This is a genomic window from Parabacteroides sp. KHUB-03 (assembly GCF_056640975.1).
In genome coordinates this window covers 750,343-808,013 of record NZ_CM153257.1, presented here as the reverse complement: position 1 = coordinate 808,013, position 57,671 = coordinate 750,343, and the positions used below count along the sequence as shown (strand labels likewise).

Here is a 57,671-nt window from a genome sequence, read left to right as displayed (position 1 = left end):
ACAACAGACAAAGAATAAGTTAAATCATAAAAGAAATAAGATCATGGAAAATAATTGCATCAACAACCGCTACGACTTTATTTATCTCTTCGATGTACAAGATGGAAACCCGAATGGAGATCCCGATGCAGGAAACTTACCCCGTATCGATGCCGAAACAGGCATGGGACTTATTACGGATGTCTGTTTAAAACGAAAAATACGTAATCATATCTTTTACACAAAAAACTGTACCGATAAGTTCGACATCTTCATCAAAGAAAAGGCAATACTAAACGACCTGATAAATCAGGCTCACGAAGATGAAAGTGTAAAGAGCAAAGAAGAAGGCGAGAAAACAGAAGCCGCACGGCATATCATGTGCAAACGTTATTATGATGTCCGTACTTTCGGTGCCGTCATGTCTACCGGCAAGAATGCTGGACAGGTCAGAGGACCTATCCAGTTAACCTTTGCCCGTTCGGTCAGTCCAATCGTACCTTCTGAACATTCTATTACCCGTCTGGCAGTAGCGACCCCGGAAGAGGCAAAGAAGCAAAAAGGCGATAACCGCACAATGGGACGTAAAGCAACGATTCCTTACGGCCTTTACCTTTGTCATGGTTTCATTTCTGCAAATCTAGCGAAGCAAACAGGTTTCAGCGAAGAAGACTTACAATTGTTCTGGGACGCGCTTCGCAATATGTTCGATCATGACCGGTCGGCAGCACACGGACTAATGAGCGCACAACGCCTGATTGTATTCAAGCATAACTCGGAACTGGGAAATGCACCTGCCAACAAACTATTTGAACGCATAAGCATTACACAGAAAAATCCAGAAGTCGCTCCACGTTCGTTCAGCGACTACGAAATCACGATAGACAAAACAAATCTGCCGACAGGCGTAACTATCGAAGAACTTTTATAATGAGTTACGCCGAAGATAATATGCTTATGTTGTCGGGGATACAGCACTATATGTTTTGTCCCCGACAATGGGCTTTAATACATATAGAGCAACAATGGAATGAGAATCGCTTTACAATTGAAGGAGAAATATTACATACCCATGTAGATGATCCCTTTTATCGCCAAAAAGGAAAAAATGGAATTACTTTACGTTCTGTATCTATAGCTTCCAAGCAGTTAGGGTTGTATGGTATCTCTGATGCCATAGAATTGCATCCTAGTGAAACGTCCGAAAATGCAATTATTCATCCTCAATACACTGGTTGGTGGAAGCCTTTTCCGGTAGAATATAAACGGGGGCATAGCAAGATTGATGAACGAGACGAAGTTCAACTTGCAGCGCAAGTTATATGTCTTGAAGAAATGTATAACATACATATTGATTACGGTGCTTTATTCTATGGAGAAACCAGACGTCGCGAATTAATAGAAATATCTCCTAAATTACGTCAACTCACCATTGATTGCTCGCATAAAATGCACCGACTTTATCAGAAAGGCGAAACACCAAAAGCTGAAAAGAAAGCTCATTGCAGGAACTGTTCTCTTGTTGATTTATGTATGCCCAAACTGGCAGATTGTAAAACTGTAGAAAAATATTTAAAAGAAAACTTATATGAGGAAGCTGCTGAACACACTTTACGTAACGACTCCTGAAGCCTATTTGAGTAAAGAGGGATTAAATATTGTCATTTCTGTGAATCAAACAGAAATATTCCGGATTCCAATTCTTAATATAGAATCAATTGTAACTTTCGGATATATGGGAGCAAGCCCTGGACTTATGAAACTGTGCTGCGATAACAACGTCTCCTTAGTATTTCTTTCTCCAAACGGGCGCTATGTTGGTCGACTACAAGGTCCTGTTCGAGGAAACGTCCTTCTAAGAAATACACAATTCCGTCTTTCTTCAGATAAAGATTTTGCACTTAATGTCAATAAGATATTTATTGGTGCTAAAATACAAAACTATCGGAGTATATTACAACGCTATATGAGGGATTATGGAGCGCATGAAGAAATAACAAAAGTATCTGATACCTTAAAAATGCGTAAACAACAGTTATTTTGTTGTACGACTGCAGACCAATTACGAGGGATAGAAGGAGATGCAGCTAAGAGCTATTTCGATATATTCTCCTATTTAATAGTAAATCAGAAAAATGATTTTGTTTTTCAAGGTCGCAACCGTCATCCTCCTAAAGATGCAGTTAATGCATTACTTTCTTTTGTATATACACTAATAGCTAATGATATTGAGGCAGCTTTAGAAACAATAGGTTTGGACCCTTATGTTGGTTTCTTGCATACACTTCGTCCAGGTAGGCCTTCGTTGGCTTTGGATTTAATGGAAGAGTTTCGTGCTTATTTGGGAGACCGGTTGGTATTATCTCTCATAAATCGTAAGCAAGTAACCATTAAAGATTTTGTTAAACAAGGAGATGAAGGAATCGTAATGACAGATTCTTGTCGAAAAGAAGTTTTACAAACCTGGCAAAAACGTAAAAAAGAGATCATAAACCATCCATATCTGAACGAAAAAGTGCCAATAGGTTTACTGCCTTATGTTCAAGCTATGCTATTAGCGCGTTATTTAAGAGGGGACTTGGACAATTATCCGGTTTTTTTAATACGATAAAAATATGATGATATTGATTACATATGATGTTGAAGTTTCTTCGGAAGCAGGCAGCTCGCGACTTAGAAAAGTAGCAAAAGAATGTCAAAATTATGGACAACGCGTTCAAAACTCAGTTTTTGAATGTGTAATAAATGAAGCTGATTTCTTATTTTTACAAAATAAAATTAAGTCAATCATTGATCCTGAAAAAGATAGTATCCGTTTTTATTTTTTAGGAAAAAACTGGCAAAAGAGAATAGAATGTATTGGAAAAGTTACATCTTATGATGTAACATCAGAATTGATAATTTAAAGTGCGAACCTTTAGTGATACAAAAATTGCTAGATTATCGCACTGTTTTATTTTCAATAACTTATAAATAAAACATTAGTAAATATTGATTTATAGAACGTAAAAGAATACTTTCGCGAAAAGTACTTTTTTTCAGACTATATATCAATGTCTTATTAAGCAAGAGTCGCGTCTCATACGAGACGCGTGGATAGAAACCTAACTGATCTATGAGCAGCATGCACTTTGGATCGGTCGCGTCTCATACGAGACGCGTGGATAGAAACTTATGTCCTAACATTACCTGCACCTCTTTTATGGTCGCGTCTCATACGAGACGCGTGGATAGAAACAATATTTTGTTAACTTTATTTACACAAAAAAAGAGTCGCGTCTCATACGAGACGCGTGGATAGAAACTGCGATTTGTCAGCAAAGAAAGCCCGGTGCATCTGTCGCGTCTCATACGAGACGCGTGGATAGAAACAAGGATTATTCAAGTTGAAAATCATTCTAACCCGTCGCGTCTCATACGAGACGCGTGGATAGAAACGATAGATCGTTTAACACCGATCCGGGACAAGTCGTCGCGTCTCATACGAGACGCGTGGATAGAAACCCGACAAATATAACAGGAGTTGGGCGTTAATTAGTCGCGTCTCATACGAGACGCGTGGATAGAAACTCGTGAGCCATGTTTCGACGGCCGAAAAGGTAAGTCGCGTCTCATACGAGACGCGTGGATAGAAACTGCGTTCGAGGTTGTAAGCGGCATCCTTACGAGCGTCGCGTCTCATACGAGACGCGTGGATAGAAACATCCTTCCGTCCGTACGTCTTACCGTCTGCCGGAGGTCGCGTCTCATACGAGACGCGTGGATAGAAACCAGAGAAATTAATTGTTGATTGTATAAAAGCCGGGGTCGCGTCTCATACGAGACGCGTGGATAGAAACTTGCTAAATGATAAAGAACAAGGCTATCCTTACCGTCGCGTCTCATACGGGACGCGTGGATAAAAACATAGTTTGATCAATCTCTTCGGTCTACTTTGTGTCAAATGTAAACTAACTATACATTTGCCAGAAGAACCATAAAACAAAAAAAGCCACTCCCAGATAATCCGGAAGCGGCTTTCTTCTATGACGTTTTACAGCTATTTCTAAAAGCTATTACTTACTTTGAGATGAATAATTTTTATTCAGATATTCTATCAATTCACCTGTAATATCATAAGCATCACCAGCCAATAAAATATTATCACCTACAGTATTGCTGAAAATTACCTGGAAATGTTTATCCTTATTAAATTCTTTCAACTGTGAAACCAGTGTATCACGAAGTTGCTCACTTACCCTCTGTTGTTCAGCAACCAATTCCTGAGCCAACTGATTATCCAAGTTCTGTAGTTCCTGTTGTTTATTGATCAAACGTTGTTGTTCAGATTCTGCGCGTTCACGGGTAAGAAATGCGTTATTTTCCACTTTACGCTGAAAGTCCTGCATTTCACTTTGCAATGACCGGGCTTTTTGTGTAATACTGGCACGGGAATTTTCTGATTTTTTCAAAATAATCTCATTCAGGTCTTTTGAATAATTGTAATTCTGTAAAAGAGAGTCAACATTGACATAGGCAATCGGAAGTATCCCTGTTGTATCCTCCCCGGAAGTAAATGTTCTTGTGACCTCAGATTCCTTTTTACCGGAAAATTGCATAATAAACAATATTATTACAGCCACAGCAAGCACACCGTTAATAACGTAGTTAATGTTCTTCATAAAGTGTAAATTAAATCTTTATTTATTCTTTTATTTCTTTCATTCTATCATATAGATTCTTTTGAGCCGCATCTTCTCTGTCCTGTGTTTTTGCACAATGTATACCCTTCTTTCCTAATGCCCTGTTACCATCGATATGTGTATTAGGAAACCTTCCTCCCTTTTTCAGCAACACTTTGATAGATAATAACACAACACTTATAACAAGAATTATGACAGCAAGCAATAACGTTGTAAGCATTTTCTCTATATTTGTGGACGCAAATATAAGAGTTTAACTGATTATAAAATATCTTTTCGGTATTTTATTCTACTTTTTTTCGAACATTATCCTTAGAGATACCATATTATTAACTATAGAGTAACATCTATAATACATCGTAACATTATGAAGATTACAGATTTAAAGCCAGAAATCGTATGGAAATTTTTCCATCAGGTAACACAAGTTCCCCGTCCGTCAAAAAAAGAGGGTAAAATGATCCAATTCCTTGAATCATTTGCCAAAGAGTACAATATAGCTATCAAAAAAGATGCTGCAGGCAATATCTTAATGTCTAAGCCGGCTACTCCGGGAATGGAAAACCGTCCAACCGTTATTTTACAATCGCACATGGATATGGTTTGCGAAAAAAATAACGGAACCGTTCACAATTTCGATAAAGATCCTATTGAAACTGTCGTAGAAGGGAATTGGCTCCATGCAAACGGAACTACACTTGGTGCGGATAACGGCATCGGCGTAGCTGCAGAATTAGCCATCCTGGCTTCCAACGATATTGAACATGGTCCTGTCGAATGCCTTTTCACAGTTGATGAAGAAACCGGGCTTACCGGAGCAAAAGCCATCGAAAAAGGATTTATGACCGGAGAAATCCTGCTAAATCTTGACAGTGAAGATGAAGGTGAAATATTTATGGGTTGTGCCGGAGGCAAAGACACACAAGCCGTTTTTCATTATCATCCGCAACCAACCTCTCCCAACATGCAATATTTCCGTATTGATATAAAAGGATTGAATGGAGGACACTCCGGCGGCGAAATACACAAAGGTTTAGGTAATGCCAATAAAATTCTGGTTCGTTTCTTATTCCTTTTAAAACAGAAATATCCGTTTGTTTTATGCTCTATTGACGGAGGTAATTTACGCAATGCCATTGCCCGCGAAGCACATGTTGTAATAGGCATTCGTCCGGAAGACAAAGAAAACGTACGCATCATGCTGAATCATTTCACTGCGGATATTGAAAATGAATTAAAGCATATCGACCCGAAAGTACAAATTACAATGGAATCTGTCGATCGTCCTGAAGTGCATATTGATAATACAACTACAGAAAAACTAATCCTTGCATTACATGCGTGCCCGCATGGTGTTATTGGCATGAGTCACGATATTGAAGGGCTAGTCGAAACTTCGACAAACCTGGCTTCCGTAAAGATGAAAGAACACAATACAATTGTTATAGGAACCAGCCAACGCAGTTCCATTGAATCATGTAAAATAGCCGTTGCCAACCAAGTAGCATCAACATTTTTACTTGCAGGCGCAGATGTAAGCCATGGAGACGGTTACCCCGGATGGGCTCCAAATCCAGATTCCAAAATACTGAAAGTTGCCCAGGAAACATACAAACGTTTATTTAATAAAGATGCCAAAATTATGGCTATACATGCCGGATTGGAATGTGGATTATTCCTCGAGAAATATCCTAACCTGGACATGATTTCATTCGGTCCGACTCTACGTGAAGTTCATTCGCCGAATGAACGCATACAGATTGATACTGTTGGTTTGTGGTGGAATCATCTCGTTGAATTATTAAAGAGTATTCCTGCAAAATAAAACAAAGTATTGTCCGTTATAAGAGAGGATGTACATAGCAATATGTTAATCCTCTTTTTTATGCCTCGATTTGGAAACATAATTAGAAAAAATTTGTTTATTGATAAGAAACAGAACAAAAAGGCATATTATTTAACATTTACAGAAAATGAAAAGATTAACCATAATAATATTCATTCTTTCCGCTGTAATACTGAATCTTTTATCAGGATGCGACGGACTGGACGAACATTATTCCACAAACCCAAACCACAGGCTGGACTTTTCTAAAGATACAGTAGCTTTTGACACCATATTCAGTACAATTGGTTCCACCACAAAACAATTGATGATTTATAACAACAATTCAGAAGCACTCAATATTGAATCCATCTTGCTGGCAGGAGGAGGAACGACAGGTTTCCGTATTAATGTAGACGGCAGAAAAGGAGACTCTTTCAGTAACGTCAGCATTCTTGCCAAAGATAGCATGTATGTTTTCGTTGAAGTGACAGTAGACCCAAATGGAACGGATCAACCTTTATTGATTGAAGATTCTATCGTGTTCGTCACAAACGGAATGCAACAATCTGTTATACTTGAAGCTTATGGACAGGATGTAAATTTATATAAAGGTGGGGTTACCATCACTAAAGACAGTATACTTACCGCCAATCGTCCTTATCTGATCTACGACAGCCTGGTTATCGCCCCCAACGCAAAAGTAACCATTGAAAAAGGTGCGACATTTTACATGCACGACAAAGCAAACATTATTGTACGTGGAACAATGGAAGCCAACGGCACCCAAGATCAACCGGTCATATTCCGTGGAGACCGGCTGGATTTTATATTGGATAATGTATTGCCTTACGACCGAACTCCGGGACAATGGGGAGGAATTATATTCAAAAAAGCCAGTTTTAACAACACAATGAATTACGTTATTGTCCGTAATGGCACGACAGGCATTTCTTGCGAATTATCAGAACCTGAATTAAGCAAACTAGAGATCAGCAATTCGCAGATAACAAATATGAGTAAAGATTTATTCAGTGCTATCAATTGTAACATTACAGCAACAAACAGTGAATTCAGTAATGCAAAAGGCAGCGTTGTTACGCTCATTGGTGGTAAATATTATTTTGCACATTGCACATTGGCCAATTATATGGTCTTATTAACGCGAGACAGCCAAAGCAAAGGTGAAGTGCCTAGTAAGACACTCAGAATATTTAATAATGCTACGGTCAACGAAAGCGGCCCATATCCAATTATACAGGCACAATTTGACAACTGTATTATAGATGGCAGCTTTTCAGCCGGAGAAAAGGAATTAGGAGGAGAGTTACAAATCACGTCCGGAGCAACCTTTAAATCGGAAAACACCAGTTTCGATTTTCTTTTTAATCATTGTCTGATTAAAACTAAAGGCGAAGCTAATAACAATTTTAAGGACGTTATCTTTATAACAAAAAGTCCGGAGTATATACAAACAGGAGAAAAAGAGAACAAATATGCTTTCGATTTCCGGCTTGCCAGTGATAAAGAAGAAGGCATAGGCAAAGCTGATTTATCTGTTGCCCGGAAATATCCAAAAGACCGTTATGGTATAGACCGGTTATCTAGTACTAACGGTCCAACTATTGGAGCGTATGAATATGTTCCAAAAGAAAACAATAAGCAATGAGATAAACCAGAACCTGAACTATGAAACTATTTACGTTTTTCTTCTTTTTGGTTACTTTCTCCGCGACAGCTCAAACCAATTTCAGAGTAATGAGTTATAATGTAGAAAATCTATTCGACACAACAGATAATCCGGATAAAGACGATAACGACTTTTTACCTTCCGGAAACAGACATTGGACTCAAAAGCGATATAATCTCAAATTACAACATATAGCAAAAGTTATATCTGCCATTGGCGAATGGGATACGCCGGCAATTGTAGGCCTATGTGAAATAGAGAACGATTCCGCATTAGTTCATCTTCTTAATCGTACACCATTACGCCAGCAACAATATCGCTATTGTATCACACAAAGTCAGGACAGACGGGGAATTAATGTGGCATTACTTTATCAACGGGATAAATTTAAATACCTTGGTCACAAAGCAGAGTCTATTTCATACTCACATAAAAAGCACAAACTATCGCGCGACCTGTTACATGTATGGGGTAAACTAATTACAGAAGATACTTTAGACATTTTTGTCTGCCACCTTCCGTCTCGCTACGGTGGAGAAAAAGAGAGTGAAACCGACCGTATAGACGCAACAACAACACTCATCAATCTATGTGATTCACTAAAGCAAATCCGTACCAGTGCACATTTCATCATTATGGGGGATTTCAATGACACGCCCGAGAACAAGAGCTTGACAAAAATAGAACAATCTTGTTTCCTGCACAACCTGTTTTCAAATCTGAAAGAGTTTTCACCTAAAGGAAGCCACAAATATCAAGGAAACTGGAGCCAGTTGGATCATATAATTATCAGCAGAGATTTAATCGATACCACAAAATCCTTCCACTACATTCCTCAAAGTGCTCGGATATACGCACCTCCGTTCTTGTTCACCAAAGATAAAACATGGCATGGAACCAGACCATTCAGAACTTATTATGGATTCAGATATGAAGGAGGTTACAGCGATCATTTACCTTTAATTGCCGATTTTATTATCTCCTACTAACAGTAAAATTACTCAAAACGGATACTACGAGCCGGATCAATTTTAGTTATCAAATAAGAAGGACCAAGCATCATCAGCATTGATATGCAAAGTGTCCCTATATTCAACAAAACAAGTGACAGAATATTCAAATCGACAGGCACTGCATCCAGATAATATATAGACGGGTCCAGGGTAATTATCTTAAAATGGGATTGCATCAGACATAAGAAAACACCTATTATATTCCCCCATAACATACCCTTACCTATCAGGAAAAATGATACATACAAAAAAATATGACGTATACTTGTATTATTCTGTCCCAAAGCCTTCAAAATACCAATCATATTCGTTCGCTCCAAAATAATAATCAGCAATCCTGAAATCATGGTAAAGCCAGCAACAGATAGCATTAACACCAATATTACCACAACATTAATATCTAATACGTCCAGCCAATTAAATATCATCGGGTTCAACTCTTTTATAGAGCGGGCATAGAACGTATTACCATTACGATCTTGTTTTTCAGCAAGATCAAAATATAAATCTTCAGAAATCTGATCCAAATTATCATAATTATCAACAAATAGCTCAAGGCCGCTCACCTGATCTTTTTCCCAACCGTTTAACCGGCGTATCTGTTTTATATCAGCAATAACAAAAAGCTTATCGTAATCAAGAAAACCCGTTTCATAAATGCCTGCAATATGAAATTTACGGGCACGAACATTATCCTGGACAAAATATGTAAGGAATGAATCTCCCACATTCAGTTGCAATAAATCAGCCAAATAACGGGAAATAATAACATCAGTAGAATTTTTATCCGGATCGATAGAAATGATATTTCCTTCTTTCAGATTATTCCGGAAAAATGTCCAGTCATAATCTGTATCTACTCCTTTCAGTACGATACCCTGGAAGTCATTCTCTGTCTTCAAAATGCCTGGCTTGGTTGCAAACGATTCAACATGCCGAATACCAGGAAATACACGAAGGTTTTGCAGCAAAGTGTCACTTATAGCAATTGGCGTTGATTCATACGAAGAGTTACTGTCAAAATTTGTAATTTGAATATGAGAGCCAAAACCGATTACCTTATTCCTGACTTCTTTTTTAAAACCTATGACAATTGCCACAGAAAGGATCATCACAGCAAGCCCTAAAGCAATGCCAATAATGGCAATACGAACAGCAGGAGATATAACTTTCCGATCACCCTCCTTGCTAAAATGTATTCTTCTTGCTATGAATAATTCTAAACTCAAAACAGTTGACAGTCAGCTTATATTGTTTTGCCCGGATAAGCCTCCAATGCTTTCTGAAGGACAATCAGAGCCTTAGCCAAATCTTCTTTCTTCAGGACATAAGCTATACGTACTTCATTTTTTCCCAAACCGGGTGTTGTATAAAAACCTGATGCAGGAGCCATCATAACAGTTTGTCCTTCAAAACTAAATTCACTCAAACACCATGCACAAAATTTATCAGCATCATCCACAGGAAGTTTTGCAACCGTATAAAAAGCTCCCATAGGAATCGGAGAATAACAACCAGGAATACGGTTCAGTCCGTCAATCAAAAATTTACGACGTTCTACATATTCATTGTAAACCTCCAACATATAGTCTTCCGGTGTATCCAGAGAAGCTTCGGCTATTATTTGTCCGATCAATGGAGGGCTTAAACGAGCCTGACACCATTTCATAACATTCTCTTTCACCATTTGGTTCTTCGTAATCAGTGCACCTATACGAATACCACATTCACTATAACGCTTAGAAACAGAATCTACCAAAACTACATTATTCTCAATTCCTTTCAAATGAAAAGCTGAAATATAAGGAGCTCCTGTATAACAAAACTCGCGATATACCTCGTCAGAAAACAAAAACAAGTCATACTTTTTTACTATATCACGAATCTGGTCCATTTCTTTTTGTGTATACAAATAGCCAGTCGGATTATTAGGATTACAAATCAAAATTGCTTTTGTGTGAGACGTTATCAGTTCTTCAAATTTTTCAACAGACGGAAGAGCAAATCCTTCGTCAATAGTAGAAGGTATAGTCTTAATTACAGCTCCACATGAAATAGCAAATGCCATATAATTAGCATAAGCCGGTTCCGGTACAATAATTTCATCACCCGGATCAAGACAAGCCATAAATGAGAAAAATACAGCTTCAGAGCCTCCGGTAGTAATAATTATATCATCAATATTTACATGAATATTGAATTTTTCATAATAAAGAACCAATTTCTCACGGAAGCTTCGTATTCCTTCACTTGGCGAGTATTCCAACACTTTCCTGTCTACATGGCGCATCGCATCCATCGCGACTTCGGGCGTAGGTAAATCGGGCTGTCCGATGTTAAGATGATACACCTTAATACCTTGTGCTTTTGCCTTATTGGCAAGCGGAACGAGCTTTCTGATAGGAGAAGCCGGCATATTGACTCCTCGTTGTGAGATGTTGGGCATTTTTTACTATTATTTTTTTCCTTTTGAAGGGCAAAGATAATAATAATTGATAATTGGGAATTGAAAATAAGAAATTAAATGCCCGGACGGGGAGAATCCTTACTGGCATGCATAGTTGAAACGAATGCATGTGGATCAATCTCTTTCACTCCATCCTTTAATTTCGGAAGATCTTTGCGTTCGGCTATCGTGAATATTATTTCCGTTTCCAGACCTTCATACATACCTTTTCCGTGAATAAACGTACCACGCATGCCTAGCTGATTCACAATCAGGTTCTTCATATCCTGTGTCTTCTTAGAAACGATAAATACTGCACGATTCGGATTTTCCACCTGAAACATTTCTACAATTTTCCCATATACAAAAATAGTAAACCACGAATACAACGGAACCGCCCAATCCCTGAAAACAATCAGCCCAAGCAACACGACTGCGGAGTCTAACACTATAATCATATTGCTAACTTTCAAATTCGAATCATTAGCAATAACACGCGCCAACACATCCGTACCCGCGCTGGTACTTTGGGCACGGAATATACATGTTACGCCTACTCCCAAAATGGCACCACCATAAAATGCCGCAATAAAAGCATCATTCTCCACCAGTGGGTCTGTCAGAAAATAAGATAGTGTATCAGTAAAGATGGAAATTAGCAAAAAGGTAACTATTGTTTTAGGCCCCGACGAAAGACCTATCTTTTTCATCGCCAGGAACATTAGCGGAATATTGAAACATAATGCAGTAGCCCCCATAGGCAAACCCTCCGGCAAAAAAGGAAACAATCCCTTTGTCACATAATGGATCACAATAGAAACACCATACACGCCTCCCGGTACAATTTTATACGGAGCAAGGAAAAGCACATAACTAAGAGCTTGCAAAAACGAACCCACAACAATCAATGAATAATCGGCTGCGTTTTTTTTCAATGTAGCATTAGAAGGTACTGCCATTTTTTGTTTCATATTTCGAATTAAGCGTTATTTGTAAAATGTTGCAAATATAGACAAAAAAAGATTTGAACTTAACGAAGAAAATAACTTTTCATTCCTATACTGAAAAGAAAGATTTGAAATTACCAGTTTGTCAAAAACATTCATATAAACGACCAATCTTAACTACAAATTACTTAGGAAGAACGTCTGTAAAAATGCTCTTCCTTTTTATATAACCACTCTTGTTAAATCTACAGAAGTCCTATATTTGTTCACCCAATATTGTTACATTTGTAAAAATAATTTTCGGAATAAAATGAATGAAACAGTTCTTGAAAAATTGAAAGTCCTGGCCGAATCAGCAAAATACGATGTATCTTGTGCCTCCAGCGGAACTTCACGTTCACATAAGAACGGAAGTATCGGCAGTGCTGCCGGTTGGGGTATTTGCCATAGCTTTGCCGAAGACGGACGCTGCATTTCCCTTCTGAAAATTATGCTCACCAATTATTGTATATACGATTGCGCATACTGTATAAACCGTAGAAGCAATGATATACGGAGGGCAACACTTTCCGTAACCGAATTAGTTAACCTCACAATCGAATTTTATCGTCGTAATTATATTGAAGGACTTTTCTTAAGCTCAGGTGTTGTCCGTAATCCGGACTACACAATGGAACGACTTGTAAAAGCGATAAAAGACCTTCGTTTAATTTATCACTTTAATGGTTATATTCACATGAAAAGCATTCCCGGAGCAAGTCAGGAATTAGTCAATGAAGCAGGACTATATGCAGACCGCTTAAGTGTGAATATAGAGATACCAAATGAAAAAAGCCTGCAAATATTAGCGCCTGAGAAAGATTTCCAAAGCGTATTTACACCTATGCGCTACATTCAGCAAGGTGTATTACAAAGCGCTGAAGAAAGAAAACGTTTCCGCTCTGCACCACGTTTTGCCCCAGCCGGACAAAGCACACAAATGATTGTTGGCGCAACAGCAGATACAGACAAAGATATTTTGCATCTTTCCTCTGCTCTTTATCAGAGACCAACAATGAAAAGGGTTTATTATTCAGGTTTTATTCCTGTCAATTCTTACGACAACCGTTTGCCTGCACTAAAACAACCGCCATTAGTCCGCGAAAACCGTTTATACCAAGCCGATTGGTTGTTGCGTTTTTATCAATTTAAAGTTGATGAAATCGTGAATGACACATATCCTGACTTAGATATAGAAATTGACCCGAAACTTTCATGGGCACTACGTCACCCTGAAAAATTTCCGGTAGATATAAATAAAGCCGATTATGAGATGTTGCTCCGCGTACCCGGAATAGGTATAAAATCAGCCCAGATAATCATTGTCTCCCGCCGATATTCAAACCTTGGAAGTGAACAATTAAAGAAAATAGGTGTTGTTATGAAAAAAGCCCAGTATTTCATTACCTGCCGCGAACTGCCGGTAAAGACAATAAACGAAGTGAGTCCCGAGGCTTTACGGCAGATATTAACGAAAAAAGCAAACACAAAAACAGACGACCGACAATTGATAATACAGTTTCAAGAATAGCAGATGATTATTTTTATTTATGACAAAACATTTGAAGGTTTGCTAACCGCAGTATTCGACGCTTATACCCGCCGGACATTCCCGGATGTTTTACTAACAGAAAAGGAACCTCTACCGCTGTTCTACGATGAAGCTGTAACTATATATACAGATGGGACAAAAGCAGAACGTGTATGGAAAGGACTGCAGAAAAAAATATCAGAATTGTCATTGTCCGGATTAAGCATTACGTGGTTGTCGGAACTACCGGAAGTAGACATGCTTTTGTTTCGTTATATACGCAAGGCAATTGATGCTCCGAAAACAATAGAATATAACCTGGGAGACCCGGATGTACTTGAAGTCTCAAAAATATGGAAAAAAGTGAGTCAGGAACGTTTACGTGTCATACAATTTTTACGTTTCCAGAAAGCTTCCGACGGAACTTATTTTGCAGCATTAGCACCATTATACAACGTATTACCACTCACTTTATCACATTTAACAGACCGTTTCGCCGATCAGAGATGGCTTCTTTACGATTTAAAACGTGAATATGGTTATTATTATGATTTGCAGGAAACAATAGAAGTACACTTCGAAAATAAAGATTCACATCTCATTTCGGGTTTATTAAGTGAAGATATAATGGATAAAGACGAAAAACTATTTCAACAAATGTGGTCGGCCTATTTCAAATCGATTGCCATAAAGGAGCGTTTAAATCCTAAACTTCACAGGCAAAACATGCCGGAGCGTTTCTGGAAATACATGCCTGAGAAAAAATAAAAGACAAAACAAAAATCATAAATAAATAAAGCTATGTTATCCAATTTTGATTTCCAACAGATGGCAAGTGCCTTTATCGTCTTATTCGCCGTAATCGACATTATTGGCTCTATTCCTATCATTGTAGAACTAAAACGACGTGGAAAAGGCGTTAATGCACTGAAAGCTACAACGATCTCATTTGGACTGATGGTAGGATTTTTCTATGTAGGGGATTATATACTCCAACTGTTTCACGTAGACATAGAATCATTTGCAGTTGCAGGTTCTTTTATCATATTCCTGCTGGCATTAGAAATGATTCTGGACATTGAAATATTCAAGAATCAAGGCCCTATAAAAGAAGCAACTCTTGTCCCTCTGGTTTTTCCTTTATTAGCTGGAGCAGGCTCATTTACTACATTACTTTCGCTAAGAGCCGAATATGCTTCTATCAATATTTTAGTTGCTTTGATATTAAATATGATATGGGTCTATTTTGTTGTCCGCATGACGGCTAAAGTGGAAAAAATATTAGGGAAAGGCGGCATATATATGATCCGGAAATTCTTCGGTATTATTCTGTTAGCTATTTCGGTCAGGTTATTCACATCCAATATCGCACTTCTTTTTGACGGCTTGCAGAAATAGAGAATAAATCCGGGAACATAACTTCACTGATCTTGTTTTCTATTATACAAGGCATTTTTATCCGGAAAAAAATCTATGAAAGGGCGAAAAATAGAAAGGCTAATAAAATCTATAGTTTCATCTGTCATTTTACTGTCAGCTGTCCTTTTCGTCCTGAACATGGTTTTAACCAATCGCCTGGAACGATTCCTTAAAAAGGAACTGGTTGAACGAACTTCTAAAGCGACGGACGGTTTTTACAAACTTTCTTTTAATGATTTGTCTATCAGTTTTTTTAAAGGCGAATTGAAAATCAGCGGCGTATCTTTTACCCCCGACCCGGCAACCTTTCATTTATGGGAATCAAAAGACAGCCTGCCCGACATATATATCAATGCAAAAGTCGGAACTATTGGTTTCAGAGGTGTAAACCTTACCTGGCGCTGGAATTTTAAAAGGTTGCATTTTCAATCTTTCGAAATCAAGTCACCCGAAATACATCTATTCAGCCCATTTTATGCCAACCACACAGCAGCAGAGATAAAACACAGCAAATCAAAAACATTATACGAAATTATATCACCTTACATTAATGTATTAAGCGTCCGTACACTTAACCTGGAAAATGCCAGTATATTTTATACCGTCCAGAACTCGTCCACACCTATTATATATGCACTTAACAATGTTAGCTTCCACGGATATGGTTTCTGGCTGGATTCTTTATCATCCACAAACGGTAAGTTATTATATTGCGACAACTTTGACTTTAAAACCAATCGCCCCCAGACATTACTGACAAACAATGATTTTTTACTCCAAACAGATAGTATCGCATTAGACACCCAAGATTCAATCATATACATCAAAGATATACGCATTCTTCCCCAAGAAAAATTATGGAACGAAAGAAAACAGAAGCCTGACAATTTTCTACTGGCCAATATACATGACATCGAAGCAAAAGGTGTTTTCTTTAAACGTAAACATGCATTGAATTACTTAGAAGCACATTCCTTTAATATTTCAAATCCTGACATAGAAGCATTCAATCTGGTAAATGAAAAATCAGGTTCTAATAAAGATTCAACAGATATTGCAAAAACAGATTCAATCGTACAGGCGTTATCTTTATATGATATTATTTCCCCAGTACTGCATAGTGTATCTATTCATCAAGTATCAGTCAACGATGCACACCTCAACTATTCCCAATCCAAACATCAATTCAAGGATATTTATCAAGTGGACAATTTTAGTTTCCGGGGGAATGAATTTCTAATCGATTCTCTTTCGTTTGAAAAATATGATCTGGGATATTTTCGCAGTTTTTCATTCAATGCCTCAGGAATAAATGGAATGATGCCGGCACATAACTATCACTTCCAGATAGAAAACATGATGTTAAATACAGAAACAAAACATTTCCAGATAAACAAAGTAAAATTAAATCCTATATCTACAAACACACACAAAGATTATATTTCCGGCCAAATAGATTCTGTCGGCTTAAATGGCCTATTCTATAAAAAAGGCACAAACTTAAGTATCTTAAATATGGGAAAACTAACAATTGTACGGCCCCAACTTACTTTCAAATGGTATCAAAAAAAGAAAATATTACCACCACAGTCCAGCAAAGCCCAATTTAACATTAAAAACATTTATAAGCAACTCGGTTCTTTTACAAATCAGGTCGTGTTAGATAAAATTAAAATAACAGAAGGTCGTTTTGAATACATAAACATAGTCAACGATAGTACAAAAACAGATGAGATAATTTCACCTTTTGATCTGGAATTAACAGGAGTCTATATAGATAATATCAAACAAAAATATAATCTAAAAGACATTTATTTCCAGACAAAAGACATAAAAATTCCATTAGACAACGGTTTTTACTTTTTAAACATCGGAACTTTGAAATTGAAGCAATCCCAGCTAATACTGGATAGCTTACATCTAGTATCGCCATATCCTAAAATGGAATTTGCTTATAAACAACCACAACATAAAGATTGGTTTGATGTAAAAATAGGAAATATCTCACTGACAGATATTGACATACCACATTACTTCACTCATAATCAATTAAAAATAGGAAATCTGAAAATAAAAGATGTATTATTGCAGAATTTTAAAAACAAAAAGATTTATGTCGAACCTCATATCGTCCCGATGGTTTACTCTTTTATTCAAAAAGCACCGGTTCTATTCACTATTGGGAATGCAGACATAAAAAATTTCTCTGTTATTTATGAAGAACTGGAAAAGAAAGGAACATTGCCGGGAAAGATCTATTTTACAGATATGAACGGACATTTTGCCGGTTTGACAAACATCATCTCCTCCAATAATCAATACATACGGCTAGATGCAAACGGTAAACTAATGGGGCAAGGTTACTTTGCGGCTACCTGGAAATTACCGGTTGATTCATTAAACGACCGGTTTTTACTACATGCCCAAATGGATAGTCTGAATTTAACCGCACTAAATGAAATCATCACACCGCTGGTTTCAGCCGAAATAAAAAGCGGGTGGACTAACGGATTTTCTTTTAATATGGATGCATCCAGTAAAGGCGGGGAAATAGAATTGCAATTTCCATATCGCAACCTTAAAGTTTCTTTGCAGAAAGAGAAGAATGGCGAAATTCACAGCAACGCATTTCTATCAGGTTTGGCCAATCTATTACTTAGGGATAACAATCCGAGCCATCCGGAAAAGGCAGACAGCAAACTCCGATACATAAACATGTACATAGAACGTGATCCATATCATTCAACATTCAATTACCTATGGCAGCTTCTTCGTCCGGCAGTTGCAGCCTCTGTCGGTGTATCAAAAACAGAACAAGATGTCGCAAAAGGTATTTCGTCTTTTTTCGGGAAAGTAAAACGCTTCTTTGAAGGGGAAAAAAAGAAATTTGAAGAACATGAAGAAAAGAGAGAACACAAATAAAAGATATGAGTTTAGAAAACCATAGTTATGATTTTTCCAACTCATAACTATGAATATCCAATGGGTATTCAAAAAAAGGAGACGGCCTAACTTTGATTGTTAGACAGCCTCCTTATTCAATCTTATAAATTTAACAATCGATTAAATACCTAATGATGCTTTAATCTGATTGATCTTTTCGACAGCCGCTTTTTCGGCTTCCGGAATATCATTCACACTGTTTATCTTAGAATGCACTTCGCAATAGAATTTAATCTTAGGTTCTGTTCCTGAAGGGCGGATTGAGACTTTCGTATTATCTTCCGTAAAATATTGCAATACATTAGAAGTTGTAGGCATATCCAGAGATAAAGTTTCATTATCAGCAAAACTATGACCTTTCAGCGAAGCATAATCATAGAAATATGTCACTTTTGAACCTGCTATTTCCTGCAATGGATTTTCGCGGAACTTCTTCATCATAGCTTCTATTTCTTCTGCCCCGCTCTTACCTTTCTTCACTACAGAAATTCCCTGTTCCTTTGAATATCCATATTCCACATAAATTTTCTGTAACAATTGGAATAATGATAATCCCTGGTCTTTTGCCCAGGCAGCAATTTCTGCAAGAATAGCACAGGCCGAAACAGCATCCTTATCACGAACAAAGTCTTCGCATAAGAAACCATAGCTTTCTTCACCACCACCAATGTAGTTTTTCTTGCCTTCATTCTTCTTCATTACATCGGCAATCCATTTGAAACCTGTATAAACATCATACAGTTCCACACCATTACGTTCTGCAATAGTACGAATTGTTTCCGTTGTTACAATTGTCTTCACAACATATTCCTTGCCCTGAATTTTACCTAGTTCTTTCCAGCGGGTAATCAAATAATAAACAAACATCAAAGCAGTCTGGTTACCATTCAACAGAACCCATTCGCCTTCGTTATTCTTAACAGCTGCACCTACACGGTCTGCATCCGGGTCAGAAGCTAATACCAGTTCTGCATCTGTTTCTTTTGCTTTTTCTACTGCCATAGATAACGCAGCCGGTTCTTCCGGATTGGGAGAGACAACAGTTGGGAAATCTCCGCTTACAACGTCTTGTTCAGGAACGTGAATAATGTTCGTGAATCCAAAAGCTTTCAAAGCATCAGGAACCAACTTAACGCCTGTTCCATGAATCGGAGTATAAACGATCTTCATATCTTTATGACGGACTATCGACTCCGGGGACAAAGATATTGTTGTCAGATCGTGAATATATTGATCATCGATTTCTTTACCAAGAATTTCAATTAATTCTTTGTTGCCTTTGAACTTGATATCGCTGGCATTGCGTATTTTATTTACTTCGGCAATTGTATTACGGTCATGCGGTGCTATCATCTGTGCTCCGTCATCCCAATATGCTTTATAGCCATTATATTCTTTCGGATTATGGGATGCAGTCAGGATAATTCCGCTTTGACACCCTAATTTGCGGATAGTATATGACATTTCAGGTGTAGGGCGAAGATTTTCGAACAAATAAACTTTGATACCGTTTGCAGAAAAAATATCTGCCGATATTTCAGCAAACTTGCGGCTATTATTACGGCAATCGTAACCAATTACGACTTTTATCTGATCTAAATCAGCAAATTCTTTTTTCAGATAATTAGATAAGCCTTGCGTAGCAGCACCAACAGTATAAATATTCATACGGTTAGAGCCAACACCCATAATTCCACGCAAGCCGCCTGTTCCAAATTCCAGATCTTTATAGAAACATTCTATTAATTCCGTAGCATCTTCGTTGTCTAACAAAGCTTGTACCTGCGCACGTGTTTCGGCATCATAACTCTTAGTAAGCCATCCTTGAGCCTTACTTCTGACCATTTCCAATAACTCGTTGTTTTCCATGTTTATATTGTGTTTGTTGTTGAACAAATTACTCTATTATAAAGAAAACAAATATACGAATTAATTGATTTAAACAAATCTTTCAACTATGATTTTCGATGTTAAAATGGTTTCAAATTCAAGCCAGTATCTTATCTACCAATTAAACGTGTGGTTATAAACAGATTGGTTGCCACAAGCATCTGTCACAACAAGTTCAAGGTCATGTTTGCCGGGTTTCAACCTTTCTTTATCAAAGCGATAAGTAATTACAGATTTATTATTCATTTCAAATAATACAAATTGCCCGTCTACAGTTCCTTTATATGTTTGCACACCGCTTAAATCGTCCGACAGCCGGAAAGCAATGCTTCGTTTGTTTACCCAGGTTGCCGGATTCAGAGGCGTGATAACCGGAGCTTTTATATCTTGCTTGATCATATAACTCCCCAATTCTTTAATGTCAGCATCTATCCAACCATTCCTGTAAACTCCGCCCATCCAGGATGCACGTCCATTCTGTACACGTACCACCCCATATTGTTGCTTATTTTCCAAAGTGTCATGTTGCAAACGCAGAGACAACTGTGCTGATTTATGCAATGGAACCGGCTGATTATGCAAAACGTGGATTGCAGACAATGCAGATTCATCTTCTTTCACCTCATATCTGAACAACACGTCGTCATATAAACTGCCACGTAGAATAGTAAGCCGTATACCTTTAGCACCAAACTTATTATCGCTTCCCCAATGGAAAAACTCTACACCGGAAGTATCCGGTTCCGGTATAGCTTGTTGTTTTCCTTCAATCCATATGGAAAGTTGAGTCGTATTACCAAATGTATCGGACAACCTATAAATTAAATGATAAGTTTTCGGTTCGTCCACAGAAAGTATACCCCGGTTTATTCCTTCCATAAACCGCAAACGATTACCCGGTTCTATAAAACTTTTCATATAAAATGAACGTTTGTTTTTCCAGGCCTCATAATCCGTAAAACTATTCAGATAACGGGTTTCATCAAATGCATAACGATCCAGGTTACTATGAAACAAAACCTGGCTGTCTGCCAATAAAGTAATTTCTTTCACTCCATAAATATTGGAAGTGTTATCCATATAATCATATGCTTTAACAGCCAGCCCGACATCACCCCACGCTTCCAACTTTCCTGTAACAGCCTGTTTTCCATCTTTAGAAGTAATAAGTTTCAACTCCTGTTTCTTGCTACTGCCATTCACAACACCTTGCCCTGATATAGGATAAATCATAACACCTTGTATTTTGGGCGCCCGTGTATCTGTGATTTTATCCCTGAAATAGTCAATCGGGTCAAGCACTTCTTCCGTTTCCGTATCTCGTACTTCAAAATGCAGATGAGGTCCTCCCGAGCTTCCCGTATTACCACTCAAAGCTACTATTTCACCTTTTTTCACCGGGAAAATATCAGGGGTAAGACTCAAGTCCACATTAAAACTCTCTTTTTGATATTGCTGCTCTTTCACATAGTCGGCAATCTTTTTAGAAAATTTATTCAAATGCCCATAGACCGTAGTTGTTCCATCTGGATGAGTCAAGTAAAGTCCGTTCCCATATCCCCAGGGACTAACCGAAATGCGGGAAACATATCCTTCCTCTACAGCATGCACAGGCTTACCTTCAACACCCTGTGTCTTAAAATCTATCCCCGAATGAAAATGATTATTTCTTAATTCTCCGAAATTTCCGCTCAATAGGATCGGAAAATCAAAAGGTGCTTGATATTCCTGCGCTGTAAGAGGTAAAGTTACAATAAAAGAAGTCAGACAAATGCCTGCTATAATATGATGTACTTGCATAATATCTTGTCGTTATATCGGACAAACATACGGAAAATATCTTTACTTTTTATCGGTCAGGAAATTTATCATCTGCACAATAGCCCGGCTACAAGCCGGACAGAATGGTGCATAATCCCGCATCATACAATGATCCATAGGACGATAAATACCTTTAGCAATATAGCCCCCGCCTTCAAACACCCCTATTCTATCTTTATTTTCATCATCCAATGGCGTTGGAACCGGAGTATTATCCGGCAGCAAATCTTTCCACTTAGTTTCGAAATTCACTAATGTTGTTATATTGGGTTCCCACGGTTCATATTTCAGATTATAAAAATCTACATAAGCAACAGAAGATGCGAAATATTCATCTGCCAATCCTGCAAAACTATGTCCGAATTCATGAACAAACACAACTTGGGTTTTTACATTATCCGCCGTACCCATTGCATAAAAATTATACATACCTCCGCCACCATACGTATCTGCATTCACAAGAATAAAAATAGCATCACAGGGTACGTTCCAAACGGCATCACGAATAGATTTCATATCAGGCGTTGTCAAATACCGGTCTATTCCGAACGTATAATAACCCGAGTTAAGTGCCGTGTTCTTAAAAACGCCTTGACCCGAGATATCCGTACCGGAGTCTTCCGAAATTAACCCAACCGCCCAAACGTTAAAATCATCCCTATACTTATCATAAGGGGCGGTTTTAAATAACGATTCGGCAAAACGCTTAACATCTGCAATAAACTTATCTTGTTCGTTTTTTGTATAACCTTCAGCCAAAAAGACCATATCTACTTTTTCTGCCGGATTTCCTTTATACTGAACTCGAGTAATGTTATTATCCTTCAGTTTTCCACGATCAATAAAAATACTGGAAGGATCCATTCCTGTTTTCAATAATGGATGAAATTTCATATCTTTCTTATCCCGGGCAGTAATTTCAATCAAAACCGGAGCTTTCGGATATGGAACAGAAATACTATTTGTCCATGACTGTGTTTCTTTATCAGCCTGTTCCGTAGTACGCCATTCCTCAAACAACGTATTAAAACCACGAGAATAAATCAGTCGATTATCGGCCTTGTTATATATATTCACATAATATCCGCCATAATTAAACTTATCTATCAAATTTTTCCGAGGTCCTCCCCAAACGGGTTCTTCCCGAAACTGTTGAATTGCAGCCGACTGAGATTTGGCATTTCCACTAAGAGCAAAATCTATCCGCAGACTTTTGGGAAGGAAATAAGTATCAAATTCATTTTGTGCCATACATGCCAGGCCACAAACCAAAAAGAACAAAAGAAAAGAAAGTCGTGTTTTCATAACAAGTAGTTTTCATTGGCTTTTAATTATGCATACAAATATAGGAAATATTTATCTCCTTACAGTCAATACGAAAACAAAGGAAGTGTAAACCAGAAAATGGAACCTTTTCCCAACTCCGACTCAAGCCCTATTTTTCCACCCAAAGCTTCTACAATTGTTTTACAAATAGGAAGACCTAAACCTGTTCCCTGGCTAAAATTATCTATTTTCACAAATCGCTCAAATATACTATCGTGATATTCCGGAGAAATACCTATACCTGTATCTGTAACAGAAATCTGAACAAATTCTCCCACAAGCTTATAAGATAATACAATTTGCCCTTTATCTGTAAATTTATACGCATTCGAAATAAGGTTTATAATAATCTGCCGGATTCTCTGTTCATCTGTATGGAGCAATAAATCAGGATGGGCATCTTTATCAAAAACAAAACGCAAATGGGTAAACTCCGATGCCATGTATATATTAGCTATTCCCTGGCATATGTGTTTCAGATTTATACTTTTTTTCTGATATTTCAAGACACCGGCTTCTATTTTCGAAAAATCAAGAATATCAGATATCAGCTGAAGTAACAACTCGTTATTTTTATTGATTATATCCTGAAAGTAACGACGTTCTTCAACAGTTTCCATTTCTGCCATAATTCCGGAAAAACCAACTATAGCATTAAGCGGGGTACGGATTTCATGACTCATGTTAGCCAGAAAAGCCGATTTCAACTTATCCGCTTCCCGTATTTTCTCCATCTCAAGCTCTGCCTTCTGTTTCTCTTCTTCCGCTTTTCTCAGTTTCTCTTCCATCTCCATTTTCAGGCGGTTCTCTGTATTATCACTGATAATAAGCAAATAGCCAATCTTCCCCAATTCTTCATCATGCAAAATCAACCCTCTTATCTGAAGATACTTAACACGGTCTGTAATAGTACTGCAATAATAATTACCAATCTTATCGAAATGAAAAGTAACAGGCAAATCAAAATTTTCATATCGTCTTAAGCAACCGGCAACATTTACAGGAAGATTCGGGTTCTCAAATAAATTAATTCCCAACAAACATTCCCGGCGACTCCCAAAAATCCGGGCATCTGCCTCATTTACATCAATCAGGAATCCATCCGTATCATATAATTCTACTCCAACAGGCAAGTTAGAAAATATCATCTGAAAACGCATATTACTTTGTAATAAACGTTTCCGGGAATCTTGAATATTCTCCAGGACATTCTGACGTTCTATAATAATAGAGAATATATTCGAGATAATACGAACATTTTCTATCTCTGACAATGTCCATTGGCGGCGGACACGAATAGCATCAAAACCAAGAAAGCCTCTGATTTTTCCATGAAAAGAAAGCGGCAACACCAACATAGACAATAATCCTTGCTTTTGAAATAATTTCCGGTCTATATGTGCTTCTTCGGGCAGATCTTTAATATCGTGAAGTACAATATCGTTTCCGGAAATAAGAGTATCAATCATCCATGGTATTGTTTCATAAGACAAAACAGATGAATCTTCTTTGGAAGTATCGACCCAGGTACTTGTAACCTCATACAAAAAATCAGCTACTTTATATTCAGTATCAAAAGTTGCGACATAAACCCAATCAGCATTAAAAAAGTCAATAAGTATTTTCATTGCTTTTTCTATGGCATCTTTTTCCTCTGAATTGAAAAGCAAAGCTATTACTTCCGAAATAATTTGTTTGATATTAGATACTGAGGCCATATATACCAGTATATAGTTTTCTGAAATTCTTTTGATATTCAAGACAGACAAATCTAGAAAATAAATTTCATTTAATATATTTTCAAACTAAAAAAGTATCAATTTAACACAAATAAGAAAGGTTGCATATAATATGCAACCTTTCTTGAACAGAATATACAACAAATTGTTTCAAATATACAAATTTCACATTATCTCTTTCCTAGTTTATGATCCATTATTCCAAAATGACATTCGCCATAATGTTTCAATTCATCAACAATAGACTTAGCCGTCGATTCTTCTTCCACCTGTTCACGCACAAAACCAAACAAGAAATCTCTAACTGCATGGTCTTTTTCGGCTTCTGCTATATCCATCATTTTATCGATCATTTCAGAAACATGTATTTCATGTTTATAGACATGTTCAAAAACTTCCAATGGATTGCCCCATGCAGACGGGACAACATTTATCTGACCGATTGTAATATCACCACCCCGGTCTATTGCGAAATCGATCATTTTGTGGGCATGCTCCATTTCTTCATCGGCTTGCTTACGCATCCAATGAGCAAAACCATTCAGACCTTCTTTCTGAAAATACACTGACATCGACAAATAGAGGTTAGACGACCACATTTCTGCATTCACTTGAACGTTGAATGCTTCCGTTAGTTTTTTACTTAAAATCATAGCATTATACCCTTTCAATATTAATTTGACACAATGATTGTGAAATGTTTATTGCAAAAATAAGTATTTATTTAATTTTAAGCTATACTTTCAACCTCTAATTCTTTGTTTTTTCTTAGCTTCTTTTACACAACTGATGATCTAAAATGGCAATATGGTGTTCGCCATACGATTTTAATTTTTCAACGATATTTTTAGCTGTTGCTTCTTCTTCCACTTGTTCACGGACAAATCCCCACAAAAAATCCTGTGTCGCCTTATCTTTTTCCACAGAAGCAACATCAACCAGTTTATCTATAAGTTCAGAAATATAGGTTTCGTGTTTATATATGTGTTCAAAAATTTCAAGCGGACTTCCCCAAGCTGTAGGAACCGAATTAACCGGACTGATATTTACCTGTCCGCCACGCTGTACCGAATAATCAATCATACGATAAGCATGTTCTGTTTCTTCTTCAGACTGTTTACGCATCCAATGAGCACATCCGTCGAGTCCAAGAACCAGAAAATGCGCATACATAGACATGTACAGGTTAGCCGACCACATTTCTGCATTTATTTGCTCATTCAGAGCATCTGATAGTTTTCTACTTAAAATCATAATGGTTCGTTTTAATGAAATTATTTTATAATAAAACAAGCCACTAGAATTTTAGTTTATACCAAATAGAGATTATTTAATTTCTATTTTGACTGAAGCCCGCTGTAAGGAGAATAATATCTCCTATCTTTATACGTTCTAAACATATAACTTAATTATGCACATGAAAAAAAGAATTGAAATATTCATTGCCCGCCTGCAAGAAGCTGTAAAAGGTAATCCGATGGAAGTATTCCTTTCCATTCTGTTCTTTATAATCGGATGCTACCATCATAATTATAAAGGCCAAAATACAGAAATGGCGCTACTCTATTTTCCGGTTATCTTCTTATTTACCTACATCCTCAACCAACTAACATGGCAAAAACGACGTTGGCTCTATTACCTATCAGCACTGTCTTTCCTGCCATTCCTGTTCATAGACATCTCCAGACATTATCCAACCTATCTGGTCAGCCTTATTGCTATCCAACTAGCCTATTTGGCTGGATGCTGGAAGAAAGACAACAATGCATTTATGCAAATAGGGATTCATTATATAGGAGCTTTACTTTCAGCCGCCGTATTAGCATCCATTGCGTGGCTATTATCGCTTTCCATCTATTATTCCATCAGTTATATTTTTGAAATATGGGAAGGCCACGAATATGATTATATTTCTTACTCTTCCTGCTTTTTTTATCTCGGCATAATGCCTTTGCTATTTCTCATGTTCAACCAAAGAAAAGAGAATGTAAACTATGCTGGCAACAAAACTTTTAATGTACTGATGAACTATGTCCTTTCTCCCGCCCTATTGATATATGCTGTCATATTATATCTTTATTTTATTAAGATAACCGTCCTATGGTCGCTACCCAAAGGAGCAGTAGCTTATATTGTAGTCAGTTTTACTTCGGCTACTTTTATGTTAAAAGGATGTCAGGAATTTCTGGAAAAACGTCATTACGAATGGTTCTATCGTCATGCCAGCCTGGCTGTTTTTCCGGCACTAATCATGTATTGGGTCGGATCTTTATACCGCATCAACGAATATGGTTACACTGAACCACGCGTATATCTGGTCGTAACAGGGTTAATCCTAACCGGAACAGCCATCATGTTCATATTCAAACGTACAGCACATTATTTATACATCGCATGCCTGGCAGTAATACTTTTATCGTCCGTCACCTATATACCAGGAATAACCGCATCCGATATCGAACGTATTTCACAGTCTGCAAGAGGTAATACACAGTCTAAGGAAAAATATGTTTATCCGTCTTACGTCGATTTAAACAATAACAACGCAATAGAGATAAAAGACTATAAAACCATACAACTTGTAGGTACCGACATGACCGATGGAATTTGGACAGATCAGGCTTATGATACATTTTATGTGTACCAGGGGAACAAAAACCTGCTGTTCAAAGAACAAATAGACACTTTTTTACTCCATCAAATGTATAAAATAGGCCTTACAGCAACCGATACGATACCAGACAGTGCTAATTCTAAAATTTTTGAACTAGACCTGGATTCAATCAAATTAGTAATCGGCCGCATATCCCTGACACGCGACTCCATTTATCATGTTTCTTATATCGATCCTGCATATTATTTACAACGTTAAATTTTCATCTTTATGGAAAAAGAAAAAGAACTGATACTTTTTTCCCAACGCATCCGGGCTTTAGCCCAAAACGGACTTACCTATTCGGATAACGAATATGACATCGAGCGGTATGAAGAACTGATACAAATCAGTGATAAAATAACCGCCCTTTCTGCCGGAATAGATAACGAAACTGTGCATGCATGCTATCATCCCTTAAAAGAATATACCACACCTAAGGCTGATATTCGCGCTGTTATATTCAACGAAAAAGACGAAATACTGCTTGTGCGCGAGAAAGCCGACGGACTTTGGTCTCTTCCCGGCGGTTGGTCGGATGTAGGATTCTCACCTAAAGAGGTTGCCATAAAAGAAGTAAAGGAAGAAACCGGATTCGACGCAGAAGCTGTCCGGCTATTAGCCGTCATGGATATGAGCAAACATCCTCACCCTGCTATTCCGTTTTACGTGTACAAATTCTTTATTCTTTGCAGGATAACCGGGGGGACATTCAACGAAACCTTTGATATTCTGGGAAAAGGCTTTTTCAAATTAGACCAACTTCCTCCATTATCTCTCGAGCGAGTACTTCCCGAACAAATAAAACAGATGTTCGGTTACTATAAAAATCCTTCGCAAACGGTCTATTTAGATTAGCTCCATTTGCCAAAGATTTTTAGTATGTTTGTCAATTCATAAAAAAACATAGTTAGTAATGAAAAGATACTGTCAGACTTTAGACCTGAAAGACGATGAAAATCTTATCCAGGAATACACCCACTGGCATTCACCGGAACATATCTGGCCAGAAATTCCCCAAGGCATCCGAGCCGTTGGTATCCTGAATATGGAAATCTATCGTCTTGGCACGCGTCTGTTCATGATTGTAGAAACTCCCGACGATTTCGATTGGAACACTGCATTCGCCCGTTTAGCGACAATGGAAAAACAGGCCGAGTGGGAAGCCTTTGTAGACCAGTTCCAAAAAGCCGCACCAGGAAGCAATTCTTCCGAAAAATGGCAGCGTATGGAATGTATTTTCAAATTACCACAACCTAATAAATTAAATGAAGACAACAAATAAACAATCACTGGTTTCCGCACCAAATGGAAAAAACTATCTTATACCTTTCATACTTATTACAAGCCTGTTTTTACTTTGGGGATTTGCCCACGGACTACTTGACGTACTCAACAAACACTTCCAGGGCGTTTTTACTATGACAAAAGCCCAAAGCGGACTCGTACAATTTTCTACTTATATAGCCTATTTCCTCATGGCTCTTCCTGCAGGAGCATTTATGAAACGGTATGGATATAAAAAAGGTATCATCCTCGGGCTATTGCTCTTTGCAGGCGGTGCATTTGCTTTTATTCCCGCTGCCTTCTTGCATTCGGCTACCCCTTTTCTCATAGCTCTGTTTATCATTGCATGCGGCCTTTGCATACTCGAAACAGCAGCCAATCCTTACTCAACAGTTTTAGGCCCTGCCCAATCGGCTGCCCAACGCCTCAACCTTTCTCAATCATTCAATGGTTTAGGATGGATATTAGGTCCGTTAGTAGGTGGCTTGCTTATATTCGGTGCACCCGAAAATGATTCGTTCGCACTTACAAAGCCATATATATTAGTAGGCAGTATCGTATTGCTGGTAGCCTTGTTATTCATCTTCACCAAATTACCTGAAATAAAAACAGCTAACGACACCGCAATCTCCGAATCCGGCAAAAAAACATCAATTTGGAAACACCGGCAATTTGTTCGTGCCGTCATTGCCCAATTCTGTTATTGTGCAGCACAAACCGGAATATTCAGTTTTTTCATCAACTATGTTACCGAAACCGATCCTCAAACAAGCAACATCGAAGCCTCCCGGATACTGGCCTTCGGAGGTATGGCCTTATTTATGGTAGGTCGCCTTACTGGTAGCTTCACCATGAAATGGATGTCGCCAAACCATCTGCTCACATGGTTTTCGTTAGCCAACATAATCTGCATGAGCCTCGTCACCGCTACATTAGGCAGTATCTCCCTCTATGCCCTCTACCTATCCTTTTTCTTCATGTCTATCATGTTTCCCACCATCTTTGCATTAGGTCTTGAAGGTATGGGCGTATATACGAAAAAAGCCTCCTCCTATATTGTAATGGGGGTAGCTGGCGGAGCATTCAGTCCTATGTTGATGGGGTACATAGGAGAAGCCAATATGGCAATTGGTTTCTTTGTTCCATTAGTAGCTTTCATTTATATATTTTATTTTGCAGTCCGATGCCATAAAACAAATCCATAACAAAAAAGGGTAAGAACATTGTTTGTTCCTACCCTTTTTTCCTAGTCGGGATGAGAAGACTCGAACTTCCGACCTCCACGTCCCGAACGTGGCGCGCTAGCCAACTGTGCTACATCCCGTTGCTTTTATTATTACGGCTGCAAAGGTAGTAATAAAATCAAACCTGCAAATAAAATCTGCCATTTTTTTTCAAAAAACAATCCATCACTTCTCTCCCTTTTAGCACAATTCTATTTTTTTCCAACGAACTCTTGTAAAATTGAAAACAATGTTTACCTTTGCACCCGTAATCAAAACAAGGTGCCATAGCTCAGTTGGTAGAGCAAAGGACTGAAAATCCTTGTGTCCCCGGTTCGATTCCTGGTGGCACCACTTTTAAAAGACTTCAAAATTGGAAAATTCCTGAAATACAGACGTTTCAGGGATTTTTCTTTTCTACAAAATCCCACTTTTTTAGCAAAATCAGGCAGTTTCGTCGGCCTAATTCGTGGTCATTTTTTGGTCGCGAAAAAAGCGACCACGAATAGTACTGTAAGTAGCTGATTGTCTTGTCTTTAAATGCTCGTTATCCTATGCGGTTGGAGTATCTTTAACCCATTATTTTTAGAGTATGAGACAGACATTTAATGTGCTTTTTTTCGTTAGAAAGACAAAAACAGTGAAATCGGGTGAAACGCCCATCATGTTGAGGATTACCATTGCGGGACAGTTAGCAGAAATTCAATTGAAAAGAACCGTAAAGCCTACCCAATGGAATCAGAAAAAAGAACGATGTACGGGCAAGGATGCCGCATCGTTGGAAATCAACCGTTATTTGGAATCGGTGAAACTTCGTTTGTTCGACATCCACCGGACGATGGAGCAGGAGGATAAACTTATCAATCCGTATGAAATCAAACGAAAGTTCTTAGGATTGGACAACGAACACAAATTATTCTTTGAGGTTTTTCAGGAACATAACGACAAGTGTCGGGAACTTATCGGGAAGGATTACGCCAAAGTAACCGTTTCCCGCTTTGATACCTGTTTGAAATATTTCCGCGAAATGGCTTTGAAGAAGTATCACATGAAAGATATCCCGTTGAAAGAGCTTACCCATGCCATCATTCAAGACTACATTCATTTCCTGAAAACAGAGAAGGATTTGCAGGAGAATACGCTTATCCGCTACATGAAAGCCGTTAAGAAGATAACCAATTTGGCGATTGCCAACGATTGGATGAATAAGAATCCATTTTCTAATATTCGTTTCCATGAACCGGAAGTTCACAAGGACTTCCTAACCAAAGAAGAATTGAATGTACTTTGGAAAAAGACATTTGAAATTCCACGTATGGAATTAGTGCGTGATGCTTTCCTGTTCCAATGTTATAGCGGGTTAGCATTCATCGACCTGTCAGAACTAAAGGCAGAACACATAGTGGAAGATAATCAAGGAAATTTGTGGATTCGCAAGGCGAGGCAGAAAACAAATGTCATGTGTAATGTTCCTCTGTTGGATATTCCAATTCAGATTTTGGAGAAATACAAAGAGCATCCGTTATGCAACAAGACTGGTCACGCTGGCTAATAATGTGTCGTTGGAAAACGTAGCGAAAATGTTGGGGCATACCAGTACAAGAATGACACAACGTTATGCAAAGGTGTTAGACCAAAGTATTTTGAGGGACATGCAGAACGTAAGGGAAAACATGTCATAGACTATCGTTATTGTATGCAGATCGGAAGCGTTCTTCCAAAATCTTTTTAATGTCGGATTCACGAAACAGGACTTTCCCCGGCAACTGAATAAACGGTAATATTCCGTTGTTGCGGTAGTCCTGTAGCGTGCGCCGACTTAGTTTCAGGATAGAGCAAAGTTCTTCGCTTGTCAAGTAGCGTTCGCTATCGAATAACGGGTTATTGTTTTTCAAGGCTTGTTCGATATGTGGCAATACATCGTTTAACGCTTGCAAAAGTTCCCTGTTATCGTCATTGGTATATAGTTCCATCGGATTATTGTTTAGCGTTGATACTGCTTTGCTCCAATAAGGATTTCACTTCGGAAATCCGGTAATAAGTTTTCTTTCCAAGCGTAGAAAACGAGAGTTTGCCGCTTTCCCGAAGGTATTGCAAACGGCGAAGGGAAATGTTCAAGGATGCGGCAAGTTCCTTCCTTTCTATCCATTCTTGCTCTATAGGTTGAATGTTGGACGAAGGTTGCTTCGGAACCAGTGAAATGATTTGCCGAAGTTTCTTTCTGAATGCATCGAAAGATTCACGCTCTATTGCTACTAAATCCATATTGTTGACGGTATTTATTTGTTTTGCCAACAAAGATAGGGTTTGAATAAACAGGATTTAGAGTTTGTCCGATAGTAGTCATGAGTTGCAGAAGTTGGCTTAACCCTTGCTGATTTTCTTTGAAGTCTATTACAAAATCCGTATCTTTGCACCCGTAAATAAACTTATTGTCCAATTTATGAAGTGGCAACTCTGTATATAGCTATCCAGCTTCGGGTCTGTCGGGGAATCTCTCTTCGGCATTGAATTACTATGCCCGTTCCTGTTACAGAGTTTAATCAACAAATTTATTATTGATTGTTTGCGGTGCTTTTGAAAAGCACTGTGCAGACATGCCATTTCTTAAAACAAAATGAATTATACATATAAACAAATCTGGCTCATCAACCTGCCCATCATGGTGAGCCTGCTCATGGAACAGTTGATTAATTTAACGGATTCCATTTTTCTGGGGCACGTCAGCCAAATAGATTTAGGAGCGTCGGCACTGGCTGCGATGTATTACACAGCCATTTATATGCTTGGTTTCGGGTTCAGTCTTGGGGCACAAGTTGTCATTGCAAGACGGAACGGCGAAGGACGACACAAGGATGTCGGCAAGGTATTCTTTCAGGGGCTATACTTTTTGTCGGCTTTTGCTGTTGTCGTTTTCGTATTATCCAAGCTGTTTTCGCCTGTGTTGCTTCGGATGGTAATTTCTTCTGATAATGTTTATCAGGCGACCATGCAATATATAGAATGGCGGGATTATAGTTACTTGTTCGCTTTTCCATTACTGGCAATCCGCGCTTTTTTCACAGGGACTACCAAGACCAAGATTCTTACCGCCAACTCAATTGTCATGGTGGTATGCAACATCCTGTTCAACTATCTGCTGATTTTTGGCAAAGCGGGATTCCCTGCATTGGGAATCAGCGGTGCGGCCATCGGTTCATCCCTTGCCGAACTGGTCGGATTGCTGTTTATGATTGTCTATATGTGGCGACACGTGGACAAAAAACGGTATGGTTTGCGTGCTGTATTTGACATCAAGTTATCGCTTCACTTGCTAAACATATCTGTTTGGACAATGGTGCGGTCATTCTTTTGTATTGCCCCGTGGTTCCTGTTTTTTGTTGCGATTGAACATTTAGGCGAACGTGAACTTGCCGCCGCCAACATAGTAAGAAGCATTTCAATGCTCTTTTTTGTGATGGTCAATTCATTTGCAACAACTACGATTTCGTTGGTAAGCAACCTTATCGGAGCAAGGCAAATAGAAAAAGTGATGCCGACTTGTCGCCGTGTTATTACGCTGAATTATGCATTCGGTATTCCGCTGATATTGCTGGCTTTTGTTTTTTCAAGTGTCCTTTTGCGATTGTTTACCAATGAGGCGGCAGTAATTCACACGGCGTTTTATCCATTCTGTGTGATGCTATCGACATTTATTATTTCCGTACCTGCTTACACTTACTGCAATACGGTAATTGGCACAGGCAACACTAAAGTAGCCTTTATATTCCAGATGATAAACATAACCATCTATTTAGCTTATCTGTTCCTGCTTTCACGCACTAAGGATATTCCACTTGCAATGTACTGGACTTCCGAACAGCTATATGTTATTGTATTGCTTGTGTTGTCCTTGCTGTATCTCAAAAGAAATAAGTGGCAAAATAAGAATTTATAGTTCCGACAAATATTTAGTTATGCTATGTGGGACATTCTTGACACCAAACTATATATGATTTTGTCTGACCCGTTATACAAGAGCGATTCGGATTCGGAACTAAAGACAGCCTATAAAGAGTTTGTCGAAAGATTAATCCTGTATCTGGATACGGAAACAGACAATATAAAACGTGTCCGCCTAATCAATATGATACAGGTAGAATTTGAAACGATAAAATCTTTGGAACTTTCGTACGGAGCGAAAAAGGATATATTGAAGATTGTGTATTCGGACAAAGTGTTATCGCTGACAAATAAGGAACTGGACTTGATACACCGCCAGATGGAACATCCGAAGTATTTTATCAGGATAGAAACCGACTGGAAATCTCCTTTGTTCCTGAATCCAGACATCGTGAATTATACGGATATTATGGAAAATATCTGTGGATTCTACTACCTGCACTGTATTAATGGGGGCGATGGCAGGAATGTTCCTTTCAGCCTGTTGGTGAATGGATTTGAACATTTGTTTAACTTCAAATTTGCCGACCAGTATAAGAAACGGGATGAAGTTATCAAACGAAAGTCCAATAAGCGAACAGGATTCTTAGATCGCATGGGTACTGCTATCAACCAGAAAGCCAAAGAAGAAGGCTATTGGTAAAAATTGCATTTTGTAATTATTATAAATCAGCGCATTACAAATTATTTATCGGGGAGTAGATAGTCTATTCCCCGATTTTGTTTTCACCGTTCTGCCGAATTTTGCTTCATCAATGCATTGAGAAATTAGTATTAATCTCAAAAAACGAAGCAATATGTACATCAACAATGATGATTTTGAAAAATGGATGGAACGTCTATCCAAAAAACTGAACGATATAGGCAAAGACCTGAAATCGCTTGTCAACACCAACGAAGTGTTCGATAAGGACGAGAAGTTGCTCGACAATCAGGACTTGTGTTTCATGCTCAAATGCAGCAAGCGTACCCTTCAACGCCACCGAAGCAACGGCGTTTTACCCTTCTTACGGTACGGGCAGAAAATCTACTATCGTGCAGACGATGTTCGGTCTTTCGTGAAAGAACATTGCGATTATCGAACTATTCATAAATTTGAAAAGGAGAATCCACCCAGTGAGCAATCCGAAGCAGAATAAGTAAGTGCTCCAATCCAAAATTCAGCGATGAAGATACCTGCAACCTTCGGTTTTGTGCAGGTCTTCAAAGTCGCAGAATTTAGCAAGAGGGAACCGGACAAGTCCTGTTCTTCCCTCTTGCCCTGCGGGGCAAAGCCTTCGGCTTTAGTGCTTTATCCTAAAGCAAAGTTATAACACTTGCTATAACTTGAATTGATATACAATTCTGTTTAAGTAAGTTAAGTGTGTAAATAGTCATAAAATAGTTATAACTATGACAAAACAGAATCGAAATATCATATTTAAGACCATTGCGATAGATGAGCAAACCAATCGTCTGGTAGAAAAAATCTGCAAACGCTATTCGCTGAAAAAGGCGGAAGTAGTGAAACTGGCTTTTCTATACATCGACAAGGCAAATATCAATCCCGCCGAAGCCCCCGAATCGGTCAAAGCCGAACTTTCCAAAATCAATAAACGGCAGGATGATATTATCCGTTTCATTCGGAACTACGAGGAAAAGGAACTTAATCCGATGATACGGGCGACCAATTCGATAGCCGTCCGATTCGATGGAGTAGTGAAGGCTTTGGAAACGCTTGTTCTCTCACAGTTGGAGAAGAACCAAGAGAAGTATAACGCCGTACTAAAAAGGCTAAGCGATAAATTTACCGAACATGCCGATGTGATAAACGGTCAGGGTAAACAAATCGGCACGTTATCCCAAGTGCAGAAAAAAGATAATGCAAAACTTTTGAAGTTGATTAGCCTTTATGCAGATTTGGCAGCTTGCGGAGTTATGGACGGAAAACGAAAAGAGAACCTGAAAGCCGAAATTACGACTCTCATAAACGAATAGCAGGTATGAACATAGATTTCCCTCCACCGTCCAACGGAGTATATAATAATGCAGGCAGCAGCCGAAGATTGGCGAACTACCTTGAACATGAAGATATGCAACGGATGGAGCAGGGAATTTATACAGAAGGTTTTTTCAACCTTACGGATGATAATGTCTATAAATCCCAAGTGATCAAAGACATTGACGGGAATATCGGTCAACTCTTAAAGACCGATGCTAAGTTTTATGCTGTCCATGTCAGCCCGTCGGAAAAGGAACTGCAAGCAATGGGAAGCACGGAACAGGAGCAAGCCGAAGCCATGAAACGGTATATCCGAGAAGTAGTTATTCCCGAATACGCCAAGAACTTCAACAAAGGATTGTCGGCAGAGGATATAAAATTCTATGGCAAAGTTCATTTTAACCGCGACCGTTCCGACAACCGCCTGAACATGCACTGCCATTTGATTGTAAGCCGTAAAGAACAATCGAACAAAGTTAAGATAAACCCGCTAACCAACCACCGCAACACCAAGAAAGGTGTTATTACAGGCGGATTTGACCGCACCAACCTTTTTCAACAAGCAGAAAAAGGTTTTGACAATCTATTTGGCTACAATCGGGAACTATCCGAAACGTTCGAGTATTGCAACACCATGAAGAACGGAACTATTACAGATAAACTAAAGATGCAAGAACGGGAACTCTCAATCCCGAAAGATGATTTTGCTGGTGAAAAGAAAAAGATTATAGATGTACAAGCAGATGAAAATGTAAAAGCTCAAACAAATAAAAATGTAAAAACGTTTTCAGGTACTTCAACACAACAGCAAATCAGTACAACAGTAAATCAATCAATACATGAACAAACAAGTGAAAGCGGCTTATCTTCTTTATTTTCCATACTTCCGTCGGCTACGGACATCAATCCAACCGATGAGCAACAGCTTCCGAAACCCAAGAAAAAGAAGAAGCGAAGACCAAGATTAAGTTGATAAAATTAGATTTATATTGTGCCAAAAGTTATTTCCCGTCCAACTCCGGTTATTTCCCGCTCATGGCTTCCCAGCCGTTGGGAGGGGCGGAAGCCCGCGAGAATAACCGATTGTCCGAGAATAACTTTTGGCAGTTTGATGGTAGCATAAAAGCCGCTCATATAGCAATTTTATTATTTTGCTGAAAAACAAAGAAATAATTCTTTTGTATAGTCAAAGTATTTTAATAAATTTGTATATTGTGTAAATCAGAATGGAAACAAAGACAATTAATAGACTAAAAGCAGTTCTTGCTGAGAAGCAGGTCACCAACAAATGGCTTGCGGAGAAGATGAATTTGAGCACTACAACAGTTTCGCGTTGGTGTACGAACAAAACACAGCCTTCGCTTGAAACGTTGGTTGAGATTGCAGAAATCTTGAAAATAGACATGAAGGACTTGCTTGTCTCAACGAAAAAATAAATTGTAATATTTACCAAAAGACAAAGCATTATGAATACAGAAATCATTAAAGCGATTAAAAACAGGAACTTAGTTGAATTTGATTATGAAGGGGAATCTCGCATAGTTGAGCCACATTGTTATGGATTAACAACTAAAGGTAATGAAGCTATTCGAGCATACCAAGTCGATGGATATAGTTCTTCGGGTAAAATGGGTTGGAAATTATATGACTTATCTAAAGCAGAGGATATTAAGGTCTTAGATGAAATTTTTGAAGTACGTTATGACTATAAAAAGGGAGACAAAGGAATGTCTAGAATATATCACGAAATATAACTTAAATTATCATGGAAAGATATGCAAATAGAAGTGGGAATTCACCAATTACCCATTATCAAATAAATAGTGACAGTATTACCGTCTGGTTTAAAGGAGGGAAAAGTTACACTTATAGTCATAGTCGCGCAGGAATGAGTAATGTTGAGACGATGAAACGTTTAGCAAGAAGTGGTTCTGGATTAAGTGCATTTATCACAAGAAATGTAAGAAACGATTATGATTAAAAAAATTGATTCTATCAATAATTTGGGGATTTTTAGTAATTTCTCATGGAATAGTATTCCTAATCTTGAAGAATTTAAGGATAAAAATATTATTTATGCATGGAATTATTCAGGGAAGACAACTTTATCGCGATTGTTTAGTTCTTTAAAAGAAAAAGCATTGCACCCTGATTATCCATCAGCTACATTCAAAATCACATGTGATGGTGGAACTATTGACAATTCTAATATTTCAGCAAACTCTTGCCACATTGAAGTCTTTAACTCTGACTACATAAAAGATAATTTGAGATGGGGGTTTGATGAAGAAATTAGTGGTATTTCATTTGAAGTCGGAGACACAGCAAAAATATCCCAAAGAGTTGAAGAACTCAATAAGTTAATCGATGAAATTAATGGAACTGACAAGCTTAAAGGGGAAAAAGAACCCTATATATCAGCCATAAATGATTATAATGAGTTTGAAAATTCAGCATTCACAGAAGAAGCAAGAAGAATAAAGAACGATGTGTTTTGGAGTTTGATCGAATTTACCAAAGCTCATTTGAAAAAAATAAAAAATGATATTTCAAATGACTTAGAAAAGCATATCATTAAATCAAAAAAAGAACTTGAAAATCTTGGGAAAATAGTTCTTGTCAAAGAACCCAAAGAAAAATTAAGTCATATTTCGTTTCCATCCCATTATAGGGAAATTGTATTATCGGCTAAAGATATTCTGAGTTTTGTTCCCTCAAAGTCTGACATCGGAAATATATTAAAAAACAGTAATGAGGTTTATGAATGGTCAAAAAAAGGCCTAAAATTACATCACAAAGGGGATAAATGCTCTTTTTGCGGGAATATATTAACTAAAAATCGTTATGATGACCTCATAAATTATTTTCAGAGCCAAGCTTCCGAACTGAAAGAAAAAACAAAGGAATTATTAGGTGTGATTTTGTCAGAGATTAACTTTATAAACTCTGAAATTATACCTTATAGTCTTAATGACTTTAATGATAGTTTTCAAGAAGATTTCAAGAAACTGAAATTAGAATTTGATAAAGAATTAAAAAAATATGCAGTTAAAGTAAATCAAATAAAATTAGCTATTAACAAGAAGAAGGAAAAATCAATATATGAAATAATCAAAATCCAAAATGAAGAAGATGATATAATTCCTATAATTGGTAAGATTAATGAAATCAATAGTTTGATAGATTCCAATAATGAATTTTCGGAACATTTCAAAACTATAATAGACGAAAAGCGAACTGTGTATAAAAATCATTTAGTGGCGACTTTTCTAAAGAATACACGATATTTTTTAAAAGAACGAGAAGAGCAAAAGGCGCAAAAAGAGCTTAATGTACTCAATACAAAAGTTGAAGAATATCAAAAGGAAATTGTCCAACAAAATTTGCGGAAAGAAAGTAAATCTGAAGGATGTGCCCAATTCAATTCTTTTGTCCAAAGTTTTTTGGGAAGAAATGATATTGAAATAAAACCAAGTAAGGAATCCGGCAAATATAATCTAATAAGAGGAACTAATTTTGCTAAAAATCTAAGTGAGGGTGAGAAAACTGCAATTTCATTTTCTCATTTTCTTGTTTTGTTAAAAAGCATTGAGAAGAAAGGAAAATTAAAAGATTGCATAATATTTATTGATGACCCCATTTCAAGTTTAGATAGTAATCATGTCTTTCAAATCAACTCTTTGTTAAAGGATATTTTCTTTGAACAAATACCAGACCCCAAGCAGCCAAATCAGTTAATGTGGAATTTAAAATGTAAACAGCTATTTGTTTCAACACACAATTTTGAATTTTTTAATCTGTTGAAAGAAATGCCAAAGTCAAAGGGGTTAGGCAAGAATAAAGAATCAAGGTATTTTATTTCAAGAAAGTTGCAAAGTTCCAGTATAGAAAAACTACCAAAGGTTTATGATTCGTATTCATCAGAATATCAATATTTGTTTAGCAAAATTGTAGAATTCGACAAAGAGACAAATCAGGGAACTTCTGATGCGTTATTTATAATTCCAAATATCTTGCGGCGTTTCGTAGAGATGTATACTTTAACAAAATATCCAAGTAGTGATGAGGTAGATATTCGAGCAGATGAGGTTTTTGGGAAAGAGGTATCCAAAAGGATATTAAAGCCTTTGCACTATTTTAGCCATTTTAACAATATTGACAGAATAGGAAAACAAAGTGAGTTCATTGCTGATATTGGAAGTGCATGCAAAGAATTGCTTAAACATTTGAAAAAAGATAAAACTCATTATAAAGCATTACAAACCGTCATATAAGTATGTCAACAATCAGAATAAATCAACAAATCAAACGAGTTGAAATAAAAGAATTTGAGATTGAAAACGAAATTGTTTTCAATTACTTCAATAATCTTCCGATTTCCGATAGAGATGGGAAATTGCTACAGGCCATTTATATCGGAGTTCTGGCTTTGATGGAAGATCGTTTTTCATCTTTTTTGTCCAAGACATCTAATGAATTAGGCACAGAGTTGGAGAGCTTAAAAATGATTTTTGAAATGAAAAAGGAAGTATTCTATAAGTCAACAATCAAAGGTGTTTTAGCCGAAAATGATATTGCAGAATTTCTTATAGAATATCTTAAGGATAGAAAAATTCAGGATAAAGTTTATCTGACAGGTAACACAACCGGAAAATTGTCTAAAAATAAAACGGGAGATATCGTTTGTGATTTGAATGGGAAAAATGATTTAAGAATTGTTCTTGAATGCAAGTTTGACAAAAGTATAAAACTTGGAGAAATTGAATCCAAGGAAATATTTACTAGAAAAACTGATACAGCTTGGAGCCAGTTAATAGAAGCACAAGCAAACAGAGAAGCACAAGCAAGCATTATAGTTCTCGATATATCGCTAACTGATAATTCAATTTTGCGAAAATACGAAAATGTAGGATATATTCCTGATGTCGGGTTTGTTGCTATTATTGATTCTCAAAAGGGCGACTATTCAAATCTTTCTATTGCCTATATGTTGGCAAGAGATATTGTACTCAATGCGCAAAGTGTTGACTTTGACAAAAATATTCTAATGATGCTTGTTAGTCGAATAATCAAAGATATTAATGAAGTGCTAACTATCCGTTCTTTAGTCAATAGTAATATTGAGAACAATAAGGCTATTTTAAAACAGTTGGAAAAAAGTATTTTATTAATGGAGTTTAATCAAGAATATTTATTGAAATTTCTCAAAGATGGTACACTGACAAAAGAAGATTTGTTGGCTTTTTATCAAGGAGAGTCGATAAAAGACAGATATAAAATCATTGAAAAGAGTATTGAGGACGAAGTGAGCTCAGATTAACACGAATCCTTCTTAATTTTAGAGAATATGAAACCGAGAATTTTTACAGCCATATTGCTTTTTATAAGTGCGTATTCGCCATTATTTTTAATTTTGGCAGTAAAGGACTATGATTTTGAGAAAACTCATTACTTTAAACATCCTGTGGCCATATACATAATGATTAGTATTGCTATTTTAAGTGTGATACTATTGTTTGCAACAGTATGTTCCATAAAGAAAGGCAGTATGCCCGTTACAATTAAGTCTGTCAAGAATCGGTCAATAGATTTAATCAATTACACAATACCCTATATCGTTTCATTCTTTGGTTTTGATTTGTCAAAAACAGAAGATATAATTTCCCTAACCATATTTCTATTACTAATGCTTCTTATGACCGTCAAAAGCAAATCCATATTTATGAATCCAATGCTATTGCTTGCAGGATACAATTTATACGATATGGACTATGAATTTGATGGAAAGTCATATTCCACCATCGTAATAAGTAAATATGACATGCGTTCGGGTGAAGTGTTTTATATCAGGAGTTTGACACGTTTTCTATATTTTGTAACAGAAAAAAAATAAAAAATGGCGAATAGACAGAATCAAATTTTGAGAGACCTAAAAAGATTAAATCTTGGTAATTCTACGGTTTCTCTTGCAGTGGTTAAAGAATATAAACGAGAAAGAATTTCGCATTATGATGTAAAATATGTCCCGATTGACGAAAATCTGGAAAGGCGGCTAAAGGGAATTATTACTAATCATATTAATCGTTCTAATACAGTCGAAGAATATTCTTATGATTGTCCTGAGCCCGAAGAAGACCAAGTGCGAGCGATTAATTACGAAGAAACAGATTTTTACAGAATCTTTGAACAACTTGGAGAATTAAATCCAGAAGAAGATATCATTGATGGAGTTGACGAATTAGTTAAAGCCAAGGCCTACATGATTATTCTGAGAAATAGAGAAGGCATACAAGTTGTTGGATTTAAAACTTTGCCCGAAAATTGGAAAATGAAACGAAATAGAGGTTTAATATCCCTGCTCTATAGAGAAAATCGTTTTGAAGATTTAGAAGAAGAAAATGTATTTAGTATAGCAAGCATTGTTGACCTGTTTTACTTTAATGCAGTGTTGTTTATCCTTTCAAAAAAAGATTTTGAGCGAGGTTTGAATTTCAGAGAAGGAATGATAGACAATGCTAATGAAATGTATCAGGAAGTCGAACAATTGAATCTCTTTGTTAATATGGATGTATTAACGAATCGTGTAGGAAACAATCAGCGATATTTAAGGAAAATTGCAACAATTCGTAATCTTGGACATTATCGTAACCCTCATTTTTTACAACGTATGCAGCAAATAAGTGTTGCAAAAGGGTGGAATATTACATTTGATAATGGACAAATTGTTTTTACTGATGATACGTTGGATGATATACTGACCATATTGCAGAACAAACGCCTTCACTCAGAGCTGACAGATGAAGACTTTGATGTAGAAAGTGCAAAGCCATTATAGATATGAATATGAGTAAATCTACCGAATAAAAACACTCATTTTAGTAATATGCTGAATAAAATTATAATCATAAATTCGGAACTATATGCGAAGGCTGCTATCCATATTGAAGAGAATAGTAGTATTCAGATAACGGCTGAGAATAATGTTGGCAAAAGTTCTTTCCTGAATACGCTCAACTTCCTTTATATAACTGACAAAGAGCAAATGCGATTTGAGGATGATAGACGATTATCTGATTCAATGAAACATTACTTTGATGGAACAAGCCAATATAGCTATGTGATTTTTGAGGTTTTCAAAAATGGTTACTATTGTATCTTGGTAAAAGCAACCCCTGAAAATACTGTTGAATATTACAAGATAAACGGAGAATATAAAGAGCACTTCTTCATTCACACATTACCGGAAGGCTTTAAGGCTAAGAAGTGGGAGAAAGTTTTACAGGAACTTACAAATGATAATCCGACAGACCCTCCTGTCTTGCTAAAAGGAGATGATTTGTACAATCTTGTTTATAATTCAGATAAAAATAAGAATCCCGTTGTCTGGATTAAAAGAGAAGTGAAGAGAAAAGGTAGAGCTTTTTCGAATAGCTTTACGGATATATACAAATACCTTATTAAAACGAGTGATATCAATGAAAGGGCTTTTAAAAATGCCTTACTTATTGCTGACAACAAGCAAGATACTTCACTAAGCGTCTTTACCAGTTCCAGCTTTGATAAAATCAATGAGTTTGAAAAGAAAAAAGCCCATGTAAATAACCTGTTGGCAATAAGAGCAGATTTTGAGAAATTAAAACTCATTAACGACACGTTTATTAGCGAAGAAACAATTCTCGGTAAACTTAAAAACTCTTTCTTCAAAAAGTTTAATGATGTGGAAAGAGACTTATCTGAAAAAATAAAAGACAATAGCCCTCTTTTGAAATTAATTAAAGACCTTGAAACCAAAGTTGACATTACGCTTCAAGAAGAAAGAGACAATTTAATAAAGGAAAAAACTACCATTGAGAATAAAATTGAGGTGGCAAAGAAGGCCAATACAAGAATTGAAAAACAATTAAAGGAAATTGAGAATTACGAACCAACGACGGATAACCTGCTATTCCAAGGCTTGATTACAAAGTTACAAACAGAAGATAAAAGACGTTCTGAACTTGAAGCTCAGCTTACACAATTAGAACGTAGTAAGTTTACTTTTGAAGAAGTTGAAAGGACGATTAATCAGATAAGTAAAGATATTAAACAAAAAGAAGATTCCATACGAAAATATGACAGCTTACTATATCAAAATATCTCAACTGACCCCGAAATAATAAGGAAGACATATTCATATCTGAGTAGTGACGTGTCGAATCTTGATAAATCAAAAATAAAAAAAGGAATCAGATTTACTGATTCCCTATTGACTTTCTTTGATGCTCAAATTGATGTGAGTGGGGTTGAGATTAAATCCTTGCCTACGATACAAGAGCTACAGGATGATGTCGAAGTAAAGACAAAAGAGTTGGCAGAAAAGAAAATTCAGTTGGATGCAATTCAAAATCGAAATGCTTTGCAAAAAGAATTTGAAAAGTTGAAAAATTCCATTACAGAAACAGCTAACTTGATTGAAAAAATCAAAAATAAACCAACATTGCTTGGAACAAAAGAAGAAAACGATATCCTGATAAATGACACACTCAAACAAATAGTTTTTGATATCGAAACAAACATTGAAAATAAAAGCATTGAGATTAAAAAAGAACGGAAAATATTGGAGTTAAAGAAAAATGAGAAAAAGCAACATGAAACAGATCTCAGAAAGTTTAAAACCCAATATCTATACTTTCAGGAAAAGCAAGATATATATGAAATAGAGGAAATCTTGGATGAATCTTTTGATAAAATATATGATAAGTTTTCCAGAATTTATGAGAAATTCAGGGCAACAAGAGAAAGCCGGAAAGAGCTAAAGGACGCTATTAATCGAAAATTAGACAAAGATGTTCAGGATATAAAACAGTTCATTAGGGAAGTAGAGGAAGAGATAAGCAACATCCCTCAAATGGATAAAGTGATTAGTAATTTACTAGACACACTTTCTCATGAAATCGGAAGCCCTACCTTTTCATTTCTCACAGCGTTTAACGACTTTAAGACCTTCGTTTATAAAAGCTACAATGCTAAGTTAGCCGAATATCCTGTCTCTAATACTCAGAGTATAAAAGTCAAAATCTACGAAACGGAAGAGTTGATTAGTGATTTGGAGAAAATATCCAAGTTGAAATTTTCAGATGGTTTGGATTTTGACAATTCTTATACAGAGAGCAAGAAGGCACTTGAGAGACAGTTGGCTGATAGCAAAGGAAAGCCGATTAATATTCACGATTTGTTCACAATTAAGGTGGAAATAACTAAAGTAACAGGTGAAGTAGAGGAAATAGATTTGTCAAAGCAGATACAATCAAGAGGAACAAATATCGTTTTGAAACTCTACCTTTTTCTAAATATCTTAAAGGATTTGGTTCACCCTGTTCCTGAAAATAAAATTGTGATTTATGTGGATGAATTAGATGCAATCGGGCAAAAGAATGTAAAGCATTTAATTCGATTCTGTAAAGATCATCATTTTGTCCCTATTTTCGCTGCGCCAAGAAAAGTAGAAGGCATGCAAAAATATTACGAGATAAAAGAACCTCAGATAAAAAGCAATAATCAAAAACCAAAAATCACTTTTGGTGAGTTACAATCATTTTCAGTAAATTATAAAGATGCAAAATAAGACCTTTAAAAATTTCGTCAAGAAAATGTTGGAGAATGGAAAACTTAGTGCTTCACAAGTTAGCAGTTCCGTTAAGCAGTCAGCCGATTTCATAACGCTACTAAATGGTGGTTTTATTGAACATCAACCTGCTATTACTGGCGGAGGAAGTTATTGTACCAAAAACCAAGAAGCATTAGAAAGATATTATTGTAATAAATTCCCCGAGGAACTGAAAAATAATCTGTCTGCCGTCGACAACGTACACAGCTTTAGAAATACCAAAGCGGCAAAAAGAGAAAGTCAAAATGTAATCTTAGTTAGAGGTCAAAAGATAATCTTACTCAATGGAACCGAAATAAACCTGAAAAAATACACCGATAAATACGGGACGTTTTCTGCTAGATTGGAATCTTTAGAAACTGAAAAAGTATGCTTTGTTGAGAACTTAGATTCCTTCCTTGTTGCAGAACAAGTAATCGCCCCAGATTTTGTATTTATCCATACTTATGGAGGAATTGGGAAAACCACCATCGCCAGAATACAAGCAAAAGAGGTTTTAGTTTTTCCTGATTATGATTTTATAGGATTGAAAAATTATTTACTCATAAAAAGTGTTTTATCAAATGCAAAATTGTTTGTTCCAGATAATTATGAAACACTTTTTGCAACAAAATCAAGAGTAATAAAAACCAAAAAAGGAAGAGAACAACAGCCAAGCAAGCAGGTTTTGGAAAGTGAGGACGAAGTTGTTGTGAAAATCCGAACCGATATTTTTAAGCAAAAGAAGTTTTTAGAACAACAAGCAGTATTCAACCAATGAGCAATTTAAATATATCAGGTAAGGACATTCTTCGTTTTCTGCTGAATCATTATGATTTTGTCCAGAAGGCATTTGATATTAGCAAGCCTGATTTTATTATTGATTCTGATAGATTTCATCACCTCATCAATGAGTACAATACCAGTAGTGACAACAAAGTTTCTATTTCAAAAATCACGACTGATTTAAAATTCTGTCGACAACTCCCTACTGGCGAATATAAACTCAATGGAACTTATACAGCCTTCCTCGAATTTATTTTTGATGATTTCATTTTGGATTTGCCTGAAACTCTGAAAAATCGATATCAGGCTATTTTTAATCATTTTACAAGCCTACAAACAGAAACAGATGAAACAAAAGTTTTTTTGTTTATACGAGAAATAATAAAAGTAATTGAAGATTTCCTGAATGATATTCAAGGGCAGACATATCGCTTATTAAGAGATACTGAATCTTTAAAAATAAATATTGAAAATCATTCCGACTTTTCAATCAGGATACAAAAGGCTAATTATTGGATTGACGAATATATTATACCATTGAATGCTATTCTCAATATTGACAATCCAAACTCTATTGTTAATGCTATCATTCAAGTACAGCGTTATGCTAACGAGAAAAGAATTTTGGCAGAAACATATCTGCTAAAAAGGGAATTTGAGAAATTATATGCAAGTGCAGTAAATGCTAAAACAGAATTAGATTTAACACTGAGTAGACTCACAAGGGAGCTCTTGCCATTATTAGAAAGAATTAAAAGTGATTCTATTATATTAAGTGGATTTTACCATTTTGTGGAAAACATTGACAACCCAGAAAATTACATTATTCCTTTACCAAACTTGTTACGCAAGACAAGGGCTAATGTAATTTCAAAAACATTTGCAAATGAGGCCGAATTTTATATTGACCAATTTAATTATCAAACGCCTGAAATTCTATACGAAGAAGTGACTGAAGAAATAGAATGGTTACCTGATTCGAGTTATTTTAAAGAGCAGTTATTGAAAGAAAAAGAAATCAGCAATTTCTATCAATGGTGTTTTGATATATTAAAAGAACATACCGATGATATAACGCTATCTAAATTTTTTATGGTTTCCAATTTGATTTTAGAAGAAGATTTACTCGTCGAATACAAAGATGAAACAAGATTTGAAATTGTGTTGTCTGATGCTGTTGTAAAAACTCCAAAAGTGAAAATATATGGGAAATTATCCGAGTGAACATAAAGAAATTGTATCCAGTCTTTTAGATGGAAAATTTATTATTTATCCAAGTCCTTTATTTGCTGTTGTACAGGAAATAGATGATTTCTACAAGGAGTTCTTCAAAGAATCTCATGGATATGAGTTGAACATTGATGCTGAATTTGCTTATTTATCATCAAATGATGTGACTGAAAAACGGACAAGGGATTTTGTTTTATTTCTTGCGATGCTTTGTCGGGAATTGGATTATAGTGGAAAGAACTTTAGAGATTCCATCGAATTAGGGAGTTTTGATATTGCAGAAACTGAACATCTTTTAAAGCAATCTTCAAGATGGGAAATTTTAGAGAAAACATCTATTGCTAATTTTGATTCGTTTATTGAAACTTGGCATAAAAGAAATATTTTACAAAAATCAGGCGGTCAATTCAGATTCACAAAGGCTGTAAAACTGTTTTTTGAATTTGCTGTAAATATCGCAAACGCAAAATTGAAGGAGCAGCAAAATTCATAATAGAGCTTTAATTGACGATTTCTGTTCAAATAACACTTAGTAGTGGTTGCAGCACACTGTGTATTAGATAGCTGCTTCTGTGTTATGGTAGTTACAGAGCGAAAGTTTTATGCTGATTCTGAAATAAAGTCTTTTCTGTTTTATCGACAAAACAAAAACAGCCCATTTTCGTCTTGTCGACAGAGCAAGATGCCCCAACCTCTCTTAATATTTTGTTTTGTTTCTAAAATGCACTATATTTGCAGCATAATAGAAACAAAATAAAGAAATGACCTTTCTGGAATTTAAGAATCAGCTATTCGATTTGGCATGCTTCAATATCTATCAGGTATATGCATGGCAACCAGATTTTGAGCGCAATAACCTTACCCGTTGGATGAAGAAAGGATATCTTATCCGCTTACGGCAGGGATATTTTGCCTTTTCGGAGTATAAGAGCAAGCCGGATTATTCCCTTTATTTTGCCAACCGAATTTACCGCCCATCTTATGTCAGCTTGCACACGGCATTGTCGTTCTACGGAATGATACCGGAAGCGGTGGTACAGATTACCAATGTAACATCGCTAAAAACAGCCTCATTCGCCAATGACTTCGGCGAATACTCTTATAAGAATGTCAAGGAGAACCTAATGTTCGGGTACGAGTTAAAGCCAATGGCAGACAACCGCACCATACAGTTTGCCACACCTGAAAAGGCATTACTTGATTTGCTGTATCTTTATCCGTTCTATGATAGCGAACAGGAATTGGAGGAACTTCGTTTGGATGAAGATTACCTGCACGATGATTTAAACAAGGATTTACTGATGGATTATTGCGCCAAGTTTCAAAGCAAGGCGCTTGACCATCGAGTGAAGTTACTTTTTAAGACTTATAATTTATGATACAGATTGAACAGATAAGAAATTATTTTCCGGCTCAAATCCGTGGAAATTCGGGCTTCGATAAGCACATACTGAAAGAGTATTTGCAGTTGATGATTCTGGATTACCTTTCTTCTACACCAAGCATCCAAAAGATGGCTTTTATCGGCGGGACAAACCTGCGTTTGGTGAAAGGGATAGACAGGTTCTCCGAGGACTTAGATTTTGACTGCAAAGACCTGTCGAAAGACGAATTTATTGAAATGACAAACGGAGTAATCCAGTTTTTGGAACGCTCAGGATTAAGGGTAGAAGCAAGGGACAAAAATAATCCGAAACTAACTGCATTCAGGCGCAATATCCATTTTCCCGAACTGTTGTTTGATTTGGGATTGAGTGGACACAAGGAAGAACGTTTTTTGATTAAGGTTGAAAGCCAAGACCAAGGAATTGTTTATCCTCCGGTTATCACGAACATCAAGGGTTGCGGATTCTTTTTCCCGTTTCCAGTTCCTTCCGATGGTGTATTGTGCAGCATGAAAATTGCCGCCATGTTAGCCCGTGCCAAAGGACGTGATTTTTACGACTTGATGTTTTTACTGTCACAGGCAAAACCTGATTACGATTTCCTTTCAAAGCGTTGTGGAGTGGATAATTTGCAAGAGTTCAAGCAGGCAACAGCCGAACTCTTGAGAACAGTTGATTTGAAGAAGAAGCAAAAGGATTTTGAACACTTGCTTTTCAATAAAGCAAATAGTGAGAAGATTTTGAGGTTTGGGGAATTTGTAGATTCACTTACAGAATAGTTCGATGCGAAATGTGCGTTTCGGAACTGATGGTTTCGGAACAATGGAAAGGCAAATTAAACAGCCGACATATAACAAATAAAGGAATTTCATATGGATGATAAACTAAAAGAAGATATAAGCAAGATAGTTGATGAGGCGGTGTCGTCTCGGCTATCAAATCAGCAAGCGACATTGACGTTCAATCTGGAAAATATTGATGCCGAAGACAGGTTGAAAAAGATGCTGAATGTGGACAAGTATGATATGGCTCTGTGGGATTTCAGCCAGTTCTTGAGAAAAGTTATCAAGTATGGGGAAGGAGAAAAAGTACGCTTCAAATCATACGATGAGTACAAGGAGATAGTTCCCGATTACGATACGATGGAATACGTTCGGACAATGTTTTATGAATGCCTTGAGAACAATAGGATAAATCTGGATGATTAGCATTCCATTTCTAAAATGCGTTATTTTTGACGCATATGATAGAAATAGGAGATCGAAATTAAACAGCCGTAAATTTTACCGCCGTAAAAATTACTTTTCTATTTCTTAAATGCATTATTTTTGCTGCATAATAGAAATAAAAAAGATTGATTGGCCCAATTTTTCGGGCAACCAATAGATTGATTTCATATTCTTTCTTACCTTTGCACCAACAATCGTGTTAAATCACGAGCAGAACGATGAGAAATAATCGTGTGCTAAATCGTGTGGATTTTCCGATGAAAGAAAAGATAAGTCGGTGATTGTCAATGGTGATACGTGAAGCGTTCACTTTCTGGTGGCACCACTTTTAAAAGACTTCAAATTTGGCTAATCTCTGAAAATTAAATACTTCAGGGATTTTCTTTTTCCCATAATCCGCATATTTTTGGCAAAATTACGCACTTCCGTAGTGCTAAATCGTGGACAATTTTAGTCTTGAAAAAATCTCCGGAAATTTAACATCCGGGGATTTACCGATTATTCTACTACAAGCATTTTATCATTTACCAAAACCTTGTTCGATTCAGTAACATATACATCTCTTACTATTCCATCTATCGGGCTTCGGATCTCGTTCTCCATCTTCATGGCAACAAGTACACACAAAGGAGTGCCGATTTTTACCTCATCTCCGGTCTTTACATAAACTTTCTGAATAACTCCCGGCATCTGGGCTGTTATAACCTGACGGCCAACCACAGACGAACGGGTACGCGACAAACGGAGTTTCTTTAACTCGTCAATTACTTCTACCTGAAAGTTATCTCCTTTATTCTTAACTTCATACACCGAATCGCGGATATTGGATATCTGGACTCCGTGGGATTTATGGTTCATAATGATAGAATGGATAGAGTCGCCACCCACATTATAATCGACATCGTAAACCGTTCCGTTTACAGACACTTTCTTTACAGGACCATCCTCCAGAATCTCGACTTTAAATTCGGTATCCGGCAGATCGTTTACGGTTGCAAAATAGGTTGCTAACGCTTTTGTCATATCTTTTTCCTCCCTGTATTAATAATTATTGGCCGTCATTTGTAACTTACCATAATATTTCCATAATGATTCACCAACCAACGGGACTGTTGTTGCCCTGGCGGCAGCCTCTTTTTCCTGCTCATAATGCTTCAAAGCGGCTGCAATTACAGCAACGGTAGGATCACTATTCTGGCGGCGTTTCAAATCTTCCTTATCAAACTTGGTATCGATAAAAGTGGTATCATAATTTCCTTTCAAGAATGTCTCATTATGCAACACACGAATATGGAAAGGTATCGTCGTCTTAATTCCCAATATCTTATACTCGCGTAAGGCACGTATCATATTGGAAATAGCGGATTCACGGTTACGTCCCCATGAACAAACCTTAGCTATCATCGGGTCATAGTGCAACGACACTTCAAAACCGGCATAAGCTGCGCTATCCAAACGGACATTACGTCCTTCAGGAGCTTCACGGACTTTGATAACACCAGGAGAAGGCATAAAATTATTTTCCGGATCTTCAGCATATATACGGCATTCGAGAGCTGCCCCGCGAAATTCGATGTCTTCCTGTTTATACGGAAGACGGTTACCCGAGGCTACCAGTATCATATCACGAACCAAATCTACGCCAGTGCATTCTTCCGTAACCAGATGTTCGACCTGTAAACGCGTATTCATTTCCAGAAAATAGAAATTCTGGTCTTTATCCATCATAAATTCGAGTGTCCCGGCACTATAATAACCTATTTTCTTACAGGCTTCCACAGCCACGGAAAACATCTTCTTTCTGGCCTCATCTTTTACAAATGGAGAAGGAGATTCTGTTCCGGGAACAACCGGAACGCCGGCATCTTTCATTATTTTACGAGCTTCCGTTTTAATTCCCATCTTGGCAATAACATCGGAACTTGGCCCGATAAAAACGACACCTTCTTCTTCACAACGACGGGCAAAATCGGCATTCTCAGATAAGAAGCCATATCCCGGATGTATAGCCGAGCCGGTTTTCTTGGCAATTTCAAGAATCAAATCGGGCTTTAGGTAAGAAGTATCAGACTCATCTTCCGAAATACAATAGGCTTCCTCGGCATAGCGTACATGCAAAGCCCCACGATCTACATGCGTATATATTGCAACTGTAGGTATATTCATTACGCGGCAAGTACGGAATATCCGCATAGCAATCTCACCGCGATTGGCAACTAGTACTTTCTTTATCATAACAGTTCGCATTTAAAGAGGAATATTTGAATGTTTTTTAGGAGGATTGGATTGCCTCTTGTTTGCCAGCAATTCAAAGCTCTGTATCAGACGGCAACGGGTAACCGACGGTTCTATTATTTCGTCAATATAGCCTAGTTCGGCTGCTCTGTACGGATTGGCAAATTTATTACGATAATCGTCCTGAAGTTCTTTCCGTTTCTTTTCCGGATCTTCAGCTTTATTCAGCTCTTTGCGAAATAAAATATTAACAGCACCATCCGGTCCCATTACAGCGATTTCGGCCGTTAGATAAGCCAAGTTTATATCACCGCGGATATGTTTAGAACTCATCACATCGTAAGCGCCTCCGTACGCCTTACGGGTAATTACAGTAACTTTCGGAACTGTAGCTTCACAATAAGCATACAACAGTTTTGCCCCATGACGAATAATGCCTTCATATTCCTGATTAACTCCCGGCAAGAACCCCGGAACATCCACTAAAGTAAGCAACGGAATATTAAATGCATCACAAAAGCGCACAAAACGGGCAGCTTTTACCGATGCATTTATGTCCAAAGTTCCGGCTAATGCTGCGGGCTGGTTAGCAACAACGCCAATCGTTTTTCCATTCAGTCGAATGTAACCGATGACAATATTTTTTGCATATTCTTCCTGCACTTCAAAGAAATTATTGTCGTCTGCCACAGAGAGAATCAATTCCTTTATATCATATGGTTGGTTCGGATTGGTGGGTACTAATAAATCCAATTGCGGATCGGTGCGGTTCGGACTGTCTGAAGTCGGCACAAAAGGAGGTTCTTCCATATTGTTGTTTGGCTATGCGATCTTCTCCGCCTCCTAACTCTGCCTGGTGGTTTAGAGACTTTAATTGTTCAATTCTTTCTTTCATGGTGCTCCGATATTTTTATCCTATAAATTTACAGGGCTTTATTATCAAAACATCCAAGAGTTGAATATAGTTCATCTATTATCCAATAGAAAGAATCTATTAAAGTGTTTTCTGCTAATAGATACTAAAATCCTGTGGCTTAATTACAATGCCAATACGCAACATGCTTTTGAACTTATTATAATCGAGTAAGCCTTCGCCATAGCCATTATAGTACTGAAGGAATAGATATTGGTTTTCGTTGTTATTAAATTTGTAACTCAGCTCCAACTGGGTATTAAAACTGAGCCAAGTCTTGCGTTTCGTCAAAATCAGACCACAGTTGAACCGTTTATTATTGGTACGGTAATTTACTGCCATTTGGAATATACCTTTATATTTCAACAAGTCTTTATTATACTTGCCATCGACAATAGGAATCCATGTACTAAACTGAGTTTCCCAATTATTATTAAGGACTACAGCTGCAGCAAATGTTATCCTGTTCCAACTTCGCGAAGCCGTGCTGTCTTTCCCATTAGATTCATGTTCCAGCATCAGATAACCTTTTCCTATATATTTATTATGATGTATAATAAGATGCCCCAATCCTATTCCGGGGTTAAAATTAAGGTCGCGCATGGGAAGAGAACTCTGGAAAACATTCCAAAAGGCTTTTTGTGTATATTGCAGGAAAAGATAAGTGTCAAAAGGTAATTTACTTTTAGTAAGACGCTGGGCAATACTCAACTGGAATTTCACATCCGAATTGGTTGCCGTAGGTTTATGCCCGATCGTAGTTCCGCCAATAAAATAGTTATCTTTAAACAAAGTAAAATAAGACATCTTATCCAATACAGCACGTACACTATCGGCATTATAACTTTCTTCTGGGTCATGTATCAGAACCTGGGAAAAAGCACCACCACAGAAGAAAAAAAGCAAGCATGTTAAAACGGTCTTTTTCATAAACAAACTTCAAGCATTTCTAATTTATCCGCAAATATAGGAGAAATGCCACCAGAATTTTTGGCTTAAATAACATGAGTTGTAGTCATTTCACCTACGATGTATTTATATAAACCAAAATTAAATAACTTAGTTCATCTTATTCGGCTTTTCATCATAAGGTAATTGAATAGAAAAACGGCTATGCAAATCCAAATATCCGCCCAGTTTTTCGGCAATAAGCGAGCAAATAGAAAGCCCTAAGCCCGTCCCCAGGTCTTCATCATTTTGTTTATATATCTCCATAAACAATTAAATCAAAAAGTTTCGGTGCTGTTATATTCTTTTATTTGTGTAAGTTTGCTCCATGAAAAATGTATATAGTTTTTACAAAGAAAATATAGAAGCCTATACACGGCGCTCGAACAGCTTAAAAAAGAAAATCCATCTAATGGGAAGCATCCGTTTGGCACTGGTTGTAGCGCTTATTTGTTGTATATGGTTACTCAGGAACGAAAGCCCGTTGTTGCTAACTATTGTTACAATTGCATTTATTATTCCTTTCGCTTTATTAATGTGGTATCACAATAAATTATATGCCAGGAAAGAGTATTCCGAAGCACTAATCAAATTAAATACAGACGAACTGAATGGACTGGATTATGATTTCAGTGCTTTCGACGGTGCACCTGAGAAAAGTTCGTCCGAACACGATTTCAGCCTTGATCTGGATTTATTCGGCAACCGTTCCATATTTCAATCCGTCAACCGTACTGTAACAATATTCGGACGCGAACTTTTGGCAAGCTGGTTTATGAGTCCGTTGACACAAAAAGAAGCAATATTAAAGCGTCAGGAAGCCGTAAAAGAACTCTCCACCCTATCCGGTTTACGACAGCATTTTTATGTAACCGGTATCAAACAAACAGGAAGCAAAAATGACCTGCAAATGCTCTCTACGCTGGTTAATGGCAAACTTATGTTTGCCAACAGTCCGTTATGGAAAGCTCTTGTATGGATTGTTCCCGGCTTATGGTTGCTTATCACTACCGCCTGCCTGTTGAATATCATCAGTTACTCCGTACTAAGTATATACTTGTTAATAAGTTTATTTATAGCTTATTTCCACAGCAGGCAAATTAACGATCTGTATAATTCCGTTGATAAAATGAATAAGATATTCTCCATTTATTCAAAGTTGATGGAAAGCATTGAAGGAGATCAGTTTCAATCAAGCGAGTTAATATCAATCAGTAAAGAACTATCCCACACTGATGGGACGGCATCGCATACGATAAAGAAACTGTCCCAATATATCGGAGGATTGGATCAACGGTTCAGTGCTGCCGGAATCATACTTAACATTCTATATCTACGTGATACGCGCTTTGCTATTTCTCTGGAAAAATGGAAGACGGAACATGCAGACCATATCAAACACTGGATCGATGCCCTTGCCCATTTTGACGCACTCAGTTCATTAGGAGGTTTTGCTTTTAATCATCCTGATTATATCTACCCTGATATTGCAAACAATTACTTCGAGATGGAAGGCAAAACTCTCGGGCATCCTTTGTTAAACCGGGATGTTTGTATCAAAAACGATATCAACATCGAAAAAAGCCCATGGTTCCTGATTATTACCGGAGCAAATATGGCCGGTAAAAGCACCTACCTGAGAACAGTCGGTGTCAACTATGTATTGGCCTGCATAGGAACTCCCGTATATGCAGAGTCGCTCACAGTTTACCCGGCAAAGATGGTTACCAGCTTGCGTACTTCCGATTCTTTAGTAAGCAACGAATCTTACTTCTTTGCCGAATTGAAAAGGCTGAAAATGATAATAGACCGCTTGCAACAAGGTGAAAAGCTATTCATTATTCTGGATGAAATATTAAAAGGGACAAACTCCATTGACAAACAAAAAGGTTCCATCGCTTTGATGAAACAATTAGTATCATACAAGACTTGCGGAATTATTGCAACCCACGATTTAGTACTTGGAAACCTCGAAAAGGAATTTCCGGAACAAATAAAAAATTATCGCTTCGAAGCTGATATAAAAAATGACGAATTATCCTTTTCTTACAAGCTGCGCGAAGGAATTGCCGAAAATATGAATGCCTGTTTCCTAATGAAGAGAATGGGAATTACCATTTAAAAATAATCCATCCGGATGAAATCCAAACAGGCTTCAGTTATTTTTTCCCATATTTTGCCTTTATTCCCGGCAATTCTTTCTGAATATCGGCTATTCGATGCGAATCACTCGGGTGAGTACTCATAAATTCGGGCGTTGCTCCTCCTTTGCCTGCCGACATTTTCTGCCAGAAATTAACAGCCACATCCGGATTATATCCGGCCATAGTCATAAACACTAATCCCATATAATCGGCCTCCGATTCATGTTTACGCGAAAAAGGAAGCATCACTCCATATTGAGATCCTACTCCATACACAGTATTAGCCATTTGCTGTACAGCCGTACTTTTATTACTAACAGCGGCACCCAGAATAGCAGCACCGTATTGAGTCATCAATTGCTGGCTCATCCGCTCATTACTATGTTTGGCAACTGCATGAGCCACTTCGTGTCCCAGAACAACAGCCAATTCATCATCTGATGAAACTAATGGCAATAATCCCTCATATACCACAATTTTTCCACCCGGCATACAAAAGGCATTGACCTGAGGGTCTTTTACCAGGTTAAACTCCCATTTAAAATTCTTAATCTCATTTTCCATGCCATTAGCTTTTAAATAGGCTTCCGTTGCAGCCGCGATCTTCTTACCAACACGCGTCACCATATCATTCTGCGACTTGTTTGCAGATTTCTTTGCCGTTTTAATATAATCATTGTATTGTGTCAGACTAGATGACAACACTTCTTGATCCGAAACCAATAAAACCTGTTTACGACCTGTCAGGGGCACACTGGAACAGCCCGCAAGAATCAACAGGGCACACAATAAACTTGCAA

55 protein-coding genes, 2 tRNA genes, 2 pseudogenes and 1 CRISPR repeat array (2 of these 60 only partly in view) are annotated in these 57,671 nt (G+C 37.2%); of the genes and pseudogenes, 38 read left to right on the top strand and 21 right to left on the bottom strand.

What is annotated here, in order from left to right:
• The 5 genes in view from cas8c to cas2 are tightly spaced (at most 25 nt apart) and all read left to right on the top strand, a layout consistent with a single transcriptional unit that may run on beyond the window.
• Window positions 1-18 carry the 3' portion of a type I-C CRISPR-associated protein Cas8c/Csd1 gene (gene cas8c, locus ACYIB7_RS03445; RefSeq protein WP_480338095.1) on the top strand. Its footprint begins 1,752 nt before the window's first position, so 18 of the gene's 1,770 nt are visible here — the last part of the coding sequence; its start codon lies beyond the left edge, outside the window; the stop codon is at window positions 16-18.
• Window positions 19-43: 25 nt separating this feature from the next.
• The gene (cas7c, locus tag ACYIB7_RS03440; protein ID WP_480338094.1) at window positions 44-910 is read left to right on the top strand and encodes a type I-C CRISPR-associated protein Cas7/Csd2; all 867 of its coding nucleotides are present in this window, start codon (window positions 44-46) and stop codon (window positions 908-910) included.
• Complete coding sequence (cas4, locus tag ACYIB7_RS03435) at window positions 910-1,608, top strand: CRISPR-associated protein Cas4 (protein ID WP_480338093.1); 699 nt, start codon at window positions 910-912, stop codon at window positions 1,606-1,608. The genes cas7c and cas4 overlap by 1 nt, the downstream gene beginning before the upstream one ends.
• On the top strand, window positions 1,568-2,590 hold the full coding sequence (gene cas1c / locus ACYIB7_RS03430; RefSeq protein WP_480338092.1) for a type I-C CRISPR-associated endonuclease Cas1c: 1,023 nt from the start codon (window positions 1,568-1,570) through the stop codon (window positions 2,588-2,590). Before cas4 ends, cas1c begins: the two co-directional genes overlap by 41 nt.
• Before the next feature lie 4 nt (window positions 2,591-2,594).
• On the top strand, window positions 2,595-2,885 hold the full coding sequence (gene cas2 / locus ACYIB7_RS03425; protein ID WP_099463343.1) for a CRISPR-associated endonuclease Cas2: 291 nt from the start codon (window positions 2,595-2,597) through the stop codon (window positions 2,883-2,885).
• A gap of 165 nt (window positions 2,886-3,050) precedes the next feature.
• Window positions 3,051-3,885: direct repeats of the CRISPR family, unit length 33 nt; unit sequence GTCGCGTCTCATACGAGACGCGTGGATAGAAAC.
• 149 nt (window positions 3,886-4,034) lie between these two features.
• On the opposite strand, the gene ACYIB7_RS03420 is transcribed toward cas2, so the two are convergent.
• Together ACYIB7_RS03420 and ACYIB7_RS03415 are read right to left on the bottom strand one after the other, a co-directional pair.
• A complete protein-coding gene (locus ACYIB7_RS03420) occupies window positions 4,035-4,640 on the bottom strand; it encodes an OmpH/Skp family outer membrane protein (protein ID WP_099463344.1) in 606 nt (201 codons plus the stop codon).
• A gap of 22 nt (window positions 4,641-4,662) precedes the next feature.
• A complete protein-coding gene (locus tag ACYIB7_RS03415; RefSeq protein WP_099463345.1) occupies window positions 4,663-4,881 on the bottom strand; it encodes a hypothetical protein in 219 nt (72 codons plus the stop codon).
• A 147-nt stretch (window positions 4,882-5,028) separates the two neighbouring features.
• Between ACYIB7_RS03415 and ACYIB7_RS03410 the strand changes: the two genes are divergently transcribed.
• The 3 genes from ACYIB7_RS03410 to ACYIB7_RS03400 all read left to right on the top strand — a co-directional run bounded on the left by ACYIB7_RS03410 (window position 5,029) and on the right by ACYIB7_RS03400 (window position 9,165).
• Window positions 5,029-6,486 carry an aminoacyl-histidine dipeptidase gene (locus ACYIB7_RS03410; RefSeq protein WP_480338091.1) on the top strand — a complete coding sequence of 486 codons (1,458 nt, stop codon included), beginning with the start codon at window positions 5,029-5,031 and terminating at the stop codon, window positions 6,484-6,486.
• A 148-nt stretch (window positions 6,487-6,634) separates the two neighbouring features.
• On the top strand, window positions 6,635-8,155 hold the full coding sequence (locus tag ACYIB7_RS03405; protein ID WP_103984065.1) for a hypothetical protein: 1,521 nt from the start codon (window positions 6,635-6,637) through the stop codon (window positions 8,153-8,155).
• A gap of 20 nt (window positions 8,156-8,175) precedes the next feature.
• Window positions 8,176-9,165 (top strand): endonuclease/exonuclease/phosphatase family protein, encoded by a 990-nt coding sequence (locus ACYIB7_RS03400; RefSeq protein WP_480338090.1) that lies wholly within the window; start codon window positions 8,176-8,178, stop codon window positions 9,163-9,165.
• A gap of 8 nt (window positions 9,166-9,173) precedes the next feature.
• On the opposite strand, the gene ACYIB7_RS03395 is transcribed toward ACYIB7_RS03400, so the two are convergent.
• From ACYIB7_RS03395 to ACYIB7_RS03385, 3 genes are all read right to left on the bottom strand, one after another.
• The gene (locus ACYIB7_RS03395; protein WP_103984063.1) at window positions 9,174-10,418 is read right to left on the bottom strand and encodes an ABC transporter permease; all 1,245 of its coding nucleotides are present in this window, start codon (window positions 10,416-10,418) and stop codon (window positions 9,174-9,176) included.
• Between the two features lie 17 nt (window positions 10,419-10,435).
• Window positions 10,436-11,635 (bottom strand): pyridoxal phosphate-dependent aminotransferase, encoded by a 1,200-nt coding sequence (locus ACYIB7_RS03390; RefSeq protein ID WP_480338089.1) that lies wholly within the window; start codon window positions 11,633-11,635, stop codon window positions 10,436-10,438.
• A 74-nt stretch (window positions 11,636-11,709) separates the two neighbouring features.
• On the bottom strand, window positions 11,710-12,606 hold the full coding sequence (locus ACYIB7_RS03385; RefSeq protein ID WP_103984061.1) for a YitT family protein: 897 nt from the start codon (window positions 12,604-12,606) through the stop codon (window positions 11,710-11,712).
• A 286-nt stretch (window positions 12,607-12,892) separates the two neighbouring features.
• On the opposite strand from ACYIB7_RS03385, the gene ACYIB7_RS03380 reads away from it, so the two are divergent.
• From ACYIB7_RS03380 to ACYIB7_RS03365, 4 genes are all read left to right on the top strand, one after another.
• Window positions 12,893-14,152 (top strand): putative DNA modification/repair radical SAM protein, encoded by a 1,260-nt coding sequence (locus ACYIB7_RS03380; protein WP_103984060.1) that lies wholly within the window; start codon window positions 12,893-12,895, stop codon window positions 14,150-14,152.
• Window positions 14,153-14,155: 3 nt separating this feature from the next.
• Window positions 14,156-14,920: a TIGR03915 family putative DNA repair protein gene (locus ACYIB7_RS03375; RefSeq protein ID WP_103984059.1), complete on the top strand. Its 765-nt coding sequence runs from the start codon at window positions 14,156-14,158 to the stop codon at window positions 14,918-14,920.
• Window positions 14,921-14,953: 33 nt separating this feature from the next.
• Window positions 14,954-15,550: a MarC family protein gene (locus ACYIB7_RS03370; RefSeq protein WP_099463354.1), complete on the top strand. Its 597-nt coding sequence runs from the start codon at window positions 14,954-14,956 to the stop codon at window positions 15,548-15,550.
• Between the two features lie 75 nt (window positions 15,551-15,625).
• Window positions 15,626-18,493 carry a hypothetical protein gene (locus ACYIB7_RS03365; protein WP_103984058.1) on the top strand — a complete coding sequence of 956 codons (2,868 nt, stop codon included), beginning with the start codon at window positions 15,626-15,628 and terminating at the stop codon, window positions 18,491-18,493.
• Window positions 18,494-18,634: 141 nt separating this feature from the next.
• Here the strand turns inward: ACYIB7_RS03365 and ACYIB7_RS03360 are convergent, their stop codons facing one another.
• The 6 genes from ACYIB7_RS03360 to ACYIB7_RS03335 all read right to left on the bottom strand — a co-directional run bounded on the left by ACYIB7_RS03360 (window position 18,635) and on the right by ACYIB7_RS03335 (window position 26,541).
• Complete coding sequence (locus tag ACYIB7_RS03360) at window positions 18,635-20,383, bottom strand: phospho-sugar mutase (RefSeq protein ID WP_099463356.1); 1,749 nt, start codon at window positions 20,381-20,383, stop codon at window positions 18,635-18,637.
• Window positions 20,384-20,518: 135 nt separating this feature from the next.
• Window positions 20,519-22,204: a M23 family metallopeptidase gene (locus ACYIB7_RS03355; RefSeq protein ID WP_103984057.1), complete on the bottom strand. Its 1,686-nt coding sequence runs from the start codon at window positions 22,202-22,204 to the stop codon at window positions 20,519-20,521.
• Window positions 22,205-22,246: 42 nt separating this feature from the next.
• Window positions 22,247-23,530, bottom strand: a complete 1,284-nt coding sequence (locus ACYIB7_RS03350; protein WP_103984056.1) for a M64 family metallopeptidase — start codon at window positions 23,528-23,530, stop codon at window positions 22,247-22,249.
• A gap of 65 nt (window positions 23,531-23,595) precedes the next feature.
• Window positions 23,596-25,269: a GAF domain-containing sensor histidine kinase gene (locus ACYIB7_RS03345; RefSeq protein WP_480338088.1), complete on the bottom strand. Its 1,674-nt coding sequence runs from the start codon at window positions 25,267-25,269 to the stop codon at window positions 23,596-23,598.
• A 191-nt stretch (window positions 25,270-25,460) separates the two neighbouring features.
• Window positions 25,461-25,943, bottom strand: a complete 483-nt coding sequence (locus tag ACYIB7_RS03340) for a ferritin (RefSeq protein WP_103984054.1) — start codon at window positions 25,941-25,943, stop codon at window positions 25,461-25,463.
• Window positions 25,944-26,058: 115 nt separating this feature from the next.
• Complete coding sequence (locus ACYIB7_RS03335; protein WP_480338442.1) at window positions 26,059-26,541, bottom strand: ferritin; 483 nt, start codon at window positions 26,539-26,541, stop codon at window positions 26,059-26,061.
• 166 nt (window positions 26,542-26,707) lie between these two features.
• On the opposite strand from ACYIB7_RS03335, the gene ACYIB7_RS03330 reads away from it, so the two are divergent.
• From ACYIB7_RS03330 to ACYIB7_RS03315, 4 genes are read left to right on the top strand one after another with little or no spacing between them, the layout of a single operon-like run.
• Window positions 26,708-28,162, top strand: coding sequence for a DUF4153 domain-containing protein (locus tag ACYIB7_RS03330; RefSeq protein WP_480338087.1), 1,455 nt, complete (start codon window positions 26,708-26,710; stop codon window positions 28,160-28,162).
• 12 nt (window positions 28,163-28,174) lie between these two features.
• Window positions 28,175-28,801 (top strand): NUDIX hydrolase, encoded by a 627-nt coding sequence (locus tag ACYIB7_RS03325; RefSeq protein WP_099463362.1) that lies wholly within the window; start codon window positions 28,175-28,177, stop codon window positions 28,799-28,801.
• A 58-nt stretch (window positions 28,802-28,859) separates the two neighbouring features.
• Window positions 28,860-29,228, top strand: a complete 369-nt coding sequence (locus tag ACYIB7_RS03320; protein ID WP_103984052.1) for an L-rhamnose mutarotase — start codon at window positions 28,860-28,862, stop codon at window positions 29,226-29,228.
• Window positions 29,212-30,435 carry a sugar MFS transporter gene (locus ACYIB7_RS03315; RefSeq protein WP_103984051.1) on the top strand — a complete coding sequence of 408 codons (1,224 nt, stop codon included), beginning with the start codon at window positions 29,212-29,214 and terminating at the stop codon, window positions 30,433-30,435. The genes ACYIB7_RS03320 and ACYIB7_RS03315 overlap by 17 nt, the downstream gene beginning before the upstream one ends.
• A gap of 45 nt (window positions 30,436-30,480) precedes the next feature.
• Here the strand turns inward: ACYIB7_RS03315 and ACYIB7_RS03310 are convergent.
• Window positions 30,481-30,554, bottom strand: a tRNA-Pro gene (locus tag ACYIB7_RS03310).
• Between the two features lie 180 nt (window positions 30,555-30,734).
• Here ACYIB7_RS03310 and ACYIB7_RS03305 point away from each other — a divergent pair.
• Together ACYIB7_RS03305 and ACYIB7_RS03300 are read left to right on the top strand one after the other, a co-directional pair.
• Window positions 30,735-30,807 (top strand) — tRNA-Phe (locus tag ACYIB7_RS03305).
• Between the two features lie 238 nt (window positions 30,808-31,045).
• A pseudogene (locus ACYIB7_RS03300) lies at window positions 31,046-32,135 on the top strand (site-specific integrase).
• On the opposite strand, the gene ACYIB7_RS03295 reads toward ACYIB7_RS03300, so the two are convergent.
• Together ACYIB7_RS03295 and ACYIB7_RS03290 are read right to left on the bottom strand one after the other, a co-directional pair.
• The gene (locus ACYIB7_RS03295) at window positions 32,130-32,426 is read right to left on the bottom strand and encodes a helix-turn-helix domain-containing protein (RefSeq protein WP_480338086.1); all 297 of its coding nucleotides are present in this window, start codon (window positions 32,424-32,426) and stop codon (window positions 32,130-32,132) included. The pseudogene ACYIB7_RS03300 and the gene ACYIB7_RS03295 sit on opposite strands and share 6 nt — an antisense overlap.
• Before the next feature lie 4 nt (window positions 32,427-32,430).
• Window positions 32,431-32,718: a helix-turn-helix domain-containing protein gene (locus ACYIB7_RS03290; RefSeq protein WP_480338085.1), complete on the bottom strand. Its 288-nt coding sequence runs from the start codon at window positions 32,716-32,718 to the stop codon at window positions 32,431-32,433.
• A gap of 352 nt (window positions 32,719-33,070) precedes the next feature.
• Here ACYIB7_RS03290 and ACYIB7_RS03285 point away from each other — a divergent pair, with 352 nt between their 5' ends.
• The 5 genes from ACYIB7_RS03285 (at window position 33,071) to ACYIB7_RS03265 (ending at window position 37,349) form a co-directional block, all read left to right on the top strand.
• Window positions 33,071-34,390, top strand: coding sequence for an MATE family efflux transporter (locus ACYIB7_RS03285; RefSeq protein WP_480338084.1), 1,320 nt, complete (start codon window positions 33,071-33,073; stop codon window positions 34,388-34,390).
• Window positions 34,391-34,414: 24 nt separating this feature from the next.
• Window positions 34,415-35,038 (top strand): RteC domain-containing protein, encoded by a 624-nt coding sequence (locus tag ACYIB7_RS03280; protein ID WP_480338083.1) that lies wholly within the window; start codon window positions 34,415-34,417, stop codon window positions 35,036-35,038.
• Between the two features lie 154 nt (window positions 35,039-35,192).
• Window positions 35,193-35,534, top strand: a complete 342-nt coding sequence (locus ACYIB7_RS03275) for a helix-turn-helix domain-containing protein (protein ID WP_480338082.1) — start codon at window positions 35,193-35,195, stop codon at window positions 35,532-35,534.
• Between the two features lie 253 nt (window positions 35,535-35,787).
• Window positions 35,788-36,372 carry a BfmA/BtgA family mobilization protein gene (locus ACYIB7_RS03270; protein WP_480338081.1) on the top strand — a complete coding sequence of 195 codons (585 nt, stop codon included), beginning with the start codon at window positions 35,788-35,790 and terminating at the stop codon, window positions 36,370-36,372.
• A 5-nt stretch (window positions 36,373-36,377) separates the two neighbouring features.
• A complete protein-coding gene (locus ACYIB7_RS03265; RefSeq protein ID WP_480338080.1) occupies window positions 36,378-37,349 on the top strand; it encodes a DUF5712 family protein in 972 nt (323 codons plus the stop codon).
• Window positions 37,350-37,360: 11 nt separating this feature from the next.
• On the opposite strand, the gene ACYIB7_RS03260 is transcribed toward ACYIB7_RS03265, so the two are convergent.
• On the bottom strand, window positions 37,361-37,510 hold the full coding sequence (locus ACYIB7_RS03260; protein ID WP_480338079.1) for a hypothetical protein: 150 nt from the start codon (window positions 37,508-37,510) through the stop codon (window positions 37,361-37,363).
• A gap of 92 nt (window positions 37,511-37,602) precedes the next feature.
• Between ACYIB7_RS03260 and ACYIB7_RS03255 the strand changes: the two genes are divergently transcribed.
• The 14 genes from ACYIB7_RS03255 to ACYIB7_RS03190 all read left to right on the top strand — a co-directional run bounded on the left by ACYIB7_RS03255 (window position 37,603) and on the right by ACYIB7_RS03190 (window position 50,610).
• On the top strand, window positions 37,603-37,812 hold the full coding sequence (locus tag ACYIB7_RS03255; RefSeq protein WP_480338078.1) for a helix-turn-helix transcriptional regulator: 210 nt from the start codon (window positions 37,603-37,605) through the stop codon (window positions 37,810-37,812).
• A gap of 30 nt (window positions 37,813-37,842) precedes the next feature.
• Window positions 37,843-38,130 (top strand): WYL domain-containing protein, encoded by a 288-nt coding sequence (locus tag ACYIB7_RS03250; protein WP_480338077.1) that lies wholly within the window; start codon window positions 37,843-37,845, stop codon window positions 38,128-38,130.
• A gap of 11 nt (window positions 38,131-38,141) precedes the next feature.
• Entirely contained in the window at window positions 38,142-38,357 is a 216-nt protein-coding gene (locus tag ACYIB7_RS03245; protein ID WP_480338076.1) for a hypothetical protein, read from the top strand.
• Window positions 38,350-40,650 (top strand): AAA family ATPase, encoded by a 2,301-nt coding sequence (locus ACYIB7_RS03240; protein ID WP_480338075.1) that lies wholly within the window; start codon window positions 38,350-38,352, stop codon window positions 40,648-40,650. Before ACYIB7_RS03245 ends, ACYIB7_RS03240 begins: the two co-directional genes overlap by 8 nt.
• 2 nt (window positions 40,651-40,652) lie before the next feature.
• The gene (locus ACYIB7_RS03235) at window positions 40,653-41,696 is read left to right on the top strand and encodes a hypothetical protein (RefSeq protein ID WP_480338074.1); all 1,044 of its coding nucleotides are present in this window, start codon (window positions 40,653-40,655) and stop codon (window positions 41,694-41,696) included.
• A gap of 27 nt (window positions 41,697-41,723) precedes the next feature.
• The gene (locus tag ACYIB7_RS03230; protein ID WP_480338073.1) at window positions 41,724-42,269 is read left to right on the top strand and encodes a hypothetical protein; all 546 of its coding nucleotides are present in this window, start codon (window positions 41,724-41,726) and stop codon (window positions 42,267-42,269) included.
• Window positions 42,270-42,272: 3 nt separating this feature from the next.
• Window positions 42,273-43,211: a Kiwa anti-phage protein KwaB-like domain-containing protein gene (locus ACYIB7_RS03225; RefSeq protein WP_480338072.1), complete on the top strand. Its 939-nt coding sequence runs from the start codon at window positions 42,273-42,275 to the stop codon at window positions 43,209-43,211.
• A gap of 48 nt (window positions 43,212-43,259) precedes the next feature.
• Complete coding sequence (locus tag ACYIB7_RS03220; RefSeq protein WP_480338071.1) at window positions 43,260-45,980, top strand: hypothetical protein; 2,721 nt, start codon at window positions 43,260-43,262, stop codon at window positions 45,978-45,980.
• A gap of 25 nt (window positions 45,981-46,005) precedes the next feature.
• The gene (locus ACYIB7_RS03215) at window positions 46,006-46,782 is read left to right on the top strand and encodes a hypothetical protein (protein WP_480338070.1); all 777 of its coding nucleotides are present in this window, start codon (window positions 46,006-46,008) and stop codon (window positions 46,780-46,782) included.
• Window positions 46,779-48,011 (top strand): hypothetical protein, encoded by a 1,233-nt coding sequence (locus tag ACYIB7_RS03210; protein ID WP_480338069.1) that lies wholly within the window; start codon window positions 46,779-46,781, stop codon window positions 48,009-48,011. Before ACYIB7_RS03215 ends, ACYIB7_RS03210 begins: the two co-directional genes overlap by 4 nt.
• Window positions 47,992-48,510: a condensin complex protein MksE gene (locus tag ACYIB7_RS03205; protein ID WP_480338068.1), complete on the top strand. Its 519-nt coding sequence runs from the start codon at window positions 47,992-47,994 to the stop codon at window positions 48,508-48,510. Before ACYIB7_RS03210 ends, ACYIB7_RS03205 begins: the two co-directional genes overlap by 20 nt.
• Before the next feature lie 268 nt (window positions 48,511-48,778).
• Window positions 48,779-49,396: a type IV toxin-antitoxin system AbiEi family antitoxin domain-containing protein gene (locus ACYIB7_RS03200; protein WP_480338067.1), complete on the top strand. Its 618-nt coding sequence runs from the start codon at window positions 48,779-48,781 to the stop codon at window positions 49,394-49,396.
• The gene (locus ACYIB7_RS03195) at window positions 49,393-50,181 is read left to right on the top strand and encodes a nucleotidyl transferase AbiEii/AbiGii toxin family protein (protein WP_480338066.1); all 789 of its coding nucleotides are present in this window, start codon (window positions 49,393-49,395) and stop codon (window positions 50,179-50,181) included. The genes ACYIB7_RS03200 and ACYIB7_RS03195 overlap by 4 nt, the downstream gene beginning before the upstream one ends.
• A gap of 93 nt (window positions 50,182-50,274) precedes the next feature.
• Window positions 50,275-50,610: a hypothetical protein gene (locus ACYIB7_RS03190; RefSeq protein ID WP_480338065.1), complete on the top strand. Its 336-nt coding sequence runs from the start codon at window positions 50,275-50,277 to the stop codon at window positions 50,608-50,610.
• 519 nt (window positions 50,611-51,129) lie between these two features.
• Here ACYIB7_RS03190 and ACYIB7_RS03185 read toward each other — a convergent pair.
• The 5 genes and pseudogenes from ACYIB7_RS03185 to ACYIB7_RS03165 all read right to left on the bottom strand — a co-directional run bounded on the left by ACYIB7_RS03185 (window position 51,130) and on the right by ACYIB7_RS03165 (window position 54,994).
• Entirely contained in the window at window positions 51,130-51,654 is a 525-nt protein-coding gene (locus tag ACYIB7_RS03185; RefSeq protein WP_480338064.1) for a biotin/lipoyl-containing protein, read from the bottom strand.
• Window positions 51,655-51,672: 18 nt separating this feature from the next.
• A complete protein-coding gene (locus tag ACYIB7_RS03180; protein WP_480338063.1) occupies window positions 51,673-52,866 on the bottom strand; it encodes an acetyl-CoA carboxylase biotin carboxylase subunit in 1,194 nt (397 codons plus the stop codon).
• 12 nt (window positions 52,867-52,878) lie between these two features.
• A pseudogene (locus tag ACYIB7_RS03175) lies at window positions 52,879-53,688 on the bottom strand (acyl-CoA carboxylase subunit beta); the annotation flags it as partial.
• 187 nt (window positions 53,689-53,875) lie between these two features.
• Window positions 53,876-54,709: a phospholipase A gene (locus tag ACYIB7_RS03170; protein ID WP_099463443.1), complete on the bottom strand. Its 834-nt coding sequence runs from the start codon at window positions 54,707-54,709 to the stop codon at window positions 53,876-53,878.
• A gap of 129 nt (window positions 54,710-54,838) precedes the next feature.
• Window positions 54,839-54,994, bottom strand: a complete 156-nt coding sequence (locus ACYIB7_RS03165; protein WP_146059486.1) for an ATP-binding protein — start codon at window positions 54,992-54,994, stop codon at window positions 54,839-54,841.
• A 61-nt stretch (window positions 54,995-55,055) separates the two neighbouring features.
• On the opposite strand from ACYIB7_RS03165, the gene ACYIB7_RS03160 reads away from it, so the two are divergent.
• On the top strand, window positions 55,056-56,849 hold the full coding sequence (locus ACYIB7_RS03160) for a MutS-related protein (RefSeq protein ID WP_480338062.1): 1,794 nt from the start codon (window positions 55,056-55,058) through the stop codon (window positions 56,847-56,849).
• A gap of 37 nt (window positions 56,850-56,886) precedes the next feature.
• Here the strand turns inward: ACYIB7_RS03160 and ACYIB7_RS03155 are convergent, their stop codons facing one another.
• Window positions 56,887-57,671, bottom strand: the 3' portion of a protein-coding gene (locus tag ACYIB7_RS03155) for a M48 family metallopeptidase (RefSeq protein ID WP_480338061.1). Its footprint extends 10 nt past the window's final position; 785 of the gene's 795 nt are visible here — the last part of the coding sequence; its start codon lies off the right edge, out of view — the gene reads right to left on this strand; its stop codon occupies window positions 56,887-56,889.

Bases quoted from the DNA above. Each gene is read 5' to 3' on its own strand.
- cas4 (WP_480338093.1), top strand. From the start codon at position 910: ATGAGTTACGCCGAAGATAATATGCTTATGTTGTCGGGGATACAGCAC.
- ACYIB7_RS03355 (WP_103984057.1), bottom strand. From the start codon at position 22,204: ATGCAAGTACATCATATTATAGCAGGCATTTGTCTGACTTCTTTTATT.
- ACYIB7_RS03315 (WP_103984051.1), top strand. From the start codon at position 29,212: ATGAAGACAACAAATAAACAATCACTGGTTTCCGCACCAAATGGAAAA.
- ACYIB7_RS03235 (WP_480338074.1), top strand. From the start codon at position 40,653: ATGTCAACAATCAGAATAAATCAACAAATCAAACGAGTTGAAATAAAA.
- ACYIB7_RS03210 (WP_480338069.1), top strand. From the start codon at position 46,779: ATGAGCAATTTAAATATATCAGGTAAGGACATTCTTCGTTTTCTGCTG.
- ACYIB7_RS03350 (WP_103984056.1), bottom strand. From the start codon at position 23,530: ATGAAAACACGACTTTCTTTTCTTTTGTTCTTTTTGGTTTGTGGCCTG.
- ACYIB7_RS03250 (WP_480338077.1), top strand. From the start codon at position 37,843: ATGAATACAGAAATCATTAAAGCGATTAAAAACAGGAACTTAGTTGAA.
- cas7c (WP_480338094.1), top strand. From the start codon at position 44: ATGGAAAATAATTGCATCAACAACCGCTACGACTTTATTTATCTCTTC.
- ACYIB7_RS03185 (WP_480338064.1), bottom strand. From the start codon at position 51,654: ATGACAAAAGCGTTAGCAACCTATTTTGCAACCGTAAACGATCTGCCG.
- ACYIB7_RS03285 (WP_480338084.1), top strand. From the start codon at position 33,071: ATGAATTATACATATAAACAAATCTGGCTCATCAACCTGCCCATCATG.
- ACYIB7_RS03165 (WP_146059486.1), bottom strand. From the start codon at position 54,994: ATGGAGATATATAAACAAAATGATGAAGACCTGGGGACGGGCTTAGGG.
- ACYIB7_RS03170 (WP_099463443.1), bottom strand. From the start codon at position 54,709: ATGAAAAAGACCGTTTTAACATGCTTGCTTTTTTTCTTCTGTGGTGGT.
- ACYIB7_RS03205 (WP_480338068.1), top strand. From the start codon at position 47,992: ATGGGAAATTATCCGAGTGAACATAAAGAAATTGTATCCAGTCTTTTA.
- ACYIB7_RS03345 (WP_480338088.1), bottom strand. From the start codon at position 25,269: ATGGCCTCAGTATCTAATATCAAACAAATTATTTCGGAAGTAATAGCT.
- ACYIB7_RS03415 (WP_099463345.1), bottom strand. From the start codon at position 4,881: ATGCTTACAACGTTATTGCTTGCTGTCATAATTCTTGTTATAAGTGTT.
- ACYIB7_RS03385 (WP_103984061.1), bottom strand. From the start codon at position 12,606: ATGAAACAAAAAATGGCAGTACCTTCTAATGCTACATTGAAAAAAAAC.
- ACYIB7_RS03340 (WP_103984054.1), bottom strand. From the start codon at position 25,943: ATGATTTTAAGTAAAAAACTAACGGAAGCATTCAACGTTCAAGTGAAT.
- ACYIB7_RS03330 (WP_480338087.1), top strand. From the start codon at position 26,708: ATGAAAAAAAGAATTGAAATATTCATTGCCCGCCTGCAAGAAGCTGTA.
- ACYIB7_RS03195 (WP_480338066.1), top strand. From the start codon at position 49,393: ATGATACAGATTGAACAGATAAGAAATTATTTTCCGGCTCAAATCCGT.
- ACYIB7_RS03320 (WP_103984052.1), top strand. From the start codon at position 28,860: ATGAAAAGATACTGTCAGACTTTAGACCTGAAAGACGATGAAAATCTT.
- cas2 (WP_099463343.1), top strand. From the start codon at position 2,595: ATGATGATATTGATTACATATGATGTTGAAGTTTCTTCGGAAGCAGGC.
- ACYIB7_RS03360 (WP_099463356.1), bottom strand. From the start codon at position 20,383: ATGGAAAACAACGAGTTATTGGAAATGGTCAGAAGTAAGGCTCAAGGA.
- ACYIB7_RS03160 (WP_480338062.1), top strand. From the start codon at position 55,056: ATGAAAAATGTATATAGTTTTTACAAAGAAAATATAGAAGCCTATACA.
- cas1c (WP_480338092.1), top strand. From the start codon at position 1,568: ATGAGGAAGCTGCTGAACACACTTTACGTAACGACTCCTGAAGCCTAT.
- ACYIB7_RS03375 (WP_103984059.1), top strand. From the start codon at position 14,156: ATGATTATTTTTATTTATGACAAAACATTTGAAGGTTTGCTAACCGCA.
- ACYIB7_RS03365 (WP_103984058.1), top strand. From the start codon at position 15,626: ATGAAAGGGCGAAAAATAGAAAGGCTAATAAAATCTATAGTTTCATCT.
- ACYIB7_RS03180 (WP_480338063.1), bottom strand. From the start codon at position 52,866: ATGATAAAGAAAGTACTAGTTGCCAATCGCGGTGAGATTGCTATGCGG.
- ACYIB7_RS03255 (WP_480338078.1), top strand. From the start codon at position 37,603: ATGGAAACAAAGACAATTAATAGACTAAAAGCAGTTCTTGCTGAGAAG.
- ACYIB7_RS03225 (WP_480338072.1), top strand. From the start codon at position 42,273: ATGGCGAATAGACAGAATCAAATTTTGAGAGACCTAAAAAGATTAAAT.
- ACYIB7_RS03270 (WP_480338081.1), top strand. From the start codon at position 35,788: ATGACAAAACAGAATCGAAATATCATATTTAAGACCATTGCGATAGAT.
- ACYIB7_RS03400 (WP_480338090.1), top strand. From the start codon at position 8,176: ATGAAACTATTTACGTTTTTCTTCTTTTTGGTTACTTTCTCCGCGACA.
- ACYIB7_RS03260 (WP_480338079.1), bottom strand. From the start codon at position 37,510: ATGAGCGGCTTTTATGCTACCATCAAACTGCCAAAAGTTATTCTCGGA.
- ACYIB7_RS03245 (WP_480338076.1), top strand. From the start codon at position 38,142: ATGGAAAGATATGCAAATAGAAGTGGGAATTCACCAATTACCCATTAT.
- ACYIB7_RS03200 (WP_480338067.1), top strand. From the start codon at position 48,779: ATGACCTTTCTGGAATTTAAGAATCAGCTATTCGATTTGGCATGCTTC.
- ACYIB7_RS03230 (WP_480338073.1), top strand. From the start codon at position 41,724: ATGAAACCGAGAATTTTTACAGCCATATTGCTTTTTATAAGTGCGTAT.
- ACYIB7_RS03390 (WP_480338089.1), bottom strand. From the start codon at position 11,635: ATGCCCAACATCTCACAACGAGGAGTCAATATGCCGGCTTCTCCTATC.
- ACYIB7_RS03265 (WP_480338080.1), top strand. From the start codon at position 36,378: ATGAACATAGATTTCCCTCCACCGTCCAACGGAGTATATAATAATGCA.
- ACYIB7_RS03410 (WP_480338091.1), top strand. From the start codon at position 5,029: ATGAAGATTACAGATTTAAAGCCAGAAATCGTATGGAAATTTTTCCAT.
- ACYIB7_RS03280 (WP_480338083.1), top strand. From the start codon at position 34,415: ATGTGGGACATTCTTGACACCAAACTATATATGATTTTGTCTGACCCG.
- ACYIB7_RS03190 (WP_480338065.1), top strand. From the start codon at position 50,275: ATGGATGATAAACTAAAAGAAGATATAAGCAAGATAGTTGATGAGGCG.
- ACYIB7_RS03295 (WP_480338086.1), bottom strand. From the start codon at position 32,426: ATGGAACTATATACCAATGACGATAACAGGGAACTTTTGCAAGCGTTA.
- ACYIB7_RS03380 (WP_103984060.1), top strand. From the start codon at position 12,893: ATGAATGAAACAGTTCTTGAAAAATTGAAAGTCCTGGCCGAATCAGCA.
- ACYIB7_RS03215 (WP_480338070.1), top strand. From the start codon at position 46,006: ATGTTGGAGAATGGAAAACTTAGTGCTTCACAAGTTAGCAGTTCCGTT.
- ACYIB7_RS03405 (WP_103984065.1), top strand. From the start codon at position 6,635: ATGAAAAGATTAACCATAATAATATTCATTCTTTCCGCTGTAATACTG.
- ACYIB7_RS03275 (WP_480338082.1), top strand. From the start codon at position 35,193: ATGTACATCAACAATGATGATTTTGAAAAATGGATGGAACGTCTATCC.
- ACYIB7_RS03290 (WP_480338085.1), bottom strand. From the start codon at position 32,718: ATGGATTTAGTAGCAATAGAGCGTGAATCTTTCGATGCATTCAGAAAG.
- ACYIB7_RS03220 (WP_480338071.1), top strand. From the start codon at position 43,260: ATGCTGAATAAAATTATAATCATAAATTCGGAACTATATGCGAAGGCT.
- ACYIB7_RS03420 (WP_099463344.1), bottom strand. From the start codon at position 4,640: ATGAAGAACATTAACTACGTTATTAACGGTGTGCTTGCTGTGGCTGTA.
- ACYIB7_RS03325 (WP_099463362.1), top strand. From the start codon at position 28,175: ATGGAAAAAGAAAAAGAACTGATACTTTTTTCCCAACGCATCCGGGCT.
- ACYIB7_RS03370 (WP_099463354.1), top strand. From the start codon at position 14,954: ATGTTATCCAATTTTGATTTCCAACAGATGGCAAGTGCCTTTATCGTC.
- ACYIB7_RS03240 (WP_480338075.1), top strand. From the start codon at position 38,350: ATGATTAAAAAAATTGATTCTATCAATAATTTGGGGATTTTTAGTAAT.